Origin of the sequence: Sinomicrobium oceani, assembly GCF_900119185.1 — a bacterium.
Classification (GTDB): Bacteria; Bacteroidota; Bacteroidia; order Flavobacteriales; family Flavobacteriaceae; genus Sinomicrobium; species Sinomicrobium oceani.
Genome location: NZ_FPJE01000001.1, coordinates 288,357 through 346,027 on the forward strand (window position 1 = coordinate 288,357; position 57,671 = coordinate 346,027).

Here is a 57,671-nt window from a genome sequence, read left to right on the forward strand (position 1 = left end):
TATCTTTTTCCAACCCATTGTTTATTTCCGTCAGAATTTTATTTTCCGCATTTCTGTCGTTCCTATTATCATTCCAGTTGTTCAACGTAAAGGCCGAAATAACCGCCACAAAAATCGACAGGAATTCAAGCGTATATTTTTTCCAGTTTCTCATCTGTATTTTCTTCATCTGATATCGTATAACGGGCCACCGAGACAGCACGATAAAACAACTTGATACTTATGACCACAAGCTTAGATCACAGACTTTCCCAACCGGTCATTCAAATTCCGGATCACCTCCTTACATTCTGCCAAATGCCGGATATCGGCTTCAAATGTTCTGATCTTACGCAAAGCCGGAAAGGATATCCGTCTTTTCGCCATAGAGGAGGATATGAGAATATTAAAATAATTATATACCAAAATCACTTTTTGCACAAAGTCGGTTTCAACGGTTCTAAACCCGAGCTTTTCCGCCGTTCTCTCGTTTATGATATAGCTCGTACCCCGGACCTTCATTTCGCCGGAATCTTCAAACTCCTCGATAAGATTTAATAAGCCCTGCAAATAGTTTCGGAGTATAAACCTGGTCCGCTGTTTTCCATTCATCTCCTTATCAATCACAAAATAATAATCGAACCACGTTCCTCCGTGGATTTTGATTATCCCTTTTTCGGGTTTCTCTGCAATAAACAAAGGAGAGTAATAGACGAGTTTTCCTCTTTTTTTTAAAGCGGGCGTATCGAAGAAAGGAGCCACCACAGAAAGTGTTACTGCAAAAGATAGTATTCCGATCAGGTAGATACCGGACTGTACCGCAATAAGAATAGTAAAAATAACAAATACAAAAGCAGAAACAGCGATAACCACCTGTAGCCGGTTTTGCTCGCTCACGCTCATCGTGTAAAACCTGTGATCCAATGTTTCTACGGTTTTATAAAAGTTTTACTGTTCACCGCATTCTTCGTAGTGTTCAGCCTCACGCAAATATAAACAACACATGCTTTCATCCACGAAAAAGTTCTATGCAAAAAAAATACATTTATACACCGTGCAGCAGAATTCTCCTACTCCGCAATCCATTGATCCAGCATCTGCCGGACTTTTTCACTATCCCAGGCCGCTGTGCCTTTCTTACTGATCACTATGTTTCCCGATTTGTCCAGAACCCATGTTGCGGGAATACTGGAAGAGTACATCTTTTCCGGCACTTTACTCACCGGAAAGTACACCGGGAGCTCTTCCCACCCTTTAGCTTTCATAAACTTCTCTACGGTTTCCGGATCTTCCCCCGTAACAAACAGAAAAAGCACACGATCCCCATACGAGTCATACAAACGATGCAAAGCGGGCATTTCCGCAATACAGGGCGGGCACCACGTTGCCCAGAAGTTTACCAGCACCACCCGACCCCTGGCCTCATTAAAATCGTACAACCCACCTTCCATTGTTTTCAGGTTCCAATGATACCCCTCCAGCCTTTCCCTGTCTTGATCAGGTACCGGCGACGGACTGAAGACGATGATCCGGTTCACCCATATCTTAACCGTGGTGCCTACCGGTGTAAACAACATCAACACTACAAAGATGAGCAACAACAGATTATATATCCGGCTTTTCGTCAGCTTCATGGAAAAATGAACTACTTTGTTAGTGAATCGAGCAGCCTGCGTATTTCCGGCGTACCCCAATCGGCTATTCCGTCGCTTTCCGCAACGATATACCCGTTTTTATCTATAATGTAGCCCGAAGGCACTTTCTTTGCATCCAGAGGCATCTTTTCTCCTATCATAAGGTAAGTCACCGGAAAAGCATACGACCTTCGCTTCATCAGGTCTAATACAGGCTCTTTACGTTCATTGGTAATCAGGTAAAAATCTACCCGATCCCCATAAACTTCATAAAGTTTCTGAATACCTCTTCTTTCGGCAATGGAAGGTATCCGCCATGATGCCCAGAAATTAACGAAAACGACCCTGCCACGGGACTTACTGAAATTAAAAACCTTCCAGTCTTCATCTTTCAGGCGCCAGTTATAATCAGTGATCTTCCTCCGATCTTCCGGTTTTACGATTTCAGGGCCCGGGGCAAACCAACGACTCAGCAAAACCTTGCTCTCAAAACCGAGAGGCGTAACAAAGAAAGACAGCACTACCAGAATAAGCAGGAGATTTTTAAGGGTTCGTTTTTTCATGGACAAGACTTTTTGTTGTTTAAAGATACGCGGTCTGCGGCACAACTCCGGGCACAAAAATAAAAAACTCCCGGACTCGGGAGTTTTTATACATTTATAATATTTCAAATACTTACATCATTAAGCATTTCCTGCCGCTATAAGATTCAATGCAGAACCTGCTCTGAACCATGCGATCTGTCCTTTATTATAGCTGTGGTTTGCTTTAATTACATCTTTACTACCATCGCTGTGAACCAATTCTATGGTCACATCTTTTCCGGGAGCAAATCCCTCAAGGTCTACAAAGTTGAACGTATCATCTTCCTGGATCAGGTCATAATCCGCTTCGTTGGCAAAAGTAAGTGCCAGCATTCCCTGCTTTTTCAGGTTAGTTTCGTGGATACGTGCAAAAGACTTCACCAGGACCACTTTTACTCCCAAGTGGCGTGGCTCCATAGCCGCATGCTCACGCGAAGAACCTTCTCCGTAGTTATGGTCACCCACAACTACCGTAGGTATTCCGGCAGCTTTGTACTCTCTTTGTGTATCGGGAACTCCTCCGTATTCGCCATTCAACTGATTTTTCACGAAGTTGGTCTTCATGTTATAGGCATTTACGGCACCGATAAGACAGTTATTGGAGATATTGTCCAGATGACCGCGGTAACGCAACCATGGTCCCGCCATAGAAATATGGTCTGTCGTACATTTTCCGAAAGCCTTGATAAGTAATCTGGCTCCGGTGATATTCTTACCGTCCCACGGCGCAAAAGGCTTCAGCAGCTCCAGGCGCTCGGATGTAGGTGATACTACGACATTAATACCGCTTCCGTCCTCTGCCGGAGCCTGGTATCCTGCATCCTCCACAGCAAATCCTTCGGGTGGCAATTCGTATCCTCTCGGCTCATCCAGCATCACCTCTTCGCCGTCTTCGTTGATCAGCTTATCTTTGAGCGGATTAAAATCGAGTCTTCCGGAGATCGCAATAGCGGTGACCAGTTCCGGAGACCCTACAAAAGCAAGCGTATTCGGGTTACCGTCTGCTCTTTTAGCAAAGTTCCTGTTAAAAGAGTGAACGATAGTATTGCGCTCTTCTTTCTCAGATCCCTCACGATCCCACATTCCTATACAGGGTCCGCAGGCATTGGCAAATACCGTAGCGCCAATTTTATTAAAGGTATCGATAAACCCGTCTCTCTCGATGGTATAACGCACCTGCTCTGATCCGGGAGTTATGGTAAAGCTCGATTTTGTCTTTAGTTTTTTATCAGACACCTGTTTGGCCAGGGAAGCGGCTCTTGAAATATCCTCATACGAAGAGTTTGTACAGGAACCTATAAGTCCATACTCCACTTTCAGCGGCCAGTCATTCTCCTTGGCAGCTTCTTTCATTTTGGATATTGGCGTAGCCAGGTCTGGCGTAAAAGGTCCGTTCAGGTGCGGCTCCAACTCGGAAAGATTGATTTCTATCACCTGATCGAAATACTGCTCCGGACTGGCATAAACCTCCGGATCGGCAGTGAGATATTCTTTGACGTTATTTGCAGCATCCGCAACATCAGCACGTCCTGTAGACCGCAGATACCTGTCCATAGAAGCATCGTATCCGAATGTTGAAGTCGTTGCCCCTACTTCGGCCCCCATGTTACAGATCGTACCTTTACCGGTACAAGACATAGCTTCGGCACCTTCACCGAAATACTCGATGATAGCCCCGGTTCCTCCTTTTACGGTAAGAATACCGGCAACCTTCAGGATAACGTCTTTGGGAGCGGTCCATCCGGAGAGTTTTCCGGTGAGTTTCACCCCTATGAGTTTAGGAAATTTAAGTTCCCATGGCATGCCGGCCATCACATCAACAGCATCAGCTCCACCGACACCGATAGCGATCATTCCGAGTCCGCCCGCATTTACGGTATGCGAATCCGTACCGATCATCATTCCTCCTGGGAATGCATAGTTTTCAAGAACCACCTGATGAATAATACCTGCACCGGGCTTCCAGAAACCTATTCCGTATTTATTTGATACCGACCCCAGAAAGTCGAATACCTCGTTACTTGTTTCATTGGCTCTTTTCAGATCTTTATCCGCGCCTACTTTTGCCTGGATCAGGTGATCGCAGTGCACCGTTGTAGGAACAGCTACTTTGGGCTTTCCGGCCCTCATAAACTGTAACAACGCCATTTGTGCCGTAGCATCCTGACAAGCAATCCTGTCGGGGGCAAAGTCCACATAATCCGTACCTCTCTCAAATGCCGTAGTCGGGTTACCATCCCAAAGGTGGGCATATAAAATCTTTTCGGATAAGGTCAGCGGCTTACCTACCACTTCACGGGCTTTATCTACCCGCTCGGTGATTCCAGCGTAGACCTTTTGAATCATATCAATATCAAAAGCCATTGTCTATAAAGTTTTTTATTTTGAAAGTCCGGCAAAAATACGAAATCGCTAACACTTTTTAAAGTTTTTAATATCTCCTTTTCTTTTCCTCGTATTCCGCAACAAATCTATAGCAAAACCTTCCTATTTTATGCATTTGACATTTTATTAATACGCAAAATATAAATTTGTTAATACCGGCACTTCATATCAGACAAAATGATACTATCAATTTTATTTATACGGCAATAATCAAACGAAATTTTAAGGGATTGTTAAGCAAGCAGATCACTGACGGAGCTATAAACAAAATAGCGTCACTTTATGCTCTAACGGATCGCTCGGCGTCTTTTACATTTTTTTCAGTCCTACGGGGTTCCTGTTAGCAAAGTCATAAAAAACGGACGATCTCTAAAAGAACAGGCCCGGTAGTACTACCAGGCCTCGTCTCTGTTTTATTTATTCGAAGATTCCCCCCCAATGAAATGAAATTTCCTTCTTTATATCCGGGTGCAAGCTGTAATGCACAGGACAGGTCTTGGCAGTGTTCTCCAGCAATTTCCTGGTTCTTTCTTCCGGATTTACCGGAAAATAAAACGCTACTTTTATTGCGGAAATCCGCCTGGGTGACGCCTCCATGGTTTTTGTTACTTCCGCCACGGTTTCACTAAGGTCTACCTGCAGGTCTCTGGCTTTGATCCCCATAACCGTAAGCATACAACTCGCCAGTGCCGTAGCTACCGTATCCGTAGGAGAAAAAGCTTCTCCTTTTCCGTTATTGTCCGTAGGCGCATCGGTAATAAACGTATTACCGGACTGCAGATGTTCGCACACTGTTCTCAGCTCGCCTTTATAGGTTACTTTTGAGGTCATTTTGCTTCTTCTATTTCAAGTTTGTCTGTGTACCTTACAATATAAGCTCCGTTATTGTAATATCCTCCGCCAAACGATTTTTTATGATAATTGAATTTATTCTCCACATATTCCGTTTCTCCGATACGGGACACCGTTTCGAAAAGGTCTTCATCATAGGCCAGGCGAAGCAATACATCTTTGGTCATATCATATCCCCGCACCGCGTACCTGTTGGGAGAGATACCATATTTATCAAAATAAGCCCTGACAAAAGGATCGCTGTCGGATGAGGCTTTATCTACGGTTGGATAATGGAACTTCAGATTGGCAAGGTGAAAGTTGGATACGCTCTCCGACTCAAAGGCATTGGTTTTTTTGGTTGTAAAGAGCGTAATCTTATGCTGCCCGGAACGTGCGGAATTCAGTACGCCCGTCACATTGGTCAGCATAACAATATCTCCGGTTTCCACGATAACCCAGTTTTCCTTAATCTCACTCAGCACCCTTTTCAGGTCATCGATCTTTATAAATTTATCCTCAGTAGGATTGAGTATATGCACCCCGGACAGTTCGGATTGTAAGCGTTGCCGGACTCCTGCATTTTTCGAATCGGCAATAACGACAATATGTTTGTCTCCACCATGCAGCTTTATGTAATTGATCATTTTCTCCCGGAGCACCTGGTCATCCGGTACGGTCTGAAATATGTTGTCCAGCGGCTTTACAGTGCCTGAAAACGGAAGAAAAACAGGGACTCCGCGCACACCACCGGCAACTTCATTGAAAGGCGTTGAAAGAAATGGCCCTATGACAGCGTCCACATCTCTGAAATTGTTGGCTGCAAGCAATCTTCCCGTACCCGTCGTACTGGCGCGACTGTCCAGAACTTTTACATTGACGGAAACCCCGAGTTTTTTAACGGAGTCCAAAGCAGTAAGTGCTCCGGTGTAAAAATCGAGGGATCTGCTCAGCAACTTACTCTCCCTGATCCTTTTTCTAAAATCATCACTATCATCTATCTCGTTCAGTTTAAAAGGGAGCACCAGGGCTATATTCACCGTACTTCTACGATTAATACTGTCCGTAAGATGAAATTTCTCCGTAACCACGCCGTCTTCCACTTCGAGGTTTGAAGGTAAGGATTGTGGGAGCTTGAGAATCATTCCTTCTTTGAGCCCTCCTTCCTTCAGCTCGGGATTCAGAGCTTCCAGCTGCTCGCGGGTTACCCCGAGTTTCACTTTCAACCGGTAGAACCCTTCCTTCGGCTGAACCACATAATAGCTGTGCGCATCATCTATAGGCTTTTCTTTGACACCGGGTTCGTCCGGTACAATAACCTCCTGTCCTTCGCGCAGTACATCACCCATTTCCGGGTTTAGCGCCTCCAGTTCCTCGATGGTTATCCCGTGCTTATAAGCCACACGCCACTTCCCTTCTTTGGCCTGCACCACATAGGTCCTGGTGTTATCCGGTTCGGGGTCTTTAAAAACTTCCACAGCCTTATACTCAAAACGCGGGATGCGTATCTTCTCTTTCTTTTTGAGCTGACGGCTATACAATTCCTTATTGTACTTCTTGATATCGTCCACACTCACATTGTACAGTTGTGCAATGCTGAACAAGGTTTCTTTACGCCGTACTTTATGGGTGATAAAAGAAACCACTTCCTGTGTCATCTTTTCGCCGTCTGTCTTTGCTTTGTCAGACAGCGGAATGATCAGGATCGTATTGACCGTAAGACCGTTTTTCACTTCCGGATTGAGCCGGATGATGTCGGACGGGCTCACCTCGTATTTCCTGGCAATACCCGCTATGGTCTCTCCTTTTTTTACGGCATGCGTATCAAAATCCTGTGCATACGCCAAAGAGCCAAAAAAAGCTGCCAGTAAAAAAACTACAAATTTGTTCATTCGTATTTATTTTTAAGCATTCGGACGAAGGACCTGCCCTAAACAAAGATACGGGCAATTTCAAAGAAACGCCCGGTATATCTTTCAGAACTTCCGGTTTACCGGTCTGCAAACGGGTAGGCAGGTTCCTTTATTCCCATTCTATAGTAGCCGGCGGTTTAGAACTGATGTCGTACACTACTCTATTAACGCCTTTTACTCTATTTATTATATCATTTGATGTTTTTTGCAGAAAATCGTAGGGAAGATTTACCCAGTCGGCCGTCATACCGTCCGTACTTTCCACGGCCCGTAATGCAACACATTTTTCATACGTGCGTTCATCGCCCATAACGCCTACGGAATTTACGGGGAGCAGGATAGCACCTGCCTGCCATACTTTATCATACAATCCCCAGCTTTTGAGCCCACTGATAAAGATATCGTCCACTTCCTGAAGGATACGCACTTTTTCCGGCGTAATATCGCCGAGAATACGTATCGCCAGACCAGGTCCGGGGAAGGGGTGTCTTCCCAGCAAGGCTGCATCCATATCCATGGACGCTCCTACTCTCCGTACCTCATCTTTAAAGAGCATACGCAGGGGCTCTACGACTTTCAGTTTCATAAAATCGGGAAGTCCGCCCACGTTGTGATGACTTTTTATGGTTGCCGAAGGCCCTTTTACCGATATGGATTCGATCACATCGGGATAGATCGTTCCCTGACCAAGCCATTTGACATCCTTAATTTTATGAGCTTCATCATCGAACACCTCTATAAAGGTCCGTCCTATGGCTTTCCTTTTCAATTCCGGGTCTTCCAATCCCTTCAGGGCTTTCATGAAACGGTCCGAAGCATCAACACCTTTTACATTGAGGTCCATGCCTTCGTAACGCTCCAATACTTTTTCAAATTCGTTCTTACGGAGCAGCCCGTTGTTTACGAATATACAGTGCAGGTTCTCTCCTATGGCTTTGTGCAACAAAACCGCTGCTACGGATGAGTCTACTCCTCCGGAGAGGGCCAGGACCACCTTGTCGTTTCCGAGTTGCTCTTTGAGAACGTCAACGGTCATATCCACAAAATTGTCCGGGGTCCAGCTCTGGGCTACTCCTGCTATTTTTACCAGGAAGTTTTCCAGTATTTTTTTTCCATCTGTAGAGTGATATACTTCCGGATGAAATTGTATGGCATAGGTCGGTTCCCCTTCTATCTTGTAGGCCGCATTTTCCACATCGGTCGTGCTGGCAAGTTTTACCGCTCCTTCAGGCAATGCTTTGATCGTATCACTGTGGCTCATCCAAACCTGGGTTCCCGGAGAGACACCCTCAAAAAAGGCCTCTTCTTCGACAATATAAGACAGGTTTGCCCTTCCGTACTCCCGGGTATTGGAAGGCGCTACGTTACCTCCTCCGAAATGAGCAAGGTATTGTGCACCATAGCAAACGCCAAGCAGTGGGATCTTGCCGCGTATAGCGGATAAGTCCGGATGCGGCGCATCCTCTGCCCTTACGGAAAACGGGCTTCCGGAAAGTATTACCGCCTTATAGCGCGCCATATCTTCCGGCAAATGATTGAATGGGTGAATTTCGCAGTAAATGTTTAGCTCGCGAACCCTTCGAGCGATGAGTTGTGTGTACTGCGAACCGAAATCTAAAATAAGTACGTCGTGTTGCATGCGCAAAAATACTACTAAATATCAAAAATCAAATCTCAAATCCTAAATTCCTCTTATAGTTATCCAAAAACTATTACTTCATCGTATCGAGGATCATTTTTATATCTTCTTCGGTGGTATCCGGGTTGATAAAACAAAAACGGGAAACCGTCTCATACGTATCTCCGTTTTTCCATTTGGTCGGGGTCACCAGCGCGAGTCCTGCTTTGTGGTTTTTATAGGTCCAGTTCGTGTAGTCATCCGGTGTCCATCCCTTACGACGATACAGCACACAAGACAAACCGGGCTCGCGCACGAGTTCCAGGTCGGGGTTTTCTTCGATGAGATTTGCAGCTATTTTTGCCAGTTCAATTCCACGTTCCACGGCTTCCTTATACATTTTTGTACCGTGCATAGCAAGAGAAAACCATAAGGGTAATCCCCTTACCCTTCGGGTCAGCTGTATCTGGTAATCGGCCGGATTGAAACCCTGAGCCCCCTCGTCTTTGAAAATATCGAGATATGATCCTTCCTGGGCATGCGCTTTTCTGGCCAGTTCGGGCTTTTTATAGATGACCGCCCCACAATCGTAAGGGGAGAACAACCATTTGTGCGGATCTATAGTAATACTGTCAGCACTTTCGATACCCCGGAACAAATGTCTTACGGAATCGGCAGCAAGTGCTCCTCCTCCGTAAGCGGCATCGACGTGAAACCAAAGCTGTTCTTTTTTACAGATCCCGGCAATCCCATCCAGATCGTCTATAATACCCGCGTTTGTAGTTCCCCCCGTGGCGACTACTGCAAACAGGCGGTTTCTCTGCTCGTCCGACAAATGGTCTATGGTATATCGCAATCCTTCTTGAGTCAACCGGTCTTCGGAATCGACAAGGTAAACGTCCGCATCGATAACTTTTGCCATAGCTTTTATAGAGGAATGTGCTCCTATGGATGTTATGATCAGGCCCCGGTCGCGGTTGTGTTCGCCACAGACAGAACGCCAGGCCTCACGGGCAGTAACCATAGCCGAGAGATTTGCGGCAGTCCCGCCACTGGTAAACACTCCGAACGCTCCTTCGGGAAGCCCGGTCAGGGAAACCAACCATTTCATCGCTTCATTTTCGCAATAAATCCCACCGGCTCCTTCCATCCAGTATGCCCCGTGAATACTGGAAGCAGACGTTACCAGATCGAACATCACAGCCGCACGGGTCGGCGAAGCCGGAACAAAAGCGAGATGTCTGGGATGATCTATAGGCACAGTTGCCTTGACCAGGACATCTCTGAACAACTGGAACGCTTTTTCCCCACCAATACCATCGGGAGTGATCGTTTCCCCTACCAATCCTCGCAATTCCTCTTCTTTTTTGGGGTGACCTAATTCCGGTGAAGTCTGGGTAATCCTGTTTATGGCGTACTTCATGACATCGAGTGTCATTTCCACCACATCCATATCTATGTTATGCATATTTTATTTCTTTCCGGCAAAGATACATATTGCCTACTTAGCGCTCTCGTCTAAAAGGCATCCCGGAAACTTTTTTTATTATGAAAAACAAAAAAGAAATTGTAAATTAATAGGCTAAACGTATCCCTGCCCTATGAATATTCTCGATTCCATAAAAAACGAGCTCCGAAAAGCTGTTACCAAACCCAAGCACCGTTTTCGTTATTTTTCCATGGCTACCTGCGGAATTCACGGCCACGTACGCCAGCGCATGCTTGTATTACGGGATGTTGCCGACGACTTCACCCTCACTGCATATACCGACAGCAGGTCTAAAAAAATGACACATCTGCGGGAAAACAGCGAAGTGAGCCTCTTGTTTTTCAATCCGTCCAAATTTATACAGATCACCATGACCGCCAGGGTACAGGTAGATAACAACGAAGAGACGATACTCAATTTGTGGAACCGTATAAAACCAAGATCACGAAAAGATTATATTACAGAACTCCCTCCCGGAACCATGATCCAGGACCCGTCGGAAATAGAACATCAGGACAACATTCACTACTTTACCGTATTACGACTGATCCCGGAAAAAATCGAATACGTAAAACTACAGAAGATCAACCACCTGAGAATACTCTTCTGCCGGGAAGACCATACATGGAGCAGCACCTACCTGGTACCGTAATCTCTACGCCTGTGGAGTCAGCACATAAAAATCCCCCTTTAAAGGGTCCAGCTCATCCAGCAGTAGCGAAATGAGAGCCTTACCGTATTGCTCGTAAAACTGGGAAAAATTAACAGTACGTTCCTGTAAGGATTGTCCCGGGAATAATTCATTCTGAATTTCTGTCATCCGGATGACCTGGTCGGACAGTTTTCTCTTTTGTGCCTTTAACAACCTCTTCTCCAGTTTATCCAAACCTTTCAACTGTTTTTTTTCCTGTGCCCTTACGGCGTTTAAAAAGGTTTTATCGGTTTTTTCTGCCAGTTCGTACATTTCCCTGAACTGTTCCTGAAGATGTTTTTTCTGCGGGGTAAAATCGATATCGACATCACTGATCTCCCTTACTTTTTTATTGATAAAGGCATCTCTTTTCAAAAAGAGGGCTTCCGGGCTGATACGCAGGTTTTCCAGCTTGCTGCGTTGTTTCGCACTAACCAGCAAAACGGAATTACGAACGAGCAATACCGGAAAAGGTACTTTTTCTTCTTCGAAAAATCCTTTCAGCTGCAACCAGTAGGCTATTTCTCCTCCACCTCCTATGTAACAGAGATTGGGCAATATAACTTCCTGGTAGAGCGGACGAAGTATGACATTCGGAGAAAATTTCTGTGGTTCCTCCTGCAGGTGCTGCAGCAAGGCTTCTTTACTCCACGTGATATCCGTATCTACAACACCGTAGGTATCTCCGGCTTTCCCGATACGTTCCCGTAACCCCTCATCCAGATAAAAAAGATTGATCTCCCGGGGATTCACCTGAAGATTATAGTTTCCGTCAGCTTCCTTAAGCGCTTCGGAAGTTCCGGAAACGCTGCGGTAGGCTACATTGCGAAATATATCATTCTCCGCATATGGTATAAACAGCTCTTTGAGACTGCGATCGTCACCATCTACGATAACGAGGCCATATTCACCAAAAAGTTCATTCACGAGAAAACGGGTCGCGGAGGCCAGGTTGTCGTGCTCCAGATATGCCTTTTCAAAAAGCTGCTTGAGAAATTCCGACGAAGCTCCGGGCCCGAGCTCCGCAGCAAACAACCGGTACACCTCATCCAGTCCGTCGGTAGAAAATCTTCCTACGGCCCCTCCGGAGCTACGATTCCAGCAGAAGTTTTTCCCATGAACATTAAAATGATTGATCTCTTCGAAGTCATGGTCTTCCGTAGCCATCCAATATACCGGAACAAAATGATAGCCGGCATATTCCGAAGCCAGTTGCCTGGCCAGTTTTAGAGTAGTTATAATTTTGTAGAGAAAATAGGAAGGCCCCGTAAAAAGATTAAGCTGATGCCCTGTTGTTATGGTAAAGGTATTCTCCGAGCGTAACGCATGAATATTGGATGATGTCTCCGCGGTCATTACCGTATGGGCATATTGCCGTTCGAGAGCATCGGCAAGCACCTGGCGTGTATCTCCGGAATACGATCCCTGCTTTTCACGGAGCTGTTCTTTGAAACTCCCCATTTCCGGAAAGCGATTATAAAAAGGTTTCAATACCGGTTCCTGCTCTACATAATCGCAAATCAGTTTCGAAAAATATCCGGTTTTTCGGTATGAAACACACGCATCAGGCATCATATAAATAAGGATTTTTAAACGGGTAAAGATAAAATTCTTTACGGTACGGTCTCTAAAAATTACGTTAAGATGCACCTTCCTTTCACGTACACCACAAAACACACCATAAAAAAGCAATGATCGTCACGATTTATAACCATCTGCATTATGGTGTGTATACTGTAAACTATGCGGTTTTGTCTTATAAGTACTTATTCTTTATTTTAGCGGCTCATAACCGAACTGATTCATGCGATTACTCCACATCCTATTTTTTGTACTGCCTTTTATTGCGGCTTCCGCGCAGGAAACCTATCCCAAAGATTATTTTCGCGCTCCACTGGACATCCCTTTATTGCTTTCCGGAACCTTCGGCGAACTCCGCTCCAATCATTTCCATTCCGGAACAGATATAAAGACGCAACAACGGGAAGGGCTACGTGCTTTTGCTATCGGTGATGGTTATGTGTCACGGATCAACATTTCGCCCTGGGGATACGGCAAGGCACTATACATTACCCACCCTAACGGATACACATCCGTCTACGCGCATTTGCAGAAATTCGGTCCGGAAATCGAAGCTTATGTCAAGAAGCAGCAATACGAACAGGAATCATACAGCATAGAACTTTTTCCTCAGCCCGATGAGCTCCCTGTTAAACAATCGGATGTGATCGCCTATACGGGCAATACCGGAAGCAGTGGTGGTCCGCACCTGCATTTCGAGATCAGGGACACGGAAACGGAAAAACCCATCAACCCCCTGTTTTTCGGACTCAACGTTAAAGATGCCCAGTCTCCCGTAATTCAGGAACTCTATGCATATCCGCTAAGTGACAGCTCACAGGTAAACCGCTCCGGAGATCCGATCCCCGTTAATTTTCGCAGGCAGCCCGACGGCACTCTGCTGGCCGACAAAATCGATGCTTCCGGACCTATAGGCTTCGGTGTACGGGCTTATGACCGACAGGATCTCGCGTACAACAAAAACGGGGCTTATGCCGTACAAATGTCTGTAAACGGTACTACCTATCTTTATTACGATTTTAAAACCTTCTCTTTTGCAGAAAGCAGACACATCAATACGCTTATCGACTACGGGCATTATGTCCGCGAAAGACAACGTATCCAAAAATGTTTTATCTCTCCCGGAAATACACTGAATATCTACAACAAAAGACTGAACGAAGGCATTATTGATATCCGGGACGGGATGGATTATACCATCATCATCGAAGTAAGCGATTTTGAAGGCAATACCAATGTCCTGAAAATCCCGGTCAACGGAAAACAACAGGAGATCCTCCATAAAAAAGAGATAAAAATCACCCCTAATTACCTGCGAACGAAACGTGAGAATATTTATGCCGAAGGGAAAGTCACCGTATTCTTTCCAGCATATACGTTTTATGAAGATCTCTATTTCGATCTGAAGGACAACGGAAACGGCTCTTACGAAATACACAACGAAGAAGTACCGGTGCAACGAAACTACACCTTGTCTTTTGACGTTTCCGACTATCCCGAAACAGAACGCAAACAATGGTTTATAGCACACCTGGACCGACGCGGACGGCCTTCTTACGAGACTACCTTCAAAAGAGGCAATACGTTCTCTACCCACACCAAAAGACTCGGAACATTTACGCTGGAGAAAGATTCGACAGCACCTAAAATTATCCCGGTGAATTTCAAGGACAGACAATGGCTGTCCAATTACCATTACCTGAAAGTAAAGATATCGGACGACCTCAGCGGCATTGCATCATACCGTGCTACCATTAACGGCAGATGGGTACTGATGGAATACGAACCTAAAGATAATACGCTTACTTATGATTTCGAAGATCTGACACTGGAAGGCTCCAGGCACGATCTTGAAATTTCGGTAACAGACAATGTCGGGAACAGCACTACCTTTAAAGCCACGTTTCACCGGGCGAAAAAGTAAATAATCCCGGAGCAGACCACTTAAAGCAAACGGTTTTAGCTCCCTATTCTCGGGTAAAAACCATACCTTTGTACCTGCAAATATTTTTCGTGCCAGATGCCCGAAACAACAATATCCGGTATCATAAAACGTTACGGTAACACCCTGTAACGCTGTTTAAATACAACACTCAAGTGAAAAAAGTACTGTTTTTTATATTACTGGCATGCACATGCACTGCGCAGGTCTTCGCCCAAAAGACAATCTACGAAAGCCAGAGGTTCGACGAACTGACCAAAGCGCATGAAACACTTGCCATCCTTCCTTTTCTGGCCACGCTGGAACTGGAGAACATGGAAAACCTCTCCGAGGAAGAACTGGAAAAACAGGAATCCCGTGAAGGATATGCCGTTCAAAATGCCCTGGAAAGCTATTTTTCCAAAAAGAAAAACCGGAAAGGTTTCCGGGTCAGCTTTCAGAATATCAAAAACACCAATGCCATTCTGCTAAAAAACAATATCGCTATCAATAATCTCGATGTCCATACTTCCCAGGAGCTATGTAAAATACTCGGGGTAGATGGCATCATAAGTGGCAATATGACTCTTCGAAAACTGATCTCAAAAGGTGTTGAGAGCCCGAGTCTTTTTGACATTATTAGCGGTAAGAGCGATTACGGAAGAATCGCAATAAAACTCAGCGATGGCGAAACGGGGAAACTACTCTGGAAATTCGAAAAGACCATCACCAGGAAGTCGGGAAAAAACACACAGGATATCATCGAAACCATTATGAAAAAAGCTTCCCGGAAATTTCCTTACGACAAATAGCACCAAACATCGGAGAAAACCATACACACGGTTAGGGCACACCGTATTTTACCCGTTAATTTTCACTGAATTCTTTCAGCGTCCGTACCACATAATCGAGCTCATCCCTGGTATTGAACACAGAAAATGAAAAACGCAGTGAAGGTTTTTGAAGTTCCTCTTCACTGAGTATGGCATTCAACACATGCGATCCGGTCTGGCTTCCGCTCTGACAGGCACTGCCTTCGGAACATGCGATCCCTTTCAGATCGAGATGAAACAGTAGCATCTGAGCTTTTTCCTTACTAAAAGGCAAGCGCACACTCACCAGGGTGTACGTACTTTTATCGGGATCTCCGCTACTTCCGTTAAATATCACTCCGGGCAATGCTTTCTGCAATTGCGCTATAAAATAGTTTTTTAAGCCCTTAACATATTCGCGTTCTTCTGCCAGATGGTCATAAGCCAGGCGTATAGCCTCTTCCATGCCTGCGATATTGTGTACGCTTTCGGTACCGGCCCGGTTTCCCCGTTCCTGCTCTCCTCCGAAGATCAGCGGATGCAGCCCGGATTTTTTCCGGATGTAGGCAAAACCTATCCCTTTAGGTCCGTGAAATTTATGTGCTGCCGCAGTCAGAAAGTCTACAGGCGTTTTTTGCGTATCCCACTCCCAGTGTCCGACAGACTGGACGGCATCGGAATGAAACAGCGCCTGATGCTCCCTGCATATCCGGCCTACTTCATCTACATCTGTTTTATTTCCTGTTTCATTATTCACGTGCATCAGGCTTACCAGTTTTTTTTCATCACCATGCTGAAGCAGCCATTCCAGATGCTCAAAATTGGGCGTACCGTCCGGATCGAGCACTACATACTTCACCGCTATCCCATATTCTCTTTCCAGTTGTTCAACCGTGTGCAATACGGCATGATGCTCTGTTTTCGAGGTTATTATCTTTTGCACACCGAGGTCACGCACAGCACTTCTGAGAATCATATTATCGGCTTCGGTGCCGCCGGAGGTAAAAATAATTTCTGAAGGAGAAGCATTCAGATACCCGGCTATGGTTTTTCGGGCCTTTTCCACCACGGTCCGTGCCGAACGCCCGAAGCTATGTGTCGAAGAAGGATTCCCATAGTACTCGCGAAGCGACTTTCCCAGTACGTCGAGTACTTCTTCTCTCACCCTGGTCGTCGCAGCATTATCCAGATATATCTTTTCCATCGCCTGTTAAAATTATATTCAATATGATTCGTTATACATACATTTCCACTACTTTTGTTTTGGAAATGTACGTGCAAATTTAAGGGATTTGCCCGGAACAACAGGAAAGGCGTACGGCTAAAAAACGTCACTCCGGAAAAAGAGACATTATGCATAAAAATTATATTTTCATGAGAAGAGTTTTCCTGGGATTACTACCTGCTTTTTTATTAGTTACAAGTTGCAATGACGGGGATCTGGATATAGAGCGTGTAGATTTCTCAGATAGCAGCCTCACCGGCTGTAATGATTTTGCAGACAAAGGATTACTGTTTAAAATAGCGGACAGTGAAGCGCTGATCCTGGAACTCGAATCCAATTTTTTGCGTAATCGCGTTACGGCAGACAGCATAGAAAGTGACATTCCCGGCGAATCGGCATTATATTACCGTTATTTCGATGGTACGGTGACCAGCGATTATTTCTGTAGTACCGTAGCGCCTTCTACCCCGACCGTACTCCAGGAGGTTACGGCAACAGGAGGTACTATCCGGGCACTTTCCACGATAAAATCGGATGGAAGCGGATTTAATCACGGTATCGTTATTCACGGCGCAGTATTGATGAACGATGCCGGAGAACGCGTTATCGAAGAACGTTTTGCACTCGGAACCTATACGACTACCCCGGAAAGCGCCAGTCTCGGGGCCGATTTTGGTGACATCATCCACTGCAACGACACCTTGTTATACAAAGCCGGAACAGACAACATCAACCGGGGCGTGGCTATCGTTCTGGATCTTGAGGAAGGATTACTACTCAATGAGGAAACACCGGAAGACGATCCGATCGTCAGCACCCTCGGAAGCGAAGGCTCTAAAGTACTTTTTTATATTTTCAGCGGCGCCCTGCCCGATAATTATTTCTGTATGACAGAAGATGAAAGACCGGAGAGTCCTACCCCGGAAGTCATATATGAAGCTTTGCAGGGAGAAATCGCCATTACCACCACAGAAACCAGTGACGGAACAGGATTTGCCCACCAGATTACACTGAGAAAACTTATGCTCCTCAACGAAAACGAGCAAAGACTGCTTTCGCAATCTACTTCGTTCGGCACATATACCTCCACGGTGAGCAGCGACAATCCGTAGTACACTATAAGTTTTTACAGAAATAATATAATGGTGATCATAATCACCATCTTATCATAGCACTTCCCCAGGTAAACCCGCTACCGAAAGCGGCGAGCACAACCAGGTCGCCCTCCTTGATCTTACGCTGCTCCCAGGCTTCGGTAAGCGCTATGGGTACTGAAGCAGCGGTAGTGTTTCCGTATTTCTGAATATTATTGTAAACCTGGTCGTCCGAAAGCCCGAACTTCTGTTGAATAAACTGTGAGATCCGCAGATTGGCCTGATGCGGAATCAACATACCGATATCCTCGGGTTTCAGCTCATTTTGCTTTAGCCCCTCCATGATCACCTCACTAAAACGCACTACGGCATTTTTAAATACAAATTGTCCGTTCATGTATGGGTAATAGGAAATATCTTCCGGATCATTTTCTTTAAGGATATCCGTCACCCATCGTTTTCCCATTCCGGGGGCAGTCAACGCCAGTTCTTCGGCATACTCTCCTTCCGAATGTAAATGTGTGGACAGTATTCCCTTTGCGGGGTTTTCTTCACGGGTGAGCACTGCAGCTCCGGCACCATCACCAAAAATCACGGACACCGCCCTACCCCTGGTGGTCATATCCAGACCTGTAGAATGCAGCTCCGATCCTATGACCAGTATATTGCGGTACATCCCTGTTTTTATAAACTGGTCTGCTACCGATATTGCATAAATAAACCCCGAGCACTGGTTTCGTACATCGAGTGCCCCTACTGTTTTTATCCCCAGCTCCTTCTGCACCAGCACACCGGGTCCGGGAAAGTAATAATCCGGACTCAGCGTTGCAAAAATGATAAAATCGATATCGTCTTTTGTTATCCCGGCCCTTTCTATAGCTATCCGGGCAGCCTTGACCCCCATAGTCGCCGTGGTATTCCCATCTCCTTTAACCACATAACGTCGCTCCCTGATCCCGGTACGTTCCTGTATCCACGCATCATTGGTATCCATCATTTCGGACAGATCGTCATTAGTTACGATATTTTCCGGCACATAATATCCTAAACCGGAAATTTTAGAGTTATGCATATTTTTCTGTTTTAGCTATCCTTTTTAATCAGCATTTCGATCGGGGACGCAATTTAACTTAAATTTAGTGAAAATGTACGACTTACAGCCTACAAAACTTCCCCGGAGACACAAGCCCGGGATCGTCTTACAAAGCTTGAAAATTCACATCATTGTTCCCGACCCGTCTTTTTAAAGATTGTACCAAACATCCTGTCGGGAGATTCTTGTCATAATTTCATCATACATCTTTGTCCCCCTGATAAATCCCCGGTGTTTTAAGAATTTTTTAAGTTTATTTATAACTTTTTTTAGCAACTTTACCCCAATTCTAAAAACTCCACTTATGAAACTAAAACTATTCCTTTCCTCCTTCCTCTGTGCCGGATTTGCGCTTTGGGGTTCAGCCCAGGAGAATCTGACGTATCAAAAGCCTCCCGAAGAGATTCTGAAACTCGTGGATATTCAACGACCACCATCGGTAAGAATAGATAATAACAAAGAAAACATGTTGTTGTTTTACCGCAACAGCTACAAGAGTATAGCCGAACTTTCCGAAGACGAACTTCGTCTTGCGGGGCTTCGCATCAACCCGAAAACCAATATTTCGAGCCGCGCGGTCTTTATCAATAATGTAAAATACAAAAAACTCGGGGACCCGGAACCCAAACAAGTTTCCGGACTTCCGGACAATGCAAGACTGTCTTATTTTACTACTTCCCCCGATGACAAAAAAGTCGCTTTTACCAACACCACAACTACCGGGGTAGAAATATGGGTATTGGACATGGAATCGGGAGCTGCCAAAAAACTTACCGGAGCAAGTGCCAATGCCAATATGGGAAACCCCATCAGCTGGTTCAGAGACGGGAAGTCACTATTGGTTCGCATGCTGCCGGAACACAGACCGGAGCTCATCAATACCGAACAAGCGACCCCTACCGGACCTACCGTTACCGTAAGCAGCGGCATTCTGGCCCAGAACAGGACATACCAGGACCTTTTGAAAAGCAAGGAAGACGAATTTAACTTTGAAGCACTTACAACTTCCGAATTACACCGAGTAGACCTGGACGGAAATACATCGCTCTGGAAAGAAAAAGCCATGTATGCCGGGGAAAGCTTTTCTCCCGACGGAAACTATGTGATGGTCACTACCTTGCACCGTCCGTTTTCCTATATCGTTCCGCTATACCGCTTCCCTACTCATACCGTCATATACAACCTGGACGGAAAACTCATCAAATCCGTAGAAGAAACGCCTCTTATCGAAGATATGCCCAAAGGTTTTATGGCCACACACGAAGGTAAAAGAAATATTTCCTGGCGTGCAGATAAGCCTGCTACCGTATTCTGGGTAGAAGCTCTCGATGGCGGAGACCCTGAAAAAGAAGTCCCTTTCCGGGATGAAGTCTTTACGCTCGATGCCCCGTTTAACGGTAAAGTAAAATCGCTGGTGAAGACCATCAACAGGTTTTCCGATATCACCTGGGGTAATGACCGTGTTGCTGTGCTGACAGATCGATGGTGGAATGACCGGAACACCAAAACTTATGTATTCAACCCATCACAGACCGGAAAAAAAGCTAAAGTATTGTTTGACCGCAACTACCAGGACAAATACAGCGATCCGGGAGCGTTTGAAACGGAAAAAAATGCGTATGGCAGATATGTCCTGAAAATGGAAGGCAACAACGCTTTTCTGATCGGTGACGGTTATTCCGAAAAAGGACAATTTCCTTTTCTTGACGAGATCAATCTGAGCAATTTCAAAAAGAACCGCCTGTACGAATCGCAATTCACCGATAAACTGGAAAAAATCCGTGCCCTTATCGATGCCAAAAAGGGAGAAGTACTGGTAAGTATCGAATCTAAAAACGAATACCCGAACTATTACATCCGTAACCTGAAAAAGCGAATAGCTCCTATTGCCGTTACGAATTTCGAAAACCCTTTCCAAAGCATCGAAGATGTACATAAAGAAGTCATCACATACAAAAGAGATGATGGCCTGGAACTCAGCGGAACATTGTATCTCCCTGCCGGATATGATATGAACAAGAAGGAAAAACTCCCCATGATCCTGTGGGCATATCCGAGAGAATATAAAGATAAGAGCAGTGCCGCACAGACAACTTCCAACCCGAACTCCTTTACCTTTCCTTCTTACGGATCGCCGGTATTCTGGGTTACCCGCGGATATGTGGTTCTGGACGGTGCAGCGTTCCCCATTATCGGGGAGGGAGACAAAGAGCCCAATGACACCTTTCGGGAGCAGCTGGTTGCCAATGCCAAAGCGGCCATCGATGCCGTAGATGAGCTCGGTTATGTAGACCGGAAGAGAGTCGCTGTCGGCGGGCATTCGTACGGTGCCTTTATGACGGCCAACCTCCTGACCCATTCCGATCTGTTTGCCGCAGGTATAGCGAGGAGCGGAGCGTATAACCGTACGCTTACCCCGTTCGGTTTTCAGAGTGAAGAACGCAACTACTGGGAAGCCCCGGAAATATACAACGGTATGTCTCCTTTTATGCACGCGGATAAAATGAAAACTCCTTTACTTCTTATTCACGGAGAAGCAGACAATAATTCCGGTACATACCCTATGCAAAGCGAACGTTATTTCAATGCACTGAAAGGTTTCGGAGCTCCTGCCCGCCTGGTGATGTTGCCTAAGGAAAGTCACGGTTATGCTGCCCTGGAGTCTATCCTGCATGTTCTATGGGAACAGGATCAATGGCTGGAAACGTATGTAAAAAACAAGGACAAATAAACGATATCAGAAGCATTCCATGCGTATCTGCCGGAGCACTATGAATTCCGGTGTATCATAATAAATTGGTAAAGCGATAATCCTCAGCCCGGAAAACCTTATACGTTTCCGGGCTTTTTATGACATTACTGCAGCACCGTAAAGAGAAGTGCAGCCAGCACACATCCTATCACGGGTCCTGCCACCGGCACCCAGGCGTAAGTCCAGTCGCTCCCGCCTTTGGTCTTAATAGGCAGTACGGAATGCATGATCCTCGGCGCCAGGTCTCTTGCCGGGTTTATGGCATAACCTGTCGTACCTCCCAGCGAAAGTCCGATAACCCAGACCACAAAGGCCACCGGAATGGCACCTACGGTTCCGAGTCCTATAGGCTGCCGGGTAGCAGTTATTTCTGCCCCGGTAATATAAAAGATCGAAAAGAGCAGAACGAATGTGCCTATAATTTCACTGATCAGGTTCGACGAATACTTCCGTATGGCAGGCGCAGTACAGAATACGGCAAGAATAGCCCCCTGGTCATTCGTACGGTCGAAATGATCCCTGTACATCAACCACACCAGCGACGCTCCTGTCATCCCGCCTAACAGTTGCGCTGCGATATAAGGCAAAACACTTCCCCAGTCGAATTGTCCTGCCACGGCAAAAGCAATGGTTACCGCCGGGTTGATGTGAGCCCCGCTGTAAGGTCCGGCAACAGTGACCCCCACAAAAACGGCAAGCGCCCAGGCCGTTGTAATCACTATCCAGCCGGAATTATTTCCTTTGGTATCTTTCAATACGACATTGGCTACTACGCCTTCTCCAAGGAGGACAAGCATCATAGTACCCAAAAACTCTGCTACAAATGGCGTCATGATATGGTACTTCTGTTAAACTCAGGTATTATTCACTCCAGCTACGGGTTGCACGGATCGCTCTTTTCCAACCGGCAACACCTTCCTTCATATCCTTATCCGTATCCGGTTCAAAACTTTTTTCCGCCTGCCACAACTGTTGTATTTCTTCTATATTTTTCCAGTACCCGGTAGCCAGTCCGGCCAGGTAAGCTGCTCCGAGCGCGGTAGTCTCTACCACGGTAGGCCTTACGACTTCGCATTGCAGGAGATCGCATTGAAACTGCATCAGCAAATTGTTTACCGCAGCCCCTCCGTCTACACGCAGCTCTTTGATCTCCAACCCTGCATCGGCCTGCATGGCCTGAAGCACATCGGCGGTCTGGTACGCTATCGACTCCAGAGCTGCCCGGGCGATGTGGGCCGATGTTGTGCCCCGGCTCAGCCCTACCATAGTGCCCCGGGCTTCGGCATCCCAGTAAGGCGCCCCGAGCCCCGCAAAAGCAGGCACAAAATACACCCCATCAGTATCTTCCACCTGGGTGGCAAGCTGCTCTATTTCGTCCGACGACCGGATGATTTTAAGTCCGTCGCGGAGCCATTGGACCACAGCCCCGGCAATAAATATGCTTCCTTCCAGGGCATATTGTGTTTTACCATCGATCTTCCAGGCTACGGTGGTCAACAGGTTGTTTTCGGAAAGCTTGGGCTTATCTCCTATATTCATCAGCATAAAACATCCTGTACCATAGGTGTTTTTCACCATTCCCGGGGCGATGCACATTTGCCCGAAAAGTGCGGCCTGCTGATCTCCTCCTATACCGGCAATGGGTATCGGAGTTGCAAAAACCGTGGTTTTGGAATGTCCGTACACTTCACTCGACTGCTTTACTTCGGGCAACATACTTTTGGGAATGGTAAACAGTTCCAGAAGTTCTTCATCCCAGTCCATCGTGTGAATATTAAAAAGTAAAGTCCTCGATGCATTGGTGACATCGGTAATATGAAGTTCTCCCTTGGTAAAGTTCCAGATAATCCAGCTATCCACAGTTCCGCATACCAGATCTCCTGCTTCTGCTTTTTCCCTTGCCCCGGATACATTGTCAAGTATCCATTTGATCTTGGTCGCCGAGAAATAGGAATCGACGATTAACCCTGTTTTTTTCCGGATCATCTCTTCTTTTCCCTCCTCCCGGAGTTTCGCACAATAACCGGCTGTACGGCGATCCTGCCATACTATGGCATTATATACCGGTTTTCCGGTATGCCTGTCCCAGACAATAACGGTCTCCCGCTGATTTGTAATCCCCATAGCAGCGATACTTTTACCATTCAGCCCTATTTTCGTAACGGCCTCTGCTGCCACACCGGCCTGCGTAGACCATATCTCCAGTGCATTGTGCTCTACCCATCCCGGCTTGGGAAAGATCTGCGTAAATTCTTTTTGCGCTACGGAGACGATCTGTCCCTTTTCATCGAACAGTATTGCCCTGGAACTGGTTGTTCCCTGGTCTAAAGCTAAAATATATTGTTTCATTGTATCGGGTTATTGTAAAAACAGGCCGTACAGTACGCTACCTGATCGTATAGTTTGCTGCTAATTCTTTAAATTTCCGTACCTGCTCCTGCTGCCACAAATCATCATATCCGAGTTCTCCGGCAAGGAGCCTTGCAGTTTCCGGTGCCATTCGTACTGCGGCGCGGGCATCGAGAAAAAGCGCCCTCATCCTCCGCGCCAGTATATCTTCTACCGTTCTTGCCAACTCGTAGCGCGCCGCCCATATCACTTCTGCTTTCAGATAATCAAGGGCATCATCCAGCCGGTCTCCCCATGCCTGATTTTCAGTGATCAGCGCAAGAACATACTCCCGATCACTACCATAGACATACAGGGGATCATCGAAATCCGGATCGGGTTTTGCCCCGTGAATGGTCATTTTCGCACTACCGCTTTTTTTCGGAGGTAGTTTTCCAAGCGCTACGGCTTTGTCCACGGTATCTTCTCCCATTCTGCGAAAGGTGGTCCATTTTCCCCCGGTAATCGTAACGAGTCCGGCTTCCGACACCAGTATCTTATGACTTCTCGATATCTCCTTGGTCTTCCCCTGCTTATCATCGTCCCCTCCGGAAGTAGCGGCAAGCGGCCGCAAACCGGCAAATACGGACAACACATCTTTTCGTTCGGGTACACGAGACAGGTATCTTCCCGCATTATTGAGGATAAACGTAATTTCTTCTTCCAGAGCCCGGGGTTCCAGGCTGTGTTCGTCGAGTGGCGTATCTGTGGTTCCCACCACCACTTTATGATGCCAGGGCACGGCAAACAGTACTCTGCCGTCATCCGTTTTAGGGATCATGATAGCATCGGTGCCCGGAAGAAAAGATTTGTCGAGTACCAGGTGAACACCCTGACTGGGACGTACGAGGTCTTTACTTTCCGGTTTGTCCATACGCAGGATATTATCCACAAAAATACCCGTAGCGTTCACAATAACATGTCCGCCCAGGTTATATACCTTTCCGGTTTCCTTGTCAGTGGCGATAACTCCTGCTATTTTTCCGTCCTTTTTCAGCAGTCCGTTAACTTCGGTATAATTCAGCACCACAGCTCCGTGCTCTATACAGGTCTGCGCGAGGTTTACGGCCAGGCGGGAATCATCGAACTGTCCGTCGTGATATTGCACCCCGCTACGCAATCCTTTCTGCTTTATGGTCGGAAGCCGGCGTATGGTCTCTTCCTTACTGATATACACAGACGATCCCAGACTGAGACTTCCGGCAAGCAAATCGTACACCTTAAGCCCTATCGTATAAAAAGCTCCTCCCCACCAGCGGTAATTGGGAATCACAAAAGACTGATTTCTCACCAGATGGGATGCGTTTTTCAGCAACAATCCCCGCTCGTGCAGAGCTTCGCGTACAAGACCGATATTTCCCTGTGCCAGGTAACGGACACCACCGTGAACAAGTTTTGTACTCCGGCTCGATGTACCCTTGGCAAAATCGGCCTGTTCCAGCACGAGTGTTTTGTATCCGCGACTTACACTGTCCAGGGCAACCCCGAGGCCCGTGGCACCGCCACCGATTACAATAACATCCCATCTCTCTTCTTTTTCCAGGTTTTTAAGCAATTCTTCCCTCCGGAAAAGTGTTGTTTCGTTATTCATTTTTTCTTTTTCACTTTGCATATTATAAGTTTCGTTTCTTCTTAATAAGAAACATAATGAAACTATTCAAAAGTAAATGATAATTAATACATTGCCAAATAAAATACTTTATTTTTATGTTATTACAGATAATACGGGCAATGACAGCGTATAAAAAATATATTTCCGAATATAGCATCCCGTTGTTTCTTAACTCCGGGTACTTTCAATTAGTTTCAATCATGATGATTTTCATCATTTTCATGAAAGTTTTACGTATTTTTACCTGCTCAACGTGTATATCTTTATGATGAACAGACATAAACTGATATTGGACAAACTGGCCAGAGAGAAACATGTAGAGGTTCTGGAATTGAGCAAAGAGCTCCGGACTTCGGCTGTAACCATACGCAAAGATCTCCGGTTACTGGAAGAAAAGGGGCTTTTGTTCCGTACCCACGGCGGGGCTTCCCTCGAAAACCCTTATGTCAATGACAGGCATGTTCACGAAAAGGAAAAGGTACAGACCGAAGAGAAAAAAGCTATAGCCGCTGCCGCGGCCAAACTGGTTGACACTGCGGAGTCTATCATTATTGCTTCCGGAACCACTGTGCTGGCTTTTGCCCGTGCCATTCAGCCCAAGGAAAAACTGATCGTGATTACCTCCGCGCTCAATGTAGCCATGGAACTTCTCAATCATCCGAACATCGAGATTTTACAACTCGGCGGGTACACCAGACACAGTTCGTCGTCCGTCACCGGACATTATGCGGAAATGATCCTGGAAGAGACCTCATGCAACAAACTGTTTATAGGCGTTGATGGTATAGACCTTGATTTCGGACTCACCACCACAGATATCACCGAGGCACACCTCAACCAGAAGATGATCCGTTCTGCCCAGGAAGTAATCGTACTTGCGGATGCTACCAAATTCGGAAAAAAAGGCTTCGGAAAAATATGTGAACTGGACCAGGTAGACCATATTATTACTGATAAAAGTATTGCCCCGGGACTGGTTAAAAAATTAAGAGACCAGGGCATTGTGGTTACTCTCGCCTGACTTCATGGCCTGCGGGAATGAATACCGGCGGACATTCCGAAAACAGCAATGACAGTTTCCGTCTCCAACCATAAAGGTAACCCGGATCGTTACAACAACACAAAACCGTATGACCTCTCGATTAACAGACCATAATTTTCCGACCCTGAAGACCGATCGGCTTCTGCTTCGTGGAATAACAGACTTCGACCTCAAACATATCTTCAAAGGCCTTTCACATCCCGATGTCATTCGGTATTACGGGATTAGTTTTGATACTTTGGAAGCTACACAAGAACAAATGGCCTGGTTTGCAGATGAAAAACAAATGTGGTGGGCAATTTGCTCTCCGGACAACCAGACTTTTTATGGCGCAGGTGGGCTGAATGCTATCGATTATGAAGATAATAAGGCTGAAATAGGGTTTTGGCTACTTCCGCAATTCTGGGGAAAAGGCATTATGAAAGAGGCGCTACCACTGATCTCCGATTACGGATTAAATCAGCTTCAACTAAACCGAATCGAAGGATTTATAGAAACTGAAAATATCAATTGTATAAAGGCCATAACCAAACTTGATTTTCGATACGAGAAAACAATACAGGATTATGAAATAAAAAACGGGAAATCAATACATGTGGATGTATACATCAAGACCATATAGCACGTCCTGACAAAGTTTGAACAACAACGTCCCCTGACCCGCGCAGGCGCAAACGGGAATACGGACATCTTCTTTTTCTTTACCCGGAAAATAAAAAGACTTTACTTTTCTGATCGGCCGTTAACAGGCCCTAAGGTATTCCACTAAAATGTCACTTTGTCACCTTGTCCCCTATTGGTACTTTTTTTGAAATTGCGCTAACCGGAAAATCACTTAAAATCTAAATACGATGACAACCGGAAATATTAATGTATCTGTAGAGAATATTTTTCCGCTTATCAAGAAATTCTTGTACAGCGATCATGAGATCTTTTTGAGGGAACTTATTTCCAATGCTACGGATGCCACTTTAAAGCTAAAACACCTCACCAGCATCGGGGAGGCTAAAGTCGAATACGGAAATCCTGTTATTGAAGTCAGGATTGACAAGGAAGGTAAAAAACTGCATATTCTGGATCAGGGGATCGGAATGACGGCAGATGAAGTACAAAAATACATTAACGAAGTTGCCTTTTCGGGAGCGGAAGAGTTTCTCGAAAAGTATAAAGACTCTAAAGACACGGGGATCATCGGCCATTTCGGACTCGGATTTTACTCCGCCTTTATGGTCGCCAAAAAAGTAGAGATTATCACCAAGTCCTATACCGATGCTCCTGCCGCACACTGGACCTGCGACGGCAGCCCGCAGTTTACCCTGGAGGAGGCCGATAAAAAAGAGCGGGGTACGGAGATCATTCTTCACATTGCCGATGACTCTACCGAGTTCCTCGAAGAAAATAAAATACGTGAACTGTTGGTCAAGTACAACAAGTTCATGCCCGTTCCTATCAAATTCGGCACAAGGACCGAGACACTTCCCAAACCCGAAGATGCCAAAGAAGAGGACCCGGCTCCTACAAAAGAAGTCGACAATATCATCAATAATACGGAACCCGCATGGACCAAGCAGCCCTCTGACCTTACCGATGAGGACTATAAAAATTTCTACAGGGAATTATACCCCATGCAGTTCGAAGAGCCTTTGTTTCACATTCACCTGAATGTCGATTATCCGTTTAACCTTACGGGTATCCTGTTCTTTCCCAAGCTCACCAACGAGCTCAGCATACAGAAAGACAAGATACAACTCTATCAGAATCAGGTTTTTGTCACCGACAATGTAGAAGGTATCGTACCAGAATTCCTGACTATGCTCAGGGGTGTTATCGATTCTCCGGACATTCCGCTGAACGTTTCACGAAGTTACCTTCAGGCCGATGGCAATGTAAAGAAAATCTCCAACTATATCACGAGAAAGGTTGCTGACAAACTGAGCTCCCTGTTTAAAGACAACCGGGAGGATTTTGAGAAGAAATGGAACGATATCAAAATCGTTATAGAATACGGTATGCTCTCCGAGGAAAAGTTCTTTGAAAAAGCAGACAAATTTGCACTCTATCCTACGGTTGACGACAAATTCTATACTTTCGAAGAACTTCAGGAAAAACTGAAGGACAATCAGACCGACAAAGACGGTAAACTGGTTGTTCTTTACACCAACAACAAGGAAGAGCAACACAGTTATATAGAAGAAGCGCGTACCAAGGGCTATGAAGTATTACTTCTGGACTCCCCTATCGTAGCCCACCTGATACAAAAACTGGAAACCGAAAAAGAAAACATATCTTTTGTCCGTGTAGATGCCGAACCCATCGACAACATCATCAAGAAAGACGAAGAGAAAATCTCCAAACTCTCCGACGAAGAAAAAGATAAACTGAAAGGTATTATCTCGGAATCCGTACCTCAAGAAAAATACACGGTACAAATGGAAGCTATGGATAGTAACGCAGCTCCCTTCCTCATTACGCAACCGGAATTCATGCGTCGTATGAAAGAGATGAATGCTACTGGCGGAGGTATGTTCGGTATGAGCAATATGCCGGAGATGTATAACCTGGTGGTTAATACCAACAACGAACTGGTATCGCAGATCCTGAATACAAAGACCAAAGCCAAACAGGAAAGGCTCATTAAACAATCGCTGGACCTGGCCAGACTTTCACAAGGATTGCTCAAAGGGGAAGAACTCACGAATTTTATCAGGAGAAGTTTCGAAATGATTAAATAGCACAGCAAACCGGGAAGTTCTTCCCTGTCTTCAAATTGCAAGCCGCTTCGCCCATTTGACGAAGCGGCTTTTTTAGTGTATCAGATATATTTTTTAGGTTCGGTAAGATCATTCGTTTTTTCATCGTAATTTTACTCCTATACCTTGATTTTATGCTTATGAAAGTTATCGCTGTCAATATCGCCACCCCAAAAACCATTTTATGGGGAGGAAAAGAGGTCCAGACAGGTATTTACAAGACCCCTGTTTCCTATCCTATTATGCTCGAAAAAGAAGATGTAGCCGGCGATACGGTTACAGACAGAAAGCATCATGGCGGAACAGACAAGGCTTGCTATGCTTTTGCCGCCAATCATTATCCGTACTGGAAAAAACGTTATCCGGAGCTGGACTGGAACTGGGGGATGTTTGGTGAAAACCTCACTATAGAAGGCCTGGACGAATCCGTATTGCATATCGGAGATACCCTGCAAATCGGAAATGCTACGGTACAGGTCACACAACCCCGACAGCCCTGTTATAAACTCGGGGTTAAATTTGGTAACCAGGGTGTGCTTAAGGATTTTATTACCCATGCCTACCCCGGTATCTACCTCCGAGTATTGCAACCCGGCACTGTTAAAACAGGCGACCCTGTTGAAATACTTCACCATGATCCGGAACGATTCAGTATCAGGGAGGTGTTCTCCCTGCTCTACAACCCCATTCCCGATCATATCCCGCAAATTATAGCACATCCTTTGCTCGCTGAAAGTTGCAGGAAAGACCTTAACCGTATTTTATCCCGACTAACTTAACCATATTTTGCAGGTCACACGCGGTTTCCGAATCGGGCATAAGACCGGATAGGCGTACTGCTGCTTTGCAAAGCAGCGTTTTTTTCATATCTTTATGAGGCGTGCTTTTTTGCCCGAAACCCTAAGCAATTCCAAAATATATGAAAAACCTGTTTCAAAAATTAAAACTGGAAAATCAAAAGGAAATCCTGGTACTGAACGAACCCAAAGGTTTTTCCAAACAACTTGCCGAACTTGTAGATATTGAGATATACGAGTCTCTTGTACAGGTCAACAAGGTAGAATTTGCCCTGGTTTTTGTAACTACCGTTAAGGAATTCGAAAAACAAATGCTCACCCTCGGTCCCAAACTCAAGGACGATGTGGTCCTGTGGATCGCACACCCCAGAACCGTATCGGAGAAATATACCACCGACATCACAGACCATTACGATTGGGCCCCACTCACCCGGAATGCCTATGACAGTGTCGAAACATTAACGATAAACAAGGACTGGGAAGCCTTGCGGTTCCGTAAATTCGAATACCTCAGAAGTACGGAGAAATAGCCGGGATAATAACCATAAAAATATCAATACGAAAAGAGGCTGCAAATACTCGCAGCCTCTTTCGCTTTAAAATCAATCAATCTATTAAAAAACCCAATGTTATTAATCTTTTTCTTCTTCTTTAATATCAGGACTTCGCCGTTTTGATCTTTTCGGTAAAAGTCTTGTTTTTATGTGTCATTATAAGGGTGTATGTTCCGTTGTTTACATTGGAGAAATCATACATTTTTCCCAGTTCGTAAGCTCCTTTCAGGGTTTCCTGATAAAGCAGGTTACTATCGGCATCATAAACCTCGATATGAAGCGGAGCTTTGTCCAGGCTCAGCAGGTTTACGTAAACCATACTTTTCCTTACCGAAACGATGGGCTTGTACATTTCGTTGTTCGCTTCATAGTATAATTTAGCCGAATAGGCATCTACCACTATAGGATACCTTTTTACTTTCGTTGCACTTTCTACTTCAAGAAAATATTGTCCTTCGGGCAATCTGTCAAAGTTGTACGTTCTTTTGTACTCTCCGTCTACTTCGATGTTCTCTGCATACAATACACGATTGTTTCTGTCGATAAGGGAGAGTCCTACGGATTTCTGCACGTTGTTAACAACAAAACTTACAGTTTTCCCTTCATACCCCTTAACTTCCAATGAGAAGTCAATTTCTCCTGTCTTAGCGCTGACGTTCACCACCATAAACATTAAAGCGGCAACGATACTGATCTTGGTTAACTTTTTCATAACAGCATTTTTTTTAATTAAACAGATTAGGTTTTGTTGACGATGTAAAATTACTATAGCAGCTATGCCCTCACAACTATTAAATTTTCCAATATATATGCTATTTTACCCTGAGTTCAATGTTAACTTAATGTTATGGTTAATATTTCATATATTATTATTAACTTTGTATAGAAATCGTCAAAATCACCGATTTATTTTTGATAATTTTTCACTCAAAAATGATACTATTATGGAGTTAAAGAGCCTAAAGCCTTCATTTGAGGTCATTCACCCCTCTTTCGGAAATTCTTTTTCCTATACGAGGTACAGTCAGAAAAAAAACAACAAGGCCCGGATATGGCATTACCACCCCGAAATTGAACTGGTATATGTAAACGGAGGGGCTGGAAAACGCCAGATAGGCAGTCATATATCCTATTATACCGAAGGCGACCTTATCCTGATAGGCAGCAATCTTCCGCATTGTGGTTTTACCGATGAGCTCACGGGTAATAAAAGCGAAACGGTGATACAGATGAAACCCAATTTTCTCGGAAACGATTTTCTCGAACGACCGGAAATGAAAAACATTCAGACCATTTTTGACCGTGCCCGCGGAGGAATTGCCTTTTACGGGGACACCAAAAAGGAAATCGGAAAGAAAATAGAAGGCATGTCCATGCAATCACAGTTCAACAGACTGCTCACCATTCTGAGTGTCCTTCATGAACTTCAGGATTCCAAAGAGTACAAAATTCTCAACGCCGAAAGCTTTTCCATGGAAACCGAAATCCAGGACAACGAAAGAATCAACAGGATATTCAATTTCGTCAAGGACAATTACCAGCGACAGATCACACTCGATGAGGTCGCCGAACTGGTAAGTATGACAGTACCTTCGTTTTGCCGTTATTTCAAGAAGATCAACAATAAGACGTTTACAAAATTCGTCAACGAATACCGACTGGTACACGCATCCAAATTATTGGCGGAAAAGCCCATGAGTATTACGGAGATCTGCCTGGAGAGCGGGTTTAATAATTTCTCGCATTTCAACAAGTCGTTCAAAGCATTTACCGGGAAGAGTCCTTCAGAGTATCGCAATGAACTCCAGGCCGTATTCAGCTGGTAAGTTTTACAACCTTAAACCCCACAAGATCTGTGACCCTGTATAAAAAATCCACACTCCGACTACCGCTACAGAATGCCGAGGTCTGGTATTACCCCGAGGTCTTTTCGGAGGAAGAATCCGGTTTTTATTTCCGCACCCTGCAACACAAGGTTTTGTGGCAACAGGATGAGATCCGTATCTTCGGCAAAACGCATCCGCAGCCACGTCTCACCGCACTTTATGGCGATAACCTTGCGCCGTATTCTTATTCCGGGATCACGATGCACCCGCACCCATTCTTTCCGGAGTTGGCTGCGATAAAAGAAACCATATCAACATTATCCGGACATCCCTTTACGTCCTGCCTGCTGAACCTGTATCGCAATGGCCGGGACAGTAACGGCTGGCATGCCGATGATGAAAAAGAACTGGGCATCAATCCTGTTATTGCCTCTGTGAGCTTCGGGGAAGAGCGTTATTTTCATTTCAAATACAAAAAAGACAAAACACTCCGTTATAAATTGCTCCTGGAAAACGGAAGTCTCTTAGTCATGAAAGGTGCTACACAACACCATTGGCTTCACCAGATTCCGAAAACAACAAAAGATCTGGAACCCCGGATCAATCTCACTTTCCGAAACATCAATATCCCCACATGAGCATCAACAAAAAACGCCCGCATAAAGCGGACGTTACTTATTTTTTTATCTCCCCGAATAGAAAACCAATCACTGCCTTTAATACGACCGGGATATCGGTATTAATTTCCTTGCTTTTAGTCTTCAATATTGACACTACAAAATCTATGCCAAAACCATAGATCTCAGTAATCCCATACCCTAACCAAAGATATCGTTCAGTACGCGCGCCAGGCGAAGCCCACCTTTTCGGAGCTGTATTTTCACGGTACTGAAGTGTTCGTACATATAACGATATCCGAGTTTCTCACCGATTTCAGCAGAGGCGTAAACCTCATCTGCCAGATTACGGGATTCGGCAACCCAATCCAGCACGGAGCCTTCCTGTATCTTTTTCACCTCCTGTCTGGAAATATCCGTATAACTATCGGCAATTTCGGTATAACTCATTTTGTACTGATCGATCATTTTAGAATCCCACACACTATGCAGATTGGTACCACTGTTAAACCAACGTACCTGTATATCATTTCCTCCCTTATCTTCTGCTTTTCCCGCATGGAGCGGCTGATGAAGATCTCCTATAAAATGGATGAGCAGTTTCAGGTAAAAAACCTTGTCCTCCTCACTGCTGTGTTCGTCCTTGATAACATGGATACATCGCTCAATACCGCTTACCAGGTCGCCATGCTCGCTCGGACTTTCTTCCCCGTACTGTTTTCCGGGAGCAATATTTACATAATGCCATGCCCCGAATTCGCGGTATCGGTTATCGGATTTGATTTCATCTGCATGATTTGCTACTACGGCCAGATCCTGACCATGTAACAGGCGGGCTATTTTTCGCTTGGCCTTTCCACTGAGGTATTGCGATGCTATTTCTCCTACCACCCGGTGTCCTGTAGGACCCCAAACCACATGGTCTGCCTGGGACACATTAACGGTAAACAGCAGCAACAACATAACAACTTTTCGCATCCTATTAGTTTTAGATATCATACCTACTCCTTGAAGCATCAAAAATAAAACAACTTTGTCAATAATGCCATCCCTTTCCTAAATTCGGACAAAGCGTACTGCTGTTCAAAACGAGATAAACTCCCGTATTGACGCACAAAAACCTGAATTATCTCAAAAAAGATACAAAAACCATGGATAATATCTCCGAAATGAAGAAAAAAACGTCAGGAATTCCCAACACAACTTTAACATTATTAACTTTGCTATCCGAATCGGATTGCTACCAACAACGATGATTTATGATAAGGATAAAAACGATGAGGCACCTGCCTGCCCTCGTACTATTGGTTCTCACCGGCCAGTGGTGCTTCGCCCAGATACCGGAACCTGTAAAAACAGAAATTAAGACCAGAGTAGATAACGGCGTGTATCCCTCTGTAGTTTTAGGTTTGTGGGAAAACGGGAAAGCGATGTATTTCACCTACGGATTTAAAAATACGGAACGACGAGAAAAAGCCGATAAGAATACGCTTTACGAAACGGGCTCTGTCACTAAAACCTATACGACCCTGCTCCTGGCAAAATATGTTTCCGAAGGCAAACTCAGCCTTGATTTTCCGGCAGACACCCTTTTGCCTGACACCATAAAGTTACGGGATAAAAAAGGAACTCCTATCACGTTGAAGCATCTGGCCACACACACCTCGGGTATGCCCCGACTTCCGGGAAACATGAATCCCCCAGCTGCGGAAAACCCTTATAAGACCTACGACAGAAAAGCACTTTTTTCTTTCCTGAAACACTATGAACCTACTTATATCGGTACACGTTTTTTTTATTCGAATCTGGGCATGGGCTTACTGGGAGAACTTCTTGCTTATCACGAAAAAACAGCATACGGTACCTTGCTAAAAAAGAATGTACTGGCACCGCTAAACCTGGAACACACTTACGTACATATACCCGTCGAACAGGAGATGTACCGTGCTACGGGATATCGAAATACTACAGCGGTAAGCCCCTGGGACTTTAAAGCACTGGCAGGTGCCGGAGCCGTAAAAGCTAATATCGGAGACCTGCTGCATTACGGCGTATCTTACCTTGCTCCGGAAAACCCGCTAAAAAAAGCTGCCGCCCTTAGTCTTAAAACACATTATACGGACAGGTTTTCGAAAAAGCATGGTCTTGCCTGGAATTACGAGGGATCGATAGCTTTCCACGACGGTGCCACGGGCGGTTTTCGTTCGTTTCTGGCTATCAACCCGGAAAAGAAAAGGGTTGTCGCCATAATGACCAACTCGGGGATCAACCCCGTAGACGATCTTGCGATGTACCTGGCCTCACCGGAAAGCCGTCAGTTTTTTATCACACCGGCGGTTAAGGAAATATCCACAGAAAAGCTCCGTGCGTATACCGGGCATTTCGAAAACAACGGTGCGGGGTTGGACATGGAAATAGCTACCAGAAACAACCAGCTCTATGCCAGGATCAAAGGACAATCCGAATTCCCCCTGTATTATACCGGGAAACATCAGTTCTTTTATAAAAATATTCTTGCGGTATTACAATTCGAAACCGATGAATACGACACTGTAGTAGGGGTACTCCTGCGCCAGAACGGACAAGAGATACTCCTTATAAAAGATTGATCTCTCCGGGCAAATCGATCTGACGTATTCTAAAACGGATATCAAACAAAAACAGCGTTAGAAACATCACAAAAATCACTTCCCCGAAGTTTGATATCCCGGATATATTCGCTTTATTGCGCTGCAAAATATACGTATGGCAGTTATGGCTTATAAAATACTTTTTTCTGATATCGACGGTACATTACTGAATGCAGAAAGGGACCTCTCCGAACTTACCGTAAGTGAAATACAGCGTATACGCGAAGAGATCCCCGTAATCCTGGTTTCGGCAAGGATGCCCAAACAGATGTATCATCTCCAGGAAAAACTCGGTATCCGGAATACTCCCCTGATCTGCTATAACGGAGCTCTGGTCCTGGTAGACGACCAGCCCATTCATTCTACAGAGATCCCCCTGAGTACGGTAAAACAAATTGTCGCGTACAACGAAAATAATTCGGAAGGAAAATTCCATATCAGCCTGTTCAACGCGGACTCCTGGTACGTAGAAGCCTATGATTACTGGGCAAAACGCGAGGAGAACAACACGAGAATCAGTCCGGAAATAAAATCAAACCGGGATGTACTCAAGACCTGGGAACCCTCGCTAAAGGGCGCTCATAAAATAACCTGTATGGGAGATGCCAACCTGATCGAAAAAGCCTTTACTTACTTCAGCCGACACCTCGGAGAAGAACTACACCTCTACAGATCCAAAGACACCTATATAGAAATAGCCAGTAAAGAAGTTTCCAAACTCACCGGAATCCGAAAACTGCTTACACATTTCGACATCCCCATCGAAGAGGCTATTGCTTTTGGCGATAACTATAACGATACGGAAATGATCGCTGCCGTAGGGCACGGAGTAGCTGTGGCCAACGCGAGGGATGAGGTCAAAGCTGTAGCCAAAGCGGTTACCGTACATCATAAAGAAGACGGTGTGGCACAATATATAAAGCAGATACTACCATAAAAACCGGCCATTCTCTGTAGCGATGAATACGATGCTTCAACGGGAATGCCAAACCTGCGAAAAAATATAAAACTTTCGGGGTGTTCTGTGGTATTTTCGTATTTTGCCGCAAAATAACCACCTTTTTATATGAACAGCACTCCTGTTTTTACAGACGACACTATAGTATTCGGCCTGCTGATGCTGGCCCTCGGATTTGTTTTTTATACATCTTCGCGCCCCACCGGATTCTGGAACAAGTTTTACAAAATTGTTCCTTCGCTTTTAATGTGCTATCTGGTTCCGGCCATTTTCAATTCTCTGGGACTTATCGATTACAGGATATCGAACCTGTATTATATGTCCAGCCGATACCTGCTGCCTGCAGCCCTGGTACTGATGACCCTGAGTATTGATCTTAAGGCTGTCTTTAACCTGGGACCAAAGGCCCTGATCATGTTTTTTACAGGAACTCTGGGTATCATCATAGGAGGTCCCCTGGCTATCCTCCTCATTTCGATCGTATCTCCGGATACGGTAGGCGGCGCAGGATTTGATGCCGTATGGCGGGGACTGGCCACCATAGCCGGAAGCTGGATAGGCGGAGGTGCCAACCAGGCTGCCATGCTGGAAATTTTTCACTTCAACAATGAGAAATACGGTGCCATGGTACTGGTCGATATTGTAGTAGCTAATTTATGGATGGCGGTTATCCTTTTCGGTATCGGAAAAAACAAACAGATAGACCGGTGGCTCAAAGCAGATGACTCCGCTATCGAAGAGCTCAAAAACAAGGTAATGGCTTTCTCTGCCAAAGTAACCAGGACGCCCTCGCTCACCGACCTGATGATTATACTGGCCATAGCTTTCACCGCCGTAGGCATAGCGCACTGGGGAGCCAACGAAATATCCGCATTCCTGACCTCTACTTTTGAGGCTGTAAACGACAGAAAAAATGCGCTTTCTTCTTTTGGGTCCCAGTTTTTCTGGATGATTACCATAGCCACCGCAATAGGTATTGTATTATCTTTTACCAAAGCTAAAAATTACGAGGGTGCGGGAGCCGGCAAAATAGGAAGTGTATGTATTTATATCCTGGTGGCTACCATAGGAATGAAAATGGATCTGCGCACGGTTTTTGACAATCCGGGGCTATTGGCTATCGGGCTTGTCTGGATGACCATTCATGCCGGATTGCTTATTCTGGTGGCCAAGTGGATCAAAGCTCCTTATTTTTTCCTCGCGGTGGGCAGCCAGGCCAATGTCGGAGGAGCTGCATCCGCCCCTGTAGTTGCCGCCGCCTTTCACCCTTCTCTGACTACCGTAGGGGTACTGCTCGCCGTATTCGGATATGCAGTGGGTACTTACGGAGCCATGTTGTGCGCATGGCTTATGGAAATTGCTTCGACAGTGTAGTATATATAAAACAGAATAAAGATATTTGCACCTCTAATCTAATCTTGTAAAAAAATATGATATCCGTAAACAAGACTTTAGCCGTTGCCGCCGGCCTGTTACTGCTTCTTTCCTGTAACCGAAATGAAAATGTCATGCATCTGACCGGACAGGTAAAGGGATTGAAAAAAGGCAAAATCTATCTTCAAAAGGTAAAGGATTCTACGCTGGTCACGCTGGATTCTCTCGTTGTAGATGGCAACAGTAATTTCGATTTCACTACGGAAATAGAAGATCCGGAAATATTTTACCTCTCCGTAAACCGGCATAACAGCATTAACCAGGATACCAGCCTGATGTTTTTCGGGGAAAAGGGAGATATCACCATCAATACGAGTTGGGATTACTTTTCTGCGGAAGCCCGTATCGAAGGTTCCGAAACACAGAAGAAGCTGGAAGAGTACGAAAAAATGATGAGCAGATTTCGCGAAAAAAACCTCGAACTTGTAGCCGAGCAATTAAGAGTAGGGAATGATTCCGTAAAACGGGACTCGCTGGCGCAGCTTGCCGGGAAAAATATGACCAGAAGTTACCTGTACACCCTCAATTTTGCTCTTGGTAATAAAGACTCATACGTTGCACCCTACGTTGCGCTTGCCGACGCTGCCAACGCCAGACTGAAGTACCTGGATACTATAAACAACTCCCTCACTCCGGAGGTAGCTGCTTCCAAATACGGAAAAGCATTAGACGAATACGTCCGTCAGATCAGGGAACTGGAAAAAACAGATACTACCGGGACAAAATAAAAATAGAATTTTTACGGTCTTCCGACAGGGCCGCAACCGATCTAAAAAAAGTGCCTGATGCAGGCACTTTTTTATGGGTATTGCTATCGTTCTATTCGTCTCCGCCCAGCTTTCGTATCAGAAAAACCGCTATAATAATCAGGGCCAGGGCCAGGGACCAGATCAGAAAAGCATTCCGGGTTTTCTTTTTGGCGTTCTCTTTTTCCCACCATTTTCCCGGCTGTATCCCGGCCAGGTAAAACGTAATGATCCCGGCTATGTTCAGGCAGATAATATTGGTAGCAAATATAACAAAGGAATTCAACGCATCGGTATAATAAGCTCCGCCCAGCAAAAGTCCGGCTCTTACCAGGGGAGGCACCAATGCCGCTGCCACCATAACACCTACCAGGGAACCTCCCTGTCCACCCAATGCAGAGATTACTCCCGCAAAACCACATACCAGGGCAAGAATAATGTCTTCGATACTCGGTTTAGGATCCATTGTAATATTGCCGACATCTCCGGCAAGCATTCCCCAGAAAAACGAAATAACCAGTGCTATCAAAGTAGAAACCACACCGGTAATCATAGACTTTTTTATAATTTTCAGATCTCCCAGTGTAGTCCCGAATGCCATAGACATGTTCGGCCCCAGAAAGGGTGCGATCACCATAGCCCCGATAATGATTGCTACGTTATCTTTGAGTATACCTATCCCGGCTACAAAAGAAGACAGCACTACCATGAGGATAAAATTGGCGGACAGGCTCACAGGTTCGTCAACATCACTGTAGAGTTCTTCTTTACTTATTGCAATAAATTTTCCGAAACCTATGGTTTTGTCCTCTTTATTCTCGACAGATTCCGGTTTGGGCAACACGCCTTCTACGGGATGAATAACCACACGGCAATCCGATTTATTTTCCAGATCGTTCAGTAACTCCTTGGTGTGCTCATCGCGTATCAGCGCCTTGACAACCAATTTCTCATCAACGGTTTCCGAAATCCACTTCTCAATAACTTCTTCGACATCAAGGATTTTTTCAAGGGCTTCCTTATCCTCTTTCTTTATAATAATTTCTAAAAGTCTCAATGAATAATCTGCTGATTAGGTTAGCGCGTTTAGTTCTTCTGTTAAAGATACTAAAATTCTGATTTTGCCGGGTATACCAGGCATCAATCCCTTTTTCCCTATAAAAAAAGCCGTCCCTTTCCGGGACGGCCCATATATATATAACTAAAAACAGTTCTTAGTTATTAAGCATTACCGGCATCACCAGCATGGTAATATACTCTCCTTCATCAAGTCCGTCTGCCGGGGTAAGGATACCTGCTCTGTTTGGCAAAGACATCTCCAGAGACACCTCATCAGAAGCCAGGTTGTTGAGCATTTCGATCAGGAATCTTGAATTGAAGCCTATCTGCATGTCGTCTCCCTGATATTCACAGGTCAGCCTTTCTTCTGCCTTGTTACTGTAATCGATATCTTCCGCAGAGATATTGAGTTCGGCACCTGCTATTTTCAAACGGATCTGGTGTGTGGTCTTATTCGAAAAAATGCTCACCCTTCGTGCCGAATTCAGGAACTGTGTTCTGTGGATATTCAGTTTGTTCGGGTTTTCTTTTGGAATTACAGCTTCGTAGTTCGGGTATTTACCATCTATAAGGCGGCACACTAACTCTACATTGTCAAAAGTAAATTTTGCATTACTCTCGTTATACTCCACTTTTACTTCAGCTTCACTACCTCCGAGTATACCTTTAAGAAGGTTCAACGGTTTTTTGGGCATGATAAATTCCGCTACTTCACTTGCAGAAAGATCGGTACGCTGATACTTTACCAGTTTATGCGCATCGGTAGCCACAAAAGTGAGGTTTTCCGGAGAGAACTGGAAGAACACTCCGCTCATCACCGGGCGAAGGTCATCATTCCCCGCAGCAAAAATAGTCTTTGCTATAGCTGTGGCCAGAACATCCCCTACGATAGCCGTAGCACTCGGATCGGTAAGTTCTACGGTTTTAGGAAATTCGGAAGCATCTGCATAGGCCAGGGCATATTTACCGTGGTTCGAACTGATCTCGATCGTGCTGTTATCTTCCATTACAAAAGTAAGCGGTTGCTCCGGGAAAGTTTTCAGGATATCGAGTAACAATCTCGCCGGCACGGCTATACTCCCCTCGCTCTCAGACTCCACATCCAACACAGCGCTCATCGTAGTTTCCAGGTCCGAAGCCGAAACCGTAAGCTTTTCTCCGCTTAATTCAAACAAAAAATTATCTAAGATAGGCAGGGTATTACTGTTGTTAATTACCCCTCCCAAAACCTGTAGTTGCTTTAATAAATACGAACTGGATACAATAAACTTCATCTGTTAGTTTTTAAGACTCCTTCCGTAAAGTATGCGCAAAAGGAGATTTCTTGTGTTCACTACAAATATATCTTAATTCTGAATTTTACAGAAAGATATTTATTAACAGGTTATGAATATTTTCAACCGTTATTTTTGAAATAATCACCTGAAAAAAACCGGGGACTGCCCCGAAAGAAACCATTATTTCTTTATCTATCCTACCCGAAACAGCGTGATACCTTGCTAAGAACAAATACATTATAAAAAGCCGGATACCATCCCGAAGTCATTCTTTACGAATAGGGGACACTCAACATATAACAAAAATCTATCAACAAAAAAAAACAATAACAATAAATTATAACTTAAAAAACGTCGGACAGTGAGGTAATCCGGAAAAATAACGTCTATAAGCACCAGGTTCCGGGGTATTATATCTGTAGCCACGAGGAGCTATAAATAACGTGTAAATAGGGATTACTGACTATCGAAATCGAGCTTCTTACGACGAAGTTCAAAATTCTGCCCGAGATATACTTTTCGGACCATTTCGTCGGCGGCCAGTTCTTCCGGCTCTCCGGCTTTAAGTATACTTCCTTCGAACATGAGGTAGGAGCGCTCCGTGATGGCCAGGGTTTCCTGTACGTTATGATCGGTAATAAGAATACCGATATTTTTGTTTTTGAGCTGTGCGACAATTCGCTGAATATCTTCCACTGCGACGGGATCGACCCCTGCAAACGGCTCATCCAGCAGAATAAAGTTGGGGTCGGTGGCCAGCGCCCTTGCGATTTCTGTCCGTCTTCGCTCCCCTCCCGAAAGCAGGTCTCCCCTGCTTTTGCGGATGTGTCCCAGTCCGAATTCCTCGATAAGGGCTTCCACCTTCATCTGCTGTTCTTTTTTGGAGAGCTTGGTAAGCTGCAACACGCTAAGAATATTCTCTTCGATGCTCAGTTTACGGAATACCGATGCCTCCTGGGCCAGATAACCGATACCGTTCTGCGCTCTTTTGTACATGGGGTACCTGGTAATATCCAGATTGTCGAGGTAGATCTTTCCACCGTTAGGTTTGATCAGCCCCACAATCATATAAAAAGAGGTTGTTTTCCCGGCGCCGTTGGGCCCGAGAAGCCCGACGATCTCACCGCGGTTAACTTCCAGTGAAATTCCTTTTACCACTTGTCGCCCTTTGTAGGACTTCATTATATTTTCCGCTCTCAGCTTCATGTGTAATCTTACTTAGCAAGTAAAAATAAGAAAAAACATTCCGGACCCCGCACACAGGCTCCTCTTTAGGCATACTTTAACGCCCTTCTGTTTTCGTATCCCGAAGACCTTTTGTCTTTTCGGGAGTTTCTTCTATTTCCGCTCCCGTGCTTCCAGGGCATCCCAGAACTCATAAGCCCTTCGCAGGTGCGGAACTACAATGGTTCCTCCTACCAAAGTTGCAATCCCGAGGGCTTCCATGACTTCTTCTCCACGGAGTCCTTCCTTATGACAACTCTCCAGGTGGTATTTCACACAGTCGTCACAACGCAACACTGCCGAAGCCACCAATCCGAGAAGCTCCTTGGTACGTACATCGAGGGCCCCTGCCATATAGGCATTGGTATCCAGGTTGAATATACGTTTTATAATCTTATTGTTGTCTTCCAGGATACGATCGTTCATCCTGGAACGGTAATCGTTAAATTCATTTACTATATCTGCCATCGCTCTTTTTTCTCTTTAAACAATAAAACAATGTTCTACGATTTTCTAAGCGCCTTTTCCTTCTTCTCCTGTTTTCGAAGTACATATCTTGATATGATAATACTCGCTTCGTACAAAATAATTATGGGTATGGAAACCACAATCTGGCTGGTAATATCAGGAGGAGTAATAACAGCAGAAAGGATAAGCACAATGACCAGGGCAATCTTCCTATATTTTTTCAAAAACTCCGGGGTTACCAGTCCTATCTTAGTCAGGAAAAAGATTACAATAGGCAGTTCAAAGATTAACCCGCACGAGATTACCGAAGATCGTATCGTAGCTATATAAGAAGTGAGATCGATATCGTTGTGTACCTCCTCACTCACCTGGTAAGTAGCCAGGAAATTTATGGACAAGGGAGATATAATATAATATCCGAACAAGACCCCGGTAAAAAACAACAGGGAGGCGATCAGGATAAAACCTCTTGCATTTTTTCGCTCATTTTCATATAGCCCCGGACTTATAAAGCGCCAGAATTCATAAAGTATATACGGAAATGCTATAATAAACCCTGCCCAGATAGCGGTCCAGATGTGTGCGGAAAACTGTCCGGCCATGGTACGGCTCTGAATCCGGAACGGTAAATCTCCGGAACAGAAACTATCATCCATCCCTAATGACCTTGAGAGTTTACAGAAAAACTCATACGTAACAAAATCGGCCTTCTTCGGTCCGAAAATAATAGTATCGAAAATAAAATCTTTGGCGAGGAACGCTAAGAATCCTACAATAACGATTGCGAGTGTAGATCTGATAAGGTGCCACCGGAGTTCCTCCAGATGATCGAGGAAAGACATCTCCTCCTGCTTCTTTTTTGCCATTATATAATTCCTTCTTTTATTAGGTCATGCAAGTGAATAACGCCCGCATATTCGCCATCTTCTTCAACCAGGAGCTGCGAGATACTGTTTTTTTCCATAATCTCCATAGCATCTACCGCCATTGCATCTGCATTGATACTTTTTGGGTTTTTGCTCATAATATCTCCTGCGGTAAGACCATTTATATTATCATATCTGTTCAGCATCCGCCTGATGTCTCCATCGGTAACGACCCCTACGATCCTGCCTTCCTCGATCACTGCGGTCGCTCCGAGCATTTTTTCCGAGATCTCGACAATCACCTCTCTCACATCTGCACCGGAATTCACCTGGGGTTTCATATTGGCCGATGAGATATCGCGCACCCGAAGGTACAATTTTTTACCGAGTGCTCCACCCGGATGATATTTTGCAAAATCTTTACTGGTAAACCCTCTGAGATTTAACAGACATATTGCCAGGGCATCACCTATGACCAATTGTGCCGTAGTACTTGTTGTAGGAGCAAGATTGTTAGGGCAGGCTTCTTTTTCCACGTAGGCGTTGAGTACAAAGTCGGACTGTTGTCCCAGTATCGAATCTCTGTTGGATGTAATAGCGATAAGTTTGTTCGTACCGTTTTTGAGTAAAGGCACCAGCACCTTGATCTCCGGGGTATTTCCGCTTTTGGAAATACAGATAACCACATCTTCTTTCTGAATGGTCCCCAGGTCACCGTGAATAGCATCCGCTGCGTGCATAAAAACTGCAGGTGTTCCGGTTGAATTGAGTGTTGCCACTATTTTTGTAGCTATAATCGCACTTTTCCCTATACCTGTAATAATAACTCTCCCGTTACTGTTAAAAATATATTCAACAGCACTGGAAAATTCGTCATCGATCAAAGATTTAAGGTGACTTATAGCGCTACTTTCAATTTCAATTACTTCTTTTGCAACCGCTTTTATAGCCTCGTTATTACTCAAAATTATTTTAAAGATTTATTGTTTGTAAAAAGTAAAGAATGTTATATCTTTAGTTGTGCAAATGTATGTAAAATAGTAAAACGATAGAATGAGTTCAGTTGAAATTGACTTGCATAAAAAGTTAAAGCAATATTTCGGTTTTGACCAATTCAAAGGATTACAGGAAGGTGTCGTACAAAGCATAGTAAACAATCACAACACATTTGTGATTATGCCTACGGGTGGCGGAAAATCGCTCTGCTACCAATTACCGGCTTTAGTTCAGGACGGTGTGGCGATCGTGGTTTCTCCTCTGATAGCACTAATGAAGAACCAGGTAGATGCCTTGCGGGGATTGTCTTCCGTAGAAGGCATTGCTCATGTACTAAATTCCTCCCTGACCAAGAATGAGGTAAAAACCGTTATGCAGGACATCCGGGAAGGGACTACCAAGCTACTTTATGTCGCTCCCGAGTCGCTTACCAAAGAGGAGTACATCGATTTTTTACGCTCCGTAAAAATCTCCTTTGTAGCCATTGATGAGGCGCACTGTATTTCGGAATGGGGACACGATTTCCGCCCGGAATACCGGAATCTCAGGACTATCATCCGCCGACTGGGGGATGATATCCCGATTATTGCCCTTACGGCCACAGCGACCCCGAAGGTACAGGAAGATATCCTCAAAAACCTCGGGATTACCGATGCCAACACCTTCAAGGCTTCCTTTAACCGTCCGAACCTCTTTTATGAGGTTCGTCCGAAAACCAAAAATGTCGACGCGGACATCATCCGTTTTGTAAAGCAGAACCCGGGAAAATCGGGTATTATCTACTGTCTCAGCAGAAAACGGGTCGAAGAACTCGCACAGACCCTACAGGTTAACGGGATCAGTGCGGTTCCGTATCACGCCGGACTGGATGCTAAAACCAGAGCCCGTCATCAGGACATGTTCCTCATGGAAGATGTCGATGTCGTCGTGGCCACGATAGCCTTTGGTATGGGGATAGACAAACCTGATGTACGCTTTGTCATCCACCACGATATCCCGAAAAGTATTGAGAGCTATTACCAGGAAACCGGTAGAGCAGGCAGAGATGGCGGAGAAGGCCATTGCCTTGCTTTTTATGCCTATAAGGATATCGAAAAACTGGAGAAATTCATGGCGGGCAAGCCCGTCGCCGAACAGGAAATTGGCCATGCCCTGCTCCAGGAAATGGTGGCTTACGCCGAAACTTCCATGTCGCGTCGGAAATTCATACTCCATTATTTCGGAGAGGAATTTGATGAAGTCAACGGAGAAGGAGCCGATATGGACGATAACATCCGGAACCCCAAGAAAAAACACGAAGCCAAAGACGACGTAGCCAAATTGCTCGCTATCGTAAAAAGTACCAAACAAAAATTCAAGGCCAAAGAAATTGTAAACGTACTAACCGGAAAAATCAACGCTCTCATCAAATCCCATAAGACCGATGAGAAACCTTTCTTCGCGACCGGGCAGGAAAAAGAAGGCAAATACTGGATGGCACTCATACGCCAGGCTCTGGTAGCCGGGCTGCTCAAAAAAGAAATCGAGACTTACGGCGTACTCTTTCTTACGGAAGCAGGAAAAAATTTCCTGGAGTCCCCGCATTCCTTTATGATGACCGAAGACCATACCTACGAAACCACGGAGGATGATACCATCATAGCCGCAAAAAAAGGCAGTGGTATCGTTGCTGATGAAGGGCTGCTGAAAATGCTGAAAGAATTGCGTAAAAAGGAAGCCCAGAAAATGGGAGTTCCCCCGTTTGTGGTTTTTCAGGACCCTTCACTCGAAGATATGGCCCTCAAATATCCCGTAGACCTGGCGGAACTGCTCAATGTACACGGAGTGGGTGAAGGCAAGGCTAAAAAGTATGGCAAGCCGTTTATAGCTCTTATCAACCGCTATGTAGAAGACAATAATATTATTCGTCCCGATGATCTCGTAGTAAAAAGTACGGGAGCCAATTCTGCTCTTAAACTGTATATCATACAGAGCGTGGACCGTAAATTACCGCTCGACGACATCGCGAATGCCAAAGGCCTGGAAATGGACGATTTTATCAAGGAAATGGAACAGATCGTCTATAGTGGCACCAAGCTCAATATAGACTACTGGATAGACGATATTCTCGATGAGGATCAGCAGGAAGAATTACACGAGTACTTCCTCGAAGCCGATTCAGACAAGATATCCATGGCTATGGAAGAGTTCGACGGAGACTTCGAGGACGAAGAAATCCGGCTGTACCGCATTAAATTCATTAGTGATGTGGCCAATTAAACATCCCTTTCAAATTTCACCATAAAACACTCACTTTGCCCCCAATCTTACCCTGTTAACCTCCGCTTCCCAAACTTTAAGAAAACATTCCCTCCCCATATTTCCCATTTTCTATATATTTGACAAATTTATATAGTTTACAATGAGAAAAATACTTTATTTGGCATTGTCCTTCGCTTTCGCATGCAACAGCTCCCAGAAAGCCACGACTCCTTCTAAAGAGGCACCTTCGTACGATCCGGTGCCCTATGCAAAAATCATTACCGAGCAGGATCTCAAAGATCATCTTTACACCTATGCCTCCGATGAATTCGAAGGGCGCGAAACCGGAAAGCCCGGACAGAAAAAAGCGGTCGAATACCTCAAAAACCACTATGTGGAACTCGGAATATCCGCTGCACAGAAAAACGGTAACTATTTTCAGGAAGTACCTCTGGAAATCAGCGGTATGCCCGAAGGTACACTCTCTGTAAACGGCAAGAAGTTTGCTATGGGAGAAGACTTTGTCACGTTTCAATCCCCTCCCAAAGACCAGTATAAAGCCGAAGAGATCATCTTTGCAGGATATGGTATAGAAGATGCAGGATATTCCGATTTTAAAGACCTGGATGTAAAAGGAAAAATCATCCTCACTTTGGTTAGCGAACCCAAAAATGCAGATGGTACTTATGTAATATCCGGAACAACTTCTGCCTCAAAATGGTCCGATATAAAGATATCCATGCCGGACAGGCTGGATATAGCAGCCAAAAAAGGGGCCAAAGGAGTCCTCATGCTGGACAGCAGGAACTACCCGATGATAGCAGGTCAGTTCCAGTTTATGAAAGAGAGAGCAGGAAGCGGAAGAATGCAGTTGAAAGGCGGGAACGATGATGATTTCTTTTTTGCTTTTATCAATGACAATGTCGCAAGGCAGATCAGTCCGGATCTCGAAAAAATCAAGAACGGGACAGCTATCGATGCAGATTTTGACCTGGAGTTCACAGGAAAAGCAGAAGAGGTTATTTCCGAGAACGTTGTGGCTTTTATAAAAGGTTCTGAAAAACCAGACGAATACCTCGTTATATCTTCACACCTCGATCATATCGGGATCAGCGAAGACGGGCAGATCAATAACGGTGCAGACGATGACGGCTCTGGTACTGTAGCACTTCTGGAAATCGCCAAAGCTTTCAAAAAAGCTGCTGATGCGGGAGTGACCCCAAAACGTTCGGTAGTCTTTTTACATGTTACCGGAGAAGAGAAGGGGCTCCTCGGATCTGATTATTACACAAGACATCCCATCTTTCCGCTCGAAAACACGGTGGCTGACCTCAATATCGATATGATAGGCCGCATTGACCCCGAAAGAGAGGGAGACCGTAACTATGTCTACCTTATAGGTTCGGACAAACTGAGCACGGAACTGCACAATCTCTCCGAAGAAGTCAATAAAAAATATTGTAATGTAGAACTGGATTATACATATAACGATGACAATGATCCCAACAGATTCTACTATCGCAGCGACCATTATAATTTTGCAAAGAACAATATTCCCGTTATTTTCTATTTTAACGGCACACATGAAGATTATCACAAACCTGGTGACACACCTGACAAAATCAACTACGATCTACTGGAAAACCGTACCAGACTCGTATTTTACACAGCCTGGGAAATCGCCAACCGCGAAAACCGCCCGGTTGTAGATAAAGCTACGGAGTAACATTCCGATATCACAATCTCATAAAAAGGTCCCGGAATACTAAACTGTCCGGGACCTTTTTTATACCTTCCATTTTAAGATGTACTTCTCTGAAAAGGATTGTTTCAGGTAAAATAAAGGTCTCTTGTTATACTCTGCCAACATGCTATACCCTCACTCTCCGCTCCGGATCCGTCTCAAAAGATATGGGGATATCTGATGCGAGCCTCCGGACCTATTATACCACAACGTCTGGTATAAGTCCTTAAGAACCTGCTTATCCGGCTTACGGATTTTATGACTGCCCTATCTCTGACCTGAAACACATAACGACCTTCTATTACGACATGTGTAAGCGTACAATTGCGGAATCTCTCAATCTCTCCGTATTGCTATAATAATGTACAAAAAAAAGAGTGCTCTTCACAGAACACTCTTTTCAGGGGTGGAAGACCGGTCTCGAACCGGCGACCTTCGGAACCACAATCCGACGCTCTAACCAACTGAGCTACAACCACCATTTATTTGCGGATGCAAAGGTAAATTTTTATAGTTGATTTGCAAATAAAAAACACATTTTTTTATATCAAATCGTGTAAGGAATGTACACCCACATAACGTTCGACCGTAAATCCTTCGGCAGACTCCACACCTATGATCCGGCCTAAGTCTCTGGCCCTGTATGTAATACTATCCATAAAATTGCGGCTGCTTATCGGGGTCTCCGGTTCTTTGCTGTCCGGATCAAAAAACTGTGAAGTATAGGCAGCAACTGCCTTGACTTTTACATCTACGAATCCGGATACATCAACGACCAGGTCGGGAGTAAGATTTTTCCACTGAATATAGTGAAATACCTGTTTAGGTCTCCAGGCTTCCTGACCGGTATCAATTTTAGCCAATCCGCTTAAAAAGCAGGCGTCACTTGCCAGTTTACTACCCTTGCCATGATCGATATGCCGGTCGTCAACAGCATTGCACAGGACAATGTCGGGCCGATACTTACGGATTATTTTTATGATCTCCAGCTGATGGGCTTTGTCATTCATAAAAAAACCATCGGCAAACGCCAGGTTCTCTCTTACGGACACTCCGAGTATCTCTGCTGCACGCGCAGCCTCCCTATCCCGGATCTCCGCCGATCCGCGGGTACCGAGTTCTCCTCTTGTCAGATCGAGAATTCCCGCCTTTTTACCATTTGCTATTTCCTTGGCTATCGTTGCACCACATCCGAGTTCCACATCATCCGGATGTGCCCCGATAGCTAATATATCCAGTTTCACTTGTATATCCTTCCCTTAAATAATTAGAAAATCATTGCATTGCAAAAGTACCATATAAATCATAAAAGAAGGGAGATTTGGTCACTTCTTTCCCCCTATACCTTATCAGCGCATCGGGCGGCCACTTTGTCCAAGGCCCTGGTAATATCGTTTACCAGGTCTTTCTTATCTTCAATTCCCACCGAAAAACGAAGCAGTTCATCCGATATTCCCTGTACCTTTCTATCCTCTTCGCTGAGTAAGGCATGAGACGTAAGCATAGGCGAACTTATGGTACTCTCTACTCCTGCCAGGCTCATCGACGGCTTTATCAGTCTGAGTTCTTTCATAAACAACCGGGCATCCAATCCTTCACGGAGTTCAAACGACAGCATGCCTCCAAATCCTTTCATTTGTTTTCGGGCCAGTGCATAATCGGGATGGCTCTTCAGCCCCGGATAATAGACTGCGGACACGTCCGGATGTTTTTCGAGAAATCTGGCCAGTTTTTTCGCATTGCGGTTCTGTGCCTTTACTCTCAGTCCGAGCGTCTTTATACTTCGCTCCAGCAGCCATACGGTAAAATCGCTGAGATTGCCGCCGAGATTTTTGCCCAGTTGAAAGATCTTGTCTATATGCGCGTCCGAACCGACAACCGCCCCGGCCAGTATATCGCTGTGCCCTCCGAGATATTTGGTAGCACTGTGAATTACGATATCGATCCCCAACACGATAGGGTTCTGGTTTACCGGACTGGCAAAAGTATTATCGAGCATAGAAATAAGTCCATGTTTACGGGCTATCCCTGCCACAGCTTCCACATCTGTAATGGTCAGCAGCGGATTGGATGGAGTTTCCAGAAACAACACCTTTGTATTTTCCCGGATACATGCTTCAAAATCTTCCGGGGCCGGGCCCTGGGTGAAGCTGTAGGTGATCCCGAATTTATCAAATTCTTCCATGACCAGATTAAAAGTCCCCCCGTATAATGCCTTTTGAAAAACAACGTGGTCTCCATGGTGTAAAAAAGCCATCAGGGCCGTACTTATTGCAGCCATACCACTACCGAAGACCAAAGCTTTTTCCCCGTGTTCCAGAGCTGCAATCTGCCGGGAAAGCGCTTCCTGGTTGGGCGTATTAAAATTACGGGGATAACGCTTGACATCTACATCTTCAAAAGCGTAAGAGGTAGACATGTAAAGAGGTGATATCGCTCCTTTAAACTGTTTGTCCTCCAATTCTCCTGCGTGGACACACAGGGTATTCAAAGCTGTTTTTTTGTCTTTCATAAAGGTAAAGTTTATATTTTGGGTTCTTGCTGACTCAAACAATGAAAACTTCCCAATCCCCATATAATTTCCGTCGAATCGATCCCGACCACTTCCCTGTCCTTAAAACAATCCTGCAGAATGGAAAGGGCTTTATCGTCCTGCTTACAGTTGTATGTAGGCACGATCACAGTGGTATTCGCTATATAAAAATTGGCATAAGAACATGGCAAACGCATATCGTCATAGACCAATTTGTCCGGCATAGGCAATTCGACAATATTCAATGGCTTCCCATCCTGAAGACGCATTTTATGTAGTTGTTTCAGGTTCCTGCGCAGCAATTCGTAATTTTCATCATTCTTATTCTCTTCAACAACCGTAATCACCGTATCTTCATTGACAAACCGTACCGTATCGTCTATATGGCCGTCGGTATCATCTCCGATAATCCCTTCGTCTACCCATAGTATATTTTCCACACCATAAAAATTGATAAGATATTCCTCGATCTGCTTCTGGCTGAGGTGCGGATTACGATTTTCATTCAGCAAACAGCAGGTCGATGTCAGTACGGTGCCCTTGCCATTAAAATCTACAGATCCTCCTTCCATAACAATACCGGGATGATATACCGGAATACCGTAATGCGAAGCTATTTTGGTCGGAATAATATCATCCAGATCATAGGGCGGGTATTTGTCTCCCCAGGCATTATAGCCCCAGTCTACAATAACTTTCCTGATATCCGCATTGGGATTGATGAGAAAAGCCGGACCATGATCCCGGCACCAGGCGTCATTCGTCGGATGTATAAAGAAGGATACCTTATCCGGGTTGACATCCTGCTTTTGCAGTTCCCGGACGGCAAAATCTTTCATGGCTTCGTTACAGACATTGATACAGACTTGTTCGCCCCGGGTAAGCTCTTTGATAAAACTTACATAGGCCGGGTAGATCGTGTGTATTTTTCCGGGCCATGAGGCTTCTTTATGAGGCCAGCTCAGCCAGGTAGCGACATGAGGATGGAATTCTGCAGGGAAATAATACCCGAGTTCCTTAGGGGTGAGCACGTCAGGATTCATCGATAAAGCGTCTGGTAATAGGTTGATAAGAATCTATTCGACGGTCTCTCAAAAAAGGCCAGTGGGTTCTGTAAACATCAGATTTTGCCGTATTAATCTCATGCACCACAATTTCTTCGTCCTCATGAGAAGCCTGGTACAGTACGGTTCCGAAGGGATTCGAAATAAACGATCCTCCCCAGAATTTCATGGCTCCGTCCTGTTCATATCCTACACGGTTCACGCTCACAACATGTACGCCGTTTGCTACGGCATGACTGCGTTGTATGGTTTGCCAGGCATTGTACTGCTCCGTATTGGTATCTTCGTCCTGGGAAGTGGCCCATCCTATGGCCGTAGGATAAAACAAGATTTCAGCCCCCATCAGCGAGGTAATGCGGGCTGCTTCCGGGTACCATTGATCCCAGCAGATAAGAACTCCTATCGTCGCATAACGGGTACGGAATACTTTATATCCCAGGTCTCCAGGAGTAAAATAGAATTTCTCGTAATATGCCGGGTCATCCGGGATGTGCATTTTTCTGTATTTTCCGAGATATGTACCGTCCGCATCGATGACTGCAGTGGTATTGTGATACAATCCCTGCGCACGCTTTTCAAAGAGCGATGCGATAACAACTACCCCGTGGGCTGCAGCTACTTCGCAGAGTGCATCCGTAGATGGTCCGGGAATTGCTTCTGCGAGGGCAAAATTGTCATAATCTTCCGTATCACAGAAATAAAGAGAGGTAAACAATTCCTGCAGGCAAACGATCTGCGCCCCTTGCGCAGCGCCCTTTTTTATCCCTGAAATAGCTTTCTCCAGGTTTTCCTGTTTGTCAGCAACACATGTGTTCTGAACAAGTCCAACTTTTACTTTTGTCATTCTCTGAATATACTCAACTTTTAATCCAATCGGTTATCGAAGGGTCATTAGGCAATGTTCTGGGAGCAATCACTTTTACAAGATGTCCGGATTCGTCTACAAGGTACTTCTGGAAATTCCACTCCACTTCCGAATCTTCCTTACCGTTTTTCGATTTTTCCGTCAGGAACTGGTACACCGGGTGCATATCTTTTCCTTTCACCGAAATCTTGCTCATCATCGGGAAGGTAACCCCATAATTCTGCTTACAGAAAGCCGCGATTTCCTCATCGCTTCCGGGCTCCTGTCCTCCGAAATTGTTTGCAGGAAAACCTACGATTACAAAATTGTTGCTCTTATAAGCGTCGTACAATTCCTGCAAACCCTCGTATTGTGGGGTAAGGCCACACTCACTCGCCGTATTGACCACCAGGATTTTCTTTCCTTTCAGTGTACTGAAATCAAACTCATTGCCATAGAGGTCTTCTACTTTAAACTGGTAAATTGTCTCCTTGTCCATATAATCTTCTTTTTGAGCAAATACTGTTGCAAATAACAATATAAATGCGGGAACCAATAGTTTTTTCATGTTATGAATTTTATATCTAAAGGTAATTATATTTGAGAGCATTACAAAAGACATTATGAGAAATAAAAATCCCGGATACCGTCATTTTTTCAGAAAAATGCGGTGATCCGGGATTTTCGTTCCGTCCCTGAAGCGGGAAATTACTCGTTCTCGGGGAGTTCTTTCAGGGTTACTTTCTTCCAGTACACCTTTATTCCTCCTCCATCATGAATCTGGAGTGCTATTTTTCCGTTGGCTTCCCCTATTTTTTCATCTTTGAAGTCAACCATTTGTTCTCCGTTGAGCCAGGTCGTCACGTGATCTCCCTGAACCCTGATCTTCATATGGTTCCATTCCCCGAATTTCAACACCTTTTCTTTTTCCGGATCGGGTTTTATGAGCCATCCCCTTCCGTAAGACTCATATATTCCCCCGGTGTGAAGGTCGGGCGGAGCTACTTCTACCTGCCATCCGGAAATAATAGTCCCTTCGATATCCGAACGGAAAAATACTCCGCTGTTCCCATTGGCTTCCTGACGGAATTCCACATCCAGTTCAAAGTTTTTATACTGTTTTTCCGTTGCGAGATAGCCGTATTCTTTATCAGGTCCGCTTTCGGACACCAATAAGCCGTCTTCTACATACCATTTTTCCGTCCCGTACTTCTTCCATCCGGTCAGGTCTTTTCCGTTAAAAAGTTCGGTTTTTCCCGAGCTGCACGCTCCGAGCACCAACACAGCCGTACATGCGGCCAAAAGGTTTTTTAAAGTCATTTTTCTCATCGTTTTCTTATTTTTATATTCTTATACCAGATAAAACTTCCGTGATCCTGTAATCCTATGAGTCCGGAGCGGAATTTTCCGTAATCGGGAAAGTCTTTCCACTTCCCTTCATTTTTACGTTTTTTCCAGTCTTCCGACCAGGGTACGAACGCTACGGTTTCTTTACCATTGAGCCAATATGTTACTTTTTCGGGTGTAAACAGTATACGGGTAGAATTCCAGGTCCCCGAAGATTTTACGGCTCCTTCGTAATCGGGTGTATACATTCCGTAATCGGCTCCGATAGATTGCCAGTCCTCGAGTTTTTCGGGAAAACCGGTCTGATCGATCACCTGATATTCCGGGGCATTAAAATACGGGGCCTCATACTGTACTCCTTCCTGCACATGGTAAAATATACCGCTGTTTCCTCCTTCGGCGATCTTCCACTCTACGGAAAGTTCGAAGTTTCCGAAGGGTTCTTTTCCGTACACAATATCTCCACCGATATCCCCGCCTCTTCCGAGCGACTTCAAGGTACCTTCTTCCACGATCCAGCCATCGGGTAGCGACTCCGCGTTAAACCCTCTCCAGCCGTCTGCTGTCTTTCCATCGAAAAGCAACATCCACCCTTCGGAACGTTCTTTTTCCGTCAGGGTATTGTCCTGTTTACCGTTTGACGCAGAGGGAGTTTCTGCCTGTGCAGCTTCCTTTTGCGCCGATCCTTCTTTTTTTTCGGTTTTGCATGCCCCCAGACACAGCAATGCCATACTGAGTACTATCAGTTTCTTTTTCATTTCTACTAATTTATAAAATAAATTCAATGCTGTTTTTGTCAGGCGATAACTTTCATCTTTACAGGGTCCCACTGTATATAGGTATCCTGAAAATAACTGTCATTACACAAAAGTGCAGGCGCAGCGGCCCTGAATCCGAACACGGGATCTTCTACAACCGTTCCCCCGTGACGTATAGCATGAAAAAAGTTGGCAAAATGGTCGTAATGAGCCCCTTTATATCCTTTTTCCGCACGATATACGGTTTCCGTCGGAGGCAGTATTTTTTTGCGATCTGCATAACTGACGGCTTCTTTCGCTTTTTCCTCCAGGAAAGGATCACTGTCCGAATGATTGTTTCGCTTCAGAGTTACATCATCCCAGGTTACCTCCATGGCTCCTTTGGTCCCAACGATCTTCAGGTAAGTGGATCCGCTGGTACCATCTACAAAATTGCAGCGTAACGAAAGATTAAAACCGGGATGTTGCTCCGATTGGGGGTAATTGAATATCCCCAACAGCACATCGGGTACTTCACGGCCATCTTTCCAGTATCGCAGTCCCCCCATAGCAGATATCTTGTCCGGACCGTAAGAACCGGTAATAAAATGCAAACTGGAAAAGAGATGGACAAAAAGGTCCCCGGACATTCCCGTACCGTAATCGAGATAATTTCTCCAACGGAAAAAACGAAGCGGGTCAAAAGGACGCTTTTCGGTATTGGAAATAAACCGTTCCCAGTCTACCGTCTCTTTATTTCCATCCTCAGGCACGGTATATTGCCAGGCCCCGAGTGGTGAATGCCGGGCCCAGAAACCTTCGGCATAGTTGATCTCTCCTATGGCTCCTTCGGCGAGAAGTTGCCGGGCTTTTTCGTTTCCGAGAGAGGAAAGTCCCTGGCTACCGACCATAAATATCTTTCCTGACTTTTTCCAGGCCTTGATCAGCTCATGTCCTTCATCTACGGAATGCACCATCGGCTTTTCGCAATACACGTGTTTACCAGCTTTCAGTGCATCGATACCTATCTGTTTATGCCAGTGGTCGGGAGTTCCTATAATAACGGCATCAATATCATTTCTTTTCAGGATCTCTTTGTAATCCCGGGTTTTAAAAAGATGGTCTCCCCAACGCTCCGAAGCTTTATCGAGACGGCCGTCATACAGATCACAGACTGCAACAATTTCTATGTTATCGTGTTCAAGCGCCGTATTCATATCTGCCACGCCCATTCCCCCCGCACCTATAAGTGCCAGTTTCAGTACTTTTTCTTCGGAAAAATACGACAGCCTTTCGAGGTAGTTGACCTGCTGTCCGTTTTTAATAACGGTATTTCCGGCGAGGATTGACGGAGTTACTGCAGTCGCTGCTCCGGCCAATCCGAGGTTTCTTAAGAACGATCTTCTGTTGTTCTTCATACTCAGGTTGATTTTAAAATTTTATGAAGGTAAACTTACCCGAACACGGGATATCAACCGGGGTAATATTAGGGGTAATGACCAAAAAAAGATGTGAAAATATTTTTAATGACCGGGAAAATCAGACGGATAGACTTCTCCGTAAAAGTTTTCATATAGTCTTTTGTAGTGCGCTATAGTTTTTCCTGCCAGCGTATGTTTCCCGTTCTTGACCAATATGGCAACCTTTCGTTGTACCGCAGGTTCGTATAAAGGGTCGGTAGTGAGAATGGCCCGGAGGATGAGAAGCTCTTCTTCCTCCGAGAATTTCCCCGGAGTTTCAATGAAGGGAACCAGGATATCCAATACCCTGTTGGCGTAGTCGGACTTAAATTTATCTATCCACTCCACCTCGGTCTGGGGCAGCATGGTTCCCCTGCTGACCATTTTTGCCCAGGTGAGCAGGTCCTGCCGTTCCGGCAATACTTTGCTTTGCGTTTCATGAAACAGCGGGATCTTCCGGTGGAGCTCCCAAAGATCAATCTCTACCGTATCTCCTGCTTCCATTCGCCACATTTTATTGGCATATACGATATGCAAATCGAGTTCTTTACCGAAGATATTACGGATCTCCTTGATATGGGTACTCCTGTTGTTTTTTACACTTTCCGAAGAAAATCCGGGCCATAACAGGCTTCCCATTTTTCTTGACGACACTCCGCCTTCCTTTATCGTATAAAGCAGTAATAGCAGTAATAATTCTTTCCGCTTTGGAGAAAACCGGAATGTCATATCCATTCCGCTGACCCCAGTGATCCGGAACTCGTCCAATAACTGGATCCTGGATTTCAGACCGGCTGGATCTATGTCTCGCTTCGGTAAGACCGGGCCGGTATCTTCCGCAAACCCAGCCGGGCG

General features: G+C 45.1%; 50 protein-coding genes and 1 tRNA gene (2 of these 51 cut by a window edge). 18 read left to right on the forward strand and 33 right to left on the reverse strand.

The window, feature by feature from the left end:
• From BT112_RS01255 to BT112_RS01295, 9 genes are all read right to left on the reverse strand, one after another.
• A protein-coding gene (locus BT112_RS01255; protein WP_072315477.1) for a hypothetical protein crosses the window boundary here: on the reverse strand, window positions 1–169 show its 5' portion. It extends 533 nt beyond the left edge of the window; only the first 169 of its 702 coding nucleotides appear in the window; it begins with the start codon at window positions 167–169; the stop codon falls past the left edge of the window.
• A 65-nt stretch (window positions 170–234) separates the two neighbouring features.
• The gene (locus BT112_RS01260) at window positions 235–903 is read right to left on the reverse strand and encodes a hypothetical protein (RefSeq protein WP_072315478.1); all 669 of its coding nucleotides are present in this window, start codon (window positions 901–903) and stop codon (window positions 235–237) included.
• Window positions 904–1,049: 146 nt separating this feature from the next.
• The gene (locus BT112_RS01265) at window positions 1,050–1,613 is read right to left on the reverse strand and encodes a TlpA family protein disulfide reductase (protein ID WP_072315479.1); all 564 of its coding nucleotides are present in this window, start codon (window positions 1,611–1,613) and stop codon (window positions 1,050–1,052) included.
• Window positions 1,614–1,624: 11 nt separating this feature from the next.
• Window positions 1,625–2,176: a TlpA family protein disulfide reductase gene (locus tag BT112_RS01270; protein ID WP_072315480.1), complete on the reverse strand. Its 552-nt coding sequence runs from the start codon at window positions 2,174–2,176 to the stop codon at window positions 1,625–1,627.
• Window positions 2,177–2,296: 120 nt separating this feature from the next.
• Window positions 2,297–4,561, reverse strand: a complete 2,265-nt coding sequence (locus BT112_RS01275) for an aconitate hydratase (RefSeq protein ID WP_072315481.1) — start codon at window positions 4,559–4,561, stop codon at window positions 2,297–2,299.
• A 438-nt stretch (window positions 4,562–4,999) separates the two neighbouring features.
• Window positions 5,000–5,413: an OsmC family protein gene (locus tag BT112_RS01280; protein ID WP_072315482.1), complete on the reverse strand. Its 414-nt coding sequence runs from the start codon at window positions 5,411–5,413 to the stop codon at window positions 5,000–5,002.
• Complete coding sequence (locus BT112_RS01285; protein ID WP_072315483.1) at window positions 5,410–7,305, reverse strand: LysM peptidoglycan-binding domain-containing protein; 1,896 nt, start codon at window positions 7,303–7,305, stop codon at window positions 5,410–5,412. The genes BT112_RS01280 and BT112_RS01285 overlap by 4 nt, the downstream gene beginning before the upstream one ends.
• Before the next feature lie 130 nt (window positions 7,306–7,435).
• On the reverse strand, window positions 7,436–8,965 hold the full coding sequence (gene guaA / locus BT112_RS01290) for a glutamine-hydrolyzing GMP synthase (protein WP_072315484.1): 1,530 nt from the start codon (window positions 8,963–8,965) through the stop codon (window positions 7,436–7,438).
• A gap of 73 nt (window positions 8,966–9,038) precedes the next feature.
• The gene (locus BT112_RS01295; protein ID WP_072315485.1) at window positions 9,039–10,412 is read right to left on the reverse strand and encodes a pyridoxal phosphate-dependent decarboxylase family protein; all 1,374 of its coding nucleotides are present in this window, start codon (window positions 10,410–10,412) and stop codon (window positions 9,039–9,041) included.
• Between the two features lie 133 nt (window positions 10,413–10,545).
• Between BT112_RS01295 and BT112_RS01300 the strand changes: the two genes are divergently transcribed.
• A complete protein-coding gene (locus BT112_RS01300; protein ID WP_072315486.1) occupies window positions 10,546–11,085 on the forward strand; it encodes a pyridoxamine 5'-phosphate oxidase family protein in 540 nt (179 codons plus the stop codon).
• Between the two features lie 3 nt (window positions 11,086–11,088).
• Here the strand turns inward: BT112_RS01300 and bshC are convergent, their stop codons facing one another.
• Entirely contained in the window at window positions 11,089–12,699 is a 1,611-nt protein-coding gene (gene bshC, locus BT112_RS01305; RefSeq protein WP_317039563.1) for a bacillithiol biosynthesis cysteine-adding enzyme BshC, read from the reverse strand.
• Between the two features lie 229 nt (window positions 12,700–12,928).
• Between bshC and BT112_RS01310 the strand changes: the two genes are divergently transcribed.
• Together BT112_RS01310 and BT112_RS01315 are read left to right on the forward strand one after the other, a co-directional pair.
• Entirely contained in the window at window positions 12,929–14,629 is a 1,701-nt protein-coding gene (locus tag BT112_RS01310; RefSeq protein ID WP_072315487.1) for a M23 family metallopeptidase, read from the forward strand.
• A 173-nt stretch (window positions 14,630–14,802) separates the two neighbouring features.
• A complete protein-coding gene (locus BT112_RS01315) occupies window positions 14,803–15,438 on the forward strand; it encodes a hypothetical protein (protein WP_072315488.1) in 636 nt (211 codons plus the stop codon).
• A 55-nt stretch (window positions 15,439–15,493) separates the two neighbouring features.
• On the opposite strand, the gene BT112_RS01320 is transcribed toward BT112_RS01315, so the two are convergent.
• Complete coding sequence (locus BT112_RS01320) at window positions 15,494–16,642, reverse strand: cysteine desulfurase family protein (protein WP_072315489.1); 1,149 nt, start codon at window positions 16,640–16,642, stop codon at window positions 15,494–15,496.
• A 170-nt stretch (window positions 16,643–16,812) separates the two neighbouring features.
• Between BT112_RS01320 and BT112_RS01325 the strand changes: the two genes are divergently transcribed.
• Window positions 16,813–17,775, forward strand: a complete 963-nt coding sequence (locus tag BT112_RS01325) for a hypothetical protein (protein WP_139275918.1) — start codon at window positions 16,813–16,815, stop codon at window positions 17,773–17,775.
• Between the two features lie 43 nt (window positions 17,776–17,818).
• Here BT112_RS01325 and BT112_RS01330 read toward each other — a convergent pair whose 3' ends face one another.
• Window positions 17,819–18,829 carry a 3-oxoacyl-ACP synthase III family protein gene (locus tag BT112_RS01330; RefSeq protein WP_072315491.1) on the reverse strand — a complete coding sequence of 337 codons (1,011 nt, stop codon included), beginning with the start codon at window positions 18,827–18,829 and terminating at the stop codon, window positions 17,819–17,821.
• Window positions 18,830–19,154: 325 nt separating this feature from the next.
• Here BT112_RS01330 and BT112_RS01335 point away from each other — a divergent pair, with 325 nt between their 5' ends.
• Window positions 19,155–21,581 carry an alpha/beta hydrolase family protein gene (locus BT112_RS01335; protein ID WP_072315492.1) on the forward strand — a complete coding sequence of 809 codons (2,427 nt, stop codon included), beginning with the start codon at window positions 19,155–19,157 and terminating at the stop codon, window positions 21,579–21,581.
• Window positions 21,582–21,706: 125 nt separating this feature from the next.
• Here the strand turns inward: BT112_RS01335 and BT112_RS01340 are convergent, their stop codons facing one another.
• The 3 genes from BT112_RS01340 to BT112_RS01350 are packed head-to-tail and all read right to left on the reverse strand — an operon-like array spanning window position 21,707 to window position 25,602.
• Window positions 21,707–22,435 (reverse strand): MIP/aquaporin family protein, encoded by a 729-nt coding sequence (locus BT112_RS01340; RefSeq protein WP_072315493.1) that lies wholly within the window; start codon window positions 22,433–22,435, stop codon window positions 21,707–21,709.
• A gap of 28 nt (window positions 22,436–22,463) precedes the next feature.
• Window positions 22,464–23,951 (reverse strand): glycerol kinase GlpK, encoded by a 1,488-nt coding sequence (glpK, locus tag BT112_RS01345; RefSeq protein ID WP_072315494.1) that lies wholly within the window; start codon window positions 23,949–23,951, stop codon window positions 22,464–22,466.
• Between the two features lie 37 nt (window positions 23,952–23,988).
• Window positions 23,989–25,602, reverse strand: coding sequence for a glycerol-3-phosphate dehydrogenase/oxidase (locus BT112_RS01350; protein WP_245776959.1), 1,614 nt, complete (start codon window positions 25,600–25,602; stop codon window positions 23,989–23,991).
• A 265-nt stretch (window positions 25,603–25,867) separates the two neighbouring features.
• On the opposite strand from BT112_RS01350, the gene BT112_RS01355 reads away from it, so the two are divergent.
• From BT112_RS01355 to BT112_RS01375, 5 genes are all read left to right on the forward strand, one after another.
• Entirely contained in the window at window positions 25,868–26,623 is a 756-nt protein-coding gene (locus BT112_RS01355; RefSeq protein ID WP_317039564.1) for a DeoR/GlpR family DNA-binding transcription regulator, read from the forward strand.
• 109 nt (window positions 26,624–26,732) lie between these two features.
• Window positions 26,733–27,266, forward strand: coding sequence for a GNAT family N-acetyltransferase (locus tag BT112_RS01360; RefSeq protein WP_072315496.1), 534 nt, complete (start codon window positions 26,733–26,735; stop codon window positions 27,264–27,266).
• 229 nt (window positions 27,267–27,495) lie between these two features.
• A complete protein-coding gene (htpG, locus tag BT112_RS01365; RefSeq protein WP_072315497.1) occupies window positions 27,496–29,376 on the forward strand; it encodes a molecular chaperone HtpG in 1,881 nt (626 codons plus the stop codon).
• A gap of 158 nt (window positions 29,377–29,534) precedes the next feature.
• Window positions 29,535–30,173 carry an MOSC domain-containing protein gene (locus BT112_RS01370; protein ID WP_072315555.1) on the forward strand — a complete coding sequence of 213 codons (639 nt, stop codon included), beginning with the start codon at window positions 29,535–29,537 and terminating at the stop codon, window positions 30,171–30,173.
• Window positions 30,174–30,313: 140 nt separating this feature from the next.
• Window positions 30,314–30,721: a hypothetical protein gene (locus tag BT112_RS01375; protein WP_072315498.1), complete on the forward strand. Its 408-nt coding sequence runs from the start codon at window positions 30,314–30,316 to the stop codon at window positions 30,719–30,721.
• Between the two features lie 127 nt (window positions 30,722–30,848).
• On the opposite strand, the gene BT112_RS01380 is transcribed toward BT112_RS01375, so the two are convergent.
• Entirely contained in the window at window positions 30,849–31,457 is a 609-nt protein-coding gene (locus tag BT112_RS01380; RefSeq protein ID WP_072315499.1) for a hypothetical protein, read from the reverse strand.
• A 232-nt stretch (window positions 31,458–31,689) separates the two neighbouring features.
• Between BT112_RS01380 and BT112_RS01385 the strand changes: the two genes are divergently transcribed.
• Together BT112_RS01385 and BT112_RS01390 are read left to right on the forward strand one after the other, a co-directional pair.
• Window positions 31,690–32,571, forward strand: coding sequence for an AraC family transcriptional regulator (locus tag BT112_RS01385; RefSeq protein ID WP_072315500.1), 882 nt, complete (start codon window positions 31,690–31,692; stop codon window positions 32,569–32,571).
• A gap of 29 nt (window positions 32,572–32,600) precedes the next feature.
• Window positions 32,601–33,209 (forward strand): alpha-ketoglutarate-dependent dioxygenase AlkB family protein, encoded by a 609-nt coding sequence (locus tag BT112_RS01390; protein WP_072315501.1) that lies wholly within the window; start codon window positions 32,601–32,603, stop codon window positions 33,207–33,209.
• 180 nt (window positions 33,210–33,389) lie between these two features.
• Here the strand turns inward: BT112_RS01390 and BT112_RS01395 are convergent, their stop codons facing one another.
• The gene (locus tag BT112_RS01395; protein ID WP_072315502.1) at window positions 33,390–34,166 is read right to left on the reverse strand and encodes a S1/P1 nuclease; all 777 of its coding nucleotides are present in this window, start codon (window positions 34,164–34,166) and stop codon (window positions 33,390–33,392) included.
• 281 nt (window positions 34,167–34,447) lie between these two features.
• On the opposite strand from BT112_RS01395, the gene BT112_RS01400 reads away from it, so the two are divergent.
• From BT112_RS01400 to BT112_RS01415, 4 genes are all read left to right on the forward strand, one after another.
• Complete coding sequence (locus BT112_RS01400; RefSeq protein WP_083564721.1) at window positions 34,448–35,797, forward strand: serine hydrolase domain-containing protein; 1,350 nt, start codon at window positions 34,448–34,450, stop codon at window positions 35,795–35,797.
• 145 nt (window positions 35,798–35,942) lie between these two features.
• Window positions 35,943–36,755 carry a Cof-type HAD-IIB family hydrolase gene (locus BT112_RS01405; protein ID WP_072315557.1) on the forward strand — a complete coding sequence of 271 codons (813 nt, stop codon included), beginning with the start codon at window positions 35,943–35,945 and terminating at the stop codon, window positions 36,753–36,755.
• Between the two features lie 129 nt (window positions 36,756–36,884).
• Window positions 36,885–38,150 (forward strand): DUF819 family protein, encoded by a 1,266-nt coding sequence (locus tag BT112_RS01410; RefSeq protein ID WP_072315504.1) that lies wholly within the window; start codon window positions 36,885–36,887, stop codon window positions 38,148–38,150.
• A gap of 56 nt (window positions 38,151–38,206) precedes the next feature.
• Window positions 38,207–38,938 (forward strand): DUF4369 domain-containing protein, encoded by a 732-nt coding sequence (locus BT112_RS01415; RefSeq protein WP_072315505.1) that lies wholly within the window; start codon window positions 38,207–38,209, stop codon window positions 38,936–38,938.
• Window positions 38,939–39,029: 91 nt separating this feature from the next.
• On the opposite strand, the gene BT112_RS01420 is transcribed toward BT112_RS01415, so the two are convergent.
• From BT112_RS01420 to BT112_RS01445, 6 genes are all read right to left on the reverse strand, one after another.
• The gene (locus BT112_RS01420; protein WP_072315506.1) at window positions 39,030–40,013 is read right to left on the reverse strand and encodes a TIGR00341 family protein; all 984 of its coding nucleotides are present in this window, start codon (window positions 40,011–40,013) and stop codon (window positions 39,030–39,032) included.
• 157 nt (window positions 40,014–40,170) lie between these two features.
• Window positions 40,171–41,289, reverse strand: coding sequence for a DNA polymerase III subunit beta (dnaN, locus tag BT112_RS01425; protein WP_072315507.1), 1,119 nt, complete (start codon window positions 41,287–41,289; stop codon window positions 40,171–40,173).
• Between the two features lie 459 nt (window positions 41,290–41,748).
• A complete protein-coding gene (lptB, locus tag BT112_RS01430; protein WP_072315508.1) occupies window positions 41,749–42,498 on the reverse strand; it encodes an LPS export ABC transporter ATP-binding protein in 750 nt (249 codons plus the stop codon).
• Between the two features lie 132 nt (window positions 42,499–42,630).
• Window positions 42,631–42,984, reverse strand: coding sequence for a carboxymuconolactone decarboxylase family protein (locus BT112_RS01435; RefSeq protein ID WP_072315509.1), 354 nt, complete (start codon window positions 42,982–42,984; stop codon window positions 42,631–42,633).
• Between the two features lie 35 nt (window positions 42,985–43,019).
• On the reverse strand, window positions 43,020–43,850 hold the full coding sequence (gene tatC, locus BT112_RS01440) for a twin-arginine translocase subunit TatC (protein ID WP_072315510.1): 831 nt from the start codon (window positions 43,848–43,850) through the stop codon (window positions 43,020–43,022).
• Complete coding sequence (locus BT112_RS01445) at window positions 43,850–44,815, reverse strand: KpsF/GutQ family sugar-phosphate isomerase (protein WP_072315511.1); 966 nt, start codon at window positions 44,813–44,815, stop codon at window positions 43,850–43,852. The genes tatC and BT112_RS01445 overlap by 1 nt, the downstream gene beginning before the upstream one ends.
• A gap of 88 nt (window positions 44,816–44,903) precedes the next feature.
• On the opposite strand from BT112_RS01445, the gene recQ reads away from it, so the two are divergent.
• On the forward strand, window positions 44,904–47,105 hold the full coding sequence (gene recQ, locus BT112_RS01450; protein ID WP_072315512.1) for a DNA helicase RecQ: 2,202 nt from the start codon (window positions 44,904–44,906) through the stop codon (window positions 47,103–47,105).
• Window positions 47,106–47,247: 142 nt separating this feature from the next.
• On the forward strand, window positions 47,248–48,813 hold the full coding sequence (locus BT112_RS01455) for a M28 family peptidase (protein WP_072315513.1): 1,566 nt from the start codon (window positions 47,248–47,250) through the stop codon (window positions 48,811–48,813).
• A 422-nt stretch (window positions 48,814–49,235) separates the two neighbouring features.
• On the opposite strand, the gene BT112_RS01460 is transcribed toward BT112_RS01455, so the two are convergent.
• The 10 genes from BT112_RS01460 to BT112_RS01505 all read right to left on the reverse strand — a co-directional run.
• Window positions 49,236–49,311 (reverse strand) — tRNA-His (locus BT112_RS01460).
• A gap of 62 nt (window positions 49,312–49,373) precedes the next feature.
• On the reverse strand, window positions 49,374–50,075 hold the full coding sequence (bshB1, locus tag BT112_RS01465) for a bacillithiol biosynthesis deacetylase BshB1 (protein ID WP_072315514.1): 702 nt from the start codon (window positions 50,073–50,075) through the stop codon (window positions 49,374–49,376).
• A gap of 95 nt (window positions 50,076–50,170) precedes the next feature.
• The gene (locus tag BT112_RS01470; RefSeq protein ID WP_072315515.1) at window positions 50,171–51,343 is read right to left on the reverse strand and encodes a trans-sulfuration enzyme family protein; all 1,173 of its coding nucleotides are present in this window, start codon (window positions 51,341–51,343) and stop codon (window positions 50,171–50,173) included.
• An 11-nt stretch (window positions 51,344–51,354) separates the two neighbouring features.
• Complete coding sequence (locus BT112_RS01475; RefSeq protein ID WP_072315516.1) at window positions 51,355–52,407, reverse strand: agmatine deiminase family protein; 1,053 nt, start codon at window positions 52,405–52,407, stop codon at window positions 51,355–51,357.
• Window positions 52,397–53,272, reverse strand: coding sequence for a carbon-nitrogen hydrolase (locus tag BT112_RS01480; RefSeq protein ID WP_072315517.1), 876 nt, complete (start codon window positions 53,270–53,272; stop codon window positions 52,397–52,399). Before BT112_RS01480 ends, BT112_RS01475 begins: the two co-directional genes overlap by 11 nt.
• 13 nt (window positions 53,273–53,285) lie before the next feature.
• Entirely contained in the window at window positions 53,286–53,840 is a 555-nt protein-coding gene (locus tag BT112_RS01485) for a glutathione peroxidase (protein WP_072315518.1), read from the reverse strand.
• Between the two features lie 140 nt (window positions 53,841–53,980).
• Entirely contained in the window at window positions 53,981–54,601 is a 621-nt protein-coding gene (locus BT112_RS01490; RefSeq protein ID WP_072315519.1) for a 3-keto-disaccharide hydrolase, read from the reverse strand.
• The gene (locus BT112_RS01495; RefSeq protein WP_072315520.1) at window positions 54,598–55,377 is read right to left on the reverse strand and encodes a 3-keto-disaccharide hydrolase; all 780 of its coding nucleotides are present in this window, start codon (window positions 55,375–55,377) and stop codon (window positions 54,598–54,600) included. The genes BT112_RS01490 and BT112_RS01495 overlap by 4 nt, the downstream gene beginning before the upstream one ends.
• 38 nt (window positions 55,378–55,415) lie before the next feature.
• A complete protein-coding gene (locus BT112_RS01500) occupies window positions 55,416–56,774 on the reverse strand; it encodes a Gfo/Idh/MocA family protein (RefSeq protein WP_072315521.1) in 1,359 nt (452 codons plus the stop codon).
• Between the two features lie 105 nt (window positions 56,775–56,879).
• Window positions 56,880–57,671, reverse strand: partial view of a LamG domain-containing protein gene (locus BT112_RS01505; protein ID WP_139275922.1) — the 3' portion only. The gene runs 1,521 nt beyond the window's last position; 792 of the gene's 2,313 nt are visible here — the last part of the coding sequence; its start codon lies beyond the right edge, outside the window; its stop codon occupies window positions 56,880–56,882.

Coding starts and splice junctions, on each gene's coding strand:
- BT112_RS01265 (WP_072315479.1), bottom strand. CDS start 1,613: ATGAAGCTGACGAAAAGCCGGATATATAATCTGTTGTTGCTCATCTTT.
- BT112_RS01270 (WP_072315480.1), bottom strand. CDS start 2,176: ATGAAAAAACGAACCCTTAAAAATCTCCTGCTTATTCTGGTAGTGCTG.
- BT112_RS01275 (WP_072315481.1), bottom strand. CDS start 4,561: ATGGCTTTTGATATTGATATGATTCAAAAGGTCTACGCTGGAATCACC.
- BT112_RS01280 (WP_072315482.1), bottom strand. CDS start 5,413: ATGACCTCAAAAGTAACCTATAAAGGCGAGCTGAGAACAGTGTGCGAA.
- BT112_RS01285 (WP_072315483.1), bottom strand. CDS start 7,305: ATGAACAAATTTGTAGTTTTTTTACTGGCAGCTTTTTTTGGCTCTTTG.
- guaA (WP_072315484.1), bottom strand. CDS start 8,965: ATGCAACACGACGTACTTATTTTAGATTTCGGTTCGCAGTACACACAA.
- BT112_RS01295 (WP_072315485.1), bottom strand. CDS start 10,412: ATGCATAACATAGATATGGATGTGGTGGAAATGACACTCGATGTCATG.
- BT112_RS01300 (WP_072315486.1), top strand. CDS start 10,546: ATGAATATTCTCGATTCCATAAAAAACGAGCTCCGAAAAGCTGTTACC.
- bshC (WP_317039563.1), bottom strand. CDS start 12,699: ATGATGCCTGATGCGTGTGTTTCATACCGAAAAACCGGATATTTTTCG.
- BT112_RS01310 (WP_072315487.1), top strand. CDS start 12,929: ATGCGATTACTCCACATCCTATTTTTTGTACTGCCTTTTATTGCGGCT.
- BT112_RS01320 (WP_072315489.1), bottom strand. CDS start 16,642: ATGGAAAAGATATATCTGGATAATGCTGCGACGACCAGGGTGAGAGAA.
- BT112_RS01325 (WP_139275918.1), top strand. CDS start 16,813: ATGAGAAGAGTTTTCCTGGGATTACTACCTGCTTTTTTATTAGTTACA.
- BT112_RS01330 (WP_072315491.1), bottom strand. CDS start 18,829: ATGCATAACTCTAAAATTTCCGGTTTAGGATATTATGTGCCGGAAAAT.
- BT112_RS01335 (WP_072315492.1), top strand. CDS start 19,155: ATGAAACTAAAACTATTCCTTTCCTCCTTCCTCTGTGCCGGATTTGCG.
- BT112_RS01340 (WP_072315493.1), bottom strand. CDS start 22,435: ATGACGCCATTTGTAGCAGAGTTTTTGGGTACTATGATGCTTGTCCTC.
- glpK (WP_072315494.1), bottom strand. CDS start 23,951: ATGAAACAATATATTTTAGCTTTAGACCAGGGAACAACCAGTTCCAGG.
- BT112_RS01350 (WP_245776959.1), bottom strand. CDS start 25,602: ATGCAAAGTGAAAAAGAAAAAATGAATAACGAAACAACACTTTTCCGG.
- BT112_RS01355 (WP_317039564.1), top strand. CDS start 25,868: ATGATGAACAGACATAAACTGATATTGGACAAACTGGCCAGAGAGAAA.
- BT112_RS01360 (WP_072315496.1), top strand. CDS start 26,733: ATGACCTCTCGATTAACAGACCATAATTTTCCGACCCTGAAGACCGAT.
- htpG (WP_072315497.1), top strand. CDS start 27,496: ATGACAACCGGAAATATTAATGTATCTGTAGAGAATATTTTTCCGCTT.
- BT112_RS01370 (WP_072315555.1), top strand. CDS start 29,535: ATGAAAGTTATCGCTGTCAATATCGCCACCCCAAAAACCATTTTATGG.
- BT112_RS01375 (WP_072315498.1), top strand. CDS start 30,314: ATGAAAAACCTGTTTCAAAAATTAAAACTGGAAAATCAAAAGGAAATC.
- BT112_RS01380 (WP_072315499.1), bottom strand. CDS start 31,457: ATGAAAAAGTTAACCAAGATCAGTATCGTTGCCGCTTTAATGTTTATG.
- BT112_RS01385 (WP_072315500.1), top strand. CDS start 31,690: ATGGAGTTAAAGAGCCTAAAGCCTTCATTTGAGGTCATTCACCCCTCT.
- BT112_RS01395 (WP_072315502.1), bottom strand. CDS start 34,166: ATGCGAAAAGTTGTTATGTTGTTGCTGCTGTTTACCGTTAATGTGTCC.
- BT112_RS01400 (WP_083564721.1), top strand. CDS start 34,448: ATGATAAGGATAAAAACGATGAGGCACCTGCCTGCCCTCGTACTATTG.
- BT112_RS01405 (WP_072315557.1), top strand. CDS start 35,943: ATGGCTTATAAAATACTTTTTTCTGATATCGACGGTACATTACTGAAT.
- BT112_RS01410 (WP_072315504.1), top strand. CDS start 36,885: ATGAACAGCACTCCTGTTTTTACAGACGACACTATAGTATTCGGCCTG.
- BT112_RS01415 (WP_072315505.1), top strand. CDS start 38,207: ATGATATCCGTAAACAAGACTTTAGCCGTTGCCGCCGGCCTGTTACTG.
- dnaN (WP_072315507.1), bottom strand. CDS start 41,289: ATGAAGTTTATTGTATCCAGTTCGTATTTATTAAAGCAACTACAGGTT.
- lptB (WP_072315508.1), bottom strand. CDS start 42,498: ATGAAGCTGAGAGCGGAAAATATAATGAAGTCCTACAAAGGGCGACAA.
- BT112_RS01435 (WP_072315509.1), bottom strand. CDS start 42,984: ATGGCAGATATAGTAAATGAATTTAACGATTACCGTTCCAGGATGAAC.
- tatC (WP_072315510.1), bottom strand. CDS start 43,850: ATGGCAAAAAAGAAGCAGGAGGAGATGTCTTTCCTCGATCATCTGGAG.
- recQ (WP_072315512.1), top strand. CDS start 44,904: ATGAGTTCAGTTGAAATTGACTTGCATAAAAAGTTAAAGCAATATTTC.
- BT112_RS01455 (WP_072315513.1), top strand. CDS start 47,248: ATGAGAAAAATACTTTATTTGGCATTGTCCTTCGCTTTCGCATGCAAC.
- BT112_RS01470 (WP_072315515.1), bottom strand. CDS start 51,343: ATGAAAGACAAAAAAACAGCTTTGAATACCCTGTGTGTCCACGCAGGA.
- BT112_RS01475 (WP_072315516.1), bottom strand. CDS start 52,407: ATGAATCCTGACGTGCTCACCCCTAAGGAACTCGGGTATTATTTCCCT.
- BT112_RS01480 (WP_072315517.1), bottom strand. CDS start 53,272: ATGACAAAAGTAAAAGTTGGACTTGTTCAGAACACATGTGTTGCTGAC.
- BT112_RS01485 (WP_072315518.1), bottom strand. CDS start 53,840: ATGAAAAAACTATTGGTTCCCGCATTTATATTGTTATTTGCAACAGTA.
- BT112_RS01490 (WP_072315519.1), bottom strand. CDS start 54,601: ATGAGAAAAATGACTTTAAAAAACCTTTTGGCCGCATGTACGGCTGTG.
- BT112_RS01495 (WP_072315520.1), bottom strand. CDS start 55,377: ATGAAAAAGAAACTGATAGTACTCAGTATGGCATTGCTGTGTCTGGGG.
- BT112_RS01500 (WP_072315521.1), bottom strand. CDS start 56,774: ATGAAGAACAACAGAAGATCGTTCTTAAGAAACCTCGGATTGGCCGGA.